A 57671-nucleotide genomic window follows, 5' to 3' on the forward strand; every position below is an offset into this window, starting at 1 on the left:
CCGGCACTACCCTCTCGAATTTGGCACACCCCTTGCAGCTTCCCGGGCAACGTTCCCGTGGGAGTGCACCGTGCGCAACCTGATTACCGACTACCTGGGCGTCCATGCCCAGGCCATGCCGTTGCGCGAACAGCGGATGAAGCTGATCGCCAGCAACCTCGGCAATGCCGACACTCCCGGCTACAAGGCCCAGGATCTGGACTTCGATGCCGCCCTGCGCCACGCCCAGGGGCAGGATGCCAATGGCCTGATGGCCACCACCCATGAGCAGCACTACGAGATCAGTAGTGGCCTGAACCCGTTCCAGATCGCGCGCGAAGGCGTGCAGCCCAGCCTGGACGGCAACACCGTCGATCCCGATGCCGAGCGTGCCGCCTATGGCCGCGCCGCACTCGAGTACCGCGCCTCGCTCAGCTTTGTAGAGAGCAAGGTGCGTTCCATGCTGACTGCGATCACGGGGCAATAAGCCATGAGCAACCTGCCGATCTTCGATATCGCCGGCTCCGCGCTGCAGGCGCAGTCGGTGCGCATGAGCACCATCGCCTCCAACCTCTCCAACGCCGACACCGTAGCCGGTTCCGCCGACGCCGTGTACAAGCCGCTGGAGCCGATCTTCCAGGCCGTCACCAGCAAGAACGACCCGAACATCACTTCGGTGAAGGTGAAGGAAATCACCCAGAGCGAGGCGGCGCCGATCAAGCGCTATGAGCCGGGCCATCCGTTGGCCGACGCCGACGGCTACATCTACCAGCCCGACGTCGATCCGGTGGCGCAGATGGTCAACCTGATCTCGACATCGCGCAATTACCAGGCCGGCGTGGAGATGTTGACCACCGCCAAGGAACTGGCCCTGGCCACCCTGACCATGGGCCGCTGAGGCCCGCAGCACCGGATACCGCCATGACCACCGCCGTCAACAACCAGACCAACCAGGACGTCTACTCCGCGCTCGGCCTGAATGCTCCCAACAGCAACGCCACGAAAAAGAAGAACACGCTGGACCAGGCCGATTTCCTGCGCCTGATGACCGAGCAGCTGCAGCACCAGGACCCGCTGAAGCCGATGGACAACACGCAGATGGTCGCGCAGATGGCGCAGATGTCCACCGTGCAGGGCATCACCGACCTGAACAAGACGGTCAAGGGCTTCCAGGAATCGATGGCCAGCGACCAGGTGCTGCGTGGCGCCGCGCTGGTCGGCCACCAGGTGCTGGTGCCTTCGGAAAAACTGGTCCTGGAAAAGGAAGGCTCGGTGGAAGGCACCGTTGCCGCACCAGCGGCCGGCATCATCACCGTCGACATCACCGATGCCACCGGCGCCAAGGTCACCTCGCTGAGCGTGGAAGCCAAGGCCGCCGGCGAGACCGCGTTCCAGTGGGACGGCAAGGATGCCAACGGCAAGCGCATGGAGCCGGGCAAGTATTCCATCGTCGCCAACCACGTCGACACCGCCGGCAAGAGCACCAAGCTGTCCACCTACGTGCAGGCACCGGTGGAAAGCGTGACCGTCGGTTCCGACGGCCTGTACCTGAACCTCAAGGGCCTGGGCACGGCCCCGATCGACTACGTGCTCCGCGTCAGCTGAGCCGCACACCCCGTACTTACCAGGAGCATCCCATGGGCTTCAATGTCTCGCTGTCCGGCATCAATGCCGCCAATTCCGACCTGAGCGTCACCGCCAACAACGTCGCCAACGTCAACACCACCGGCTTCAAGGAATCGCGCGCCGAGTTCGCCGACCTGTTCTCGGCCACCGGCTATGGCCTGTCGAAGAACGCCGTGGGTTCGGGCGTCCGCGTCTCCAACGTCGCCCAGCAGTTCAAGCAGGGCCACAACGAACAGACCGGGCGCAGCCTGGACATGGCCATTTCCGGTGAGGGCTTCTTCACCATGAACATGAACGGCACCCGCGTGTACTCGCGTGCCGGCAACTTCCAGACCGACGCATCGGGTTACGTGGTCAACCCGCAGGGCGCACGCCTGCAGGTGTTCGCGCCGAATGCCGATGGCACCAACTTCGATGCCGGCCGCATGGTCGACCTGCAGCTGCTGACCACCGACAGCCCGCCGAAGCAGACCAGCGAAGTGAAGGTCGGCTTCACCCTGCCGGCCAACGCCAAGCAGCCGACGGTCACCACCTTCGACCCGACCGATTCGAACAGCTACAACCACTCCAGCGGCGGCATCACCGTGTACGACTCGCTGGGCGTGAGCCACATCCAGGTCTCCTATTTCGTGAAGGGTGCCAACCCGAACGAGTGGACCGTGCGCAACTACGTGGACGGCCAGCCGGCCGGCGCACCGACCCCGGTCACCTTCGACAACAGTGGCAAGCTGGTTGCACCCGCCACCGGCAAGGTCAGCCTCGGCACCTTCACCCCGACCACCGGTGCGGGCGTGCTGAACATGACGCTGGATATCAACGGCTCGACCCAGTACGGCGAGAAGTTCGCGCTGCGCAACACCCAGCAGGACGGCTATGCCGCCGGCAAGCTCAACGAGATCACCGTATCGGAAACCGGCGTGGTCTACGCCCGTTATTCCAACGGCGCCGACAAGCCGCTGGGCCAGGTCGCGCTGACCACCTTCAACAATCCGCAGGGCCTGGAATCGAAGGGCAACAACCTGTGGGTGGATACCTTCAGCTCGGGCACGCCGCGCACCGGCATGCCGGACACCTCCAACCTCGGCAAGATCCAGGCCGGCTCGCTGGAAGCGTCCACCGTCGACCTCACCGAGCAGCTGGTCAACATGATCACCGCGCAGCGCAACTTCCAGGCCAACGCGCAGATGATCACCACCCAGGACCAGATCACCCAGACCGTCATCAACATCCGTTGATGACGCGCTGACCCTGTCACGGAACTCCCCGCATGGATAAAGCCCTTTACGTGGCGATGACCGGTGCCCGCGCCTCCCTGCAGGCGCAGGGTACGCTCAGCCACAATCTCGCCAACTCGGACACCCCTGGCTTCAAGGAAGCGCTGGCCAATACCGAAGCCTTCCCGATCAAGGGCCCGGGCTTTGCCTCGCGGGTGGATGCGCTGCATGTCGACGCCGGGTTCAACCGTACGCCCGGCTCGCAGCACATCACCGGCAAGCCGCTGGATCTGTCCCTGCAGACCGGCACCTGGCTGGCCGTGCAGTCCAGTGATGGCAGCGAGGCGTACACGCGCGGCGCGGCGCTGTCGGTGACACCCAACGGCCAGCTGGTGACCTCCAGCGGCCGCCCGGTGCTGGACGACAACAACAACCCGATCGCCATTCCGCCCTACCAGGCGATGGAGATCGGTGCCGACGGCACGATCTCGATCATTCCGCAGGGCGAAGGCCCGCAGACGATGGCGCAGATCGGCAGGATCAAGGTCGTGCAGGCACCGGATGAGCGCCTTGAACGCGGCCTGGATGGCCTGTTCCGCAACACCGACCCGCTGCAGCCGTTCGCCCCGGCACAGGGCACGGCCGTGCACAGCGGCCAGCTGGAAGGCAGCAACGTCGATGCAGCCGGTGCACTGGTGCAGATGATCCAGCTGCAACGCCAGTACGAAATGCAGGTGCAGGTGATCAAGCACGGCGACGACAACGCACGCAGCGCCAACAGCCTGCTGCGCCTGGGCAGCTGACGGGATTCCGGCGCCGGCTGATGCCGGCGCTGGCACACCGCTTGCACACCCGAATTCAAGGGCCGCACTACGTGGCCGGCTCCACCAGACAGGACAGCGAAGATGAACCAGGCATTGTGGATCGCGAAAACCGGACTGGATGCGCAGCAGATGCGCATGTCGGTGGTTTCCAACAACCTCGCCAACACCAACACCACCGGCTTCAAGCAGGACCGTGCCAGCTTCGAGGACCTGCTGTACCAGCAGGTGCGCCAGCCCGGCGGGTCCTCGTCGGCACAGACCCAGCTGCCGACCGGCCTGCAGCTGGGCACCGGCGTGCGCGTGGTCGCCACCGCCAAGAACTTCGAACAGGGTGGCCAGCAGCAGACCGGCCGCGCACTGGACGTGATGGTCAACGGCCGCGGTTTCTTCGAAGTGCAGATGCCCGATGGCAGCTCGGCCTATACCCGTGATGGCTCGTTCAAGATCAACCAGGACAGCGAGCTGGTCACCAACAGCGGCTATCCAGTGCAGCCGGGCATCCAGATTCCCGAAGGCGCGCAGTCGGTCACCATCGGTACCGACGGCACCATCAGCGTGAAGATGGCCGACGGCGCCGCTTCGGTGGAAGTGGGCGCGCTGACCCTGACCGACTTCGTCAATCCGGCCGGCCTGCAGGCCCGCGGCGAGAACCTGTTCCTGGAGACCACCGCTTCGGGCCCGGCACAGAACGGCAATCCCGGCCTCAATGGCCTGGGCACCGTGGTGCAGGGCGCGCTGGAAGGCAGCAACGTCAATGTGGTGGAAGAGCTGGTGTCGATGATCGAAACCCAGCGCGCCTACGAAATGAATGCCAAGGCGATCTCCACCACCGATTCGATGCTCGGCTACCTCAACAACAAGCTCTGACCGGCCAACCCGGGAAACCGCCATGTCGCCCCTTTCCAACTTCGCCCGTACTGCCCTCGCCTGCGCCGTGGCCGCCCTGCTCGGTGGCTGCGTGATCGCGGGCGACGTGCGCCCCTACCCGACGATGGCACCGATCCAGCCGATCATGCCGCCGCAGGCCCAGCCGACCGCCGGCGCGATCTACGCGGCCGGCCCGACCCTGCAGTTGTATTCGGACCGTCGCGCGCGCGATGTCGGCGACCTGCTGACCATCACCCTGCTGGAAAACACCACCGCGCAGACCAGCGCCAACACGGCCACCAACAAGGAATCCAACCTGAGCCTGGGCACGCCCTCCATCCTCGGCGCGCCCGTTACGTTGGGCGGCAAGGACATCCTGAGTGCGACGGCCAAGGGCGCGCGTGACTTCACCGGCAAGGGCAACAGCGCGCAGAGCAACCGCCTGCAGGGCAACGTCACGGTCACCGTGATCCAGCGCCTGCCCAACGGCAACCTGGTGGTGCAGGGGCAGAAGAACCTGCGCCTGAACCAGGGCGATGAACTGGTGCAGGTGCAGGGCATCGTGCGTCCCGGCGACATCAGCCAGGACAACACCATTCCTTCCAGCCGCGTGGCCGAGGCCCGCATCGTCTACGGCGGCCGCGGCCCTGTCGCGCAGTCCAACGCGATGGGCTGGCTGAGCCGCTTCTTCAACTCCGGCCTGACGCCGTTCTGAGTATGGCCATGAAATCCTTCCTCTCTTCTTCCTGGCAGCGACGCGCAGCGTCGTTCGTCGCTTTGATGCTGTTGATCGTGGCAGCCCCTGCCAGTGCCGAGCGCATCAAGGACCTGGCCCAGGTCGGTGGCGTGCGCGGCAATGCGCTGGTGGGCTACGGCCTGGTGGTCGGCCTGGATGGCAGCGGCGACCGCACCAGCCAGGCGCCCTTCACCGTGCAGAGCCTGAAGAACCTGCTCGGCGAGCTGGGTGTAAACGTGCCGGCCAACGTCAACCCGCAGCTGAAGAACGTGGCCGCCGTGGCGATCCATGCCGAACTGCCGCCGTTCGCCAAGCCGGGCCAGCCGATCGACATCACCGTGTCCTCGATCGGCAACGCGGTGTCGCTGCGCGGTGGTTCGCTGCTGATGGCGCCGTTGCGCGGCGCCGATGGCCAGATCTACGCCATCGCCCAGGGCAACCTGATCGTCGGCGGCTTCGGCGCGCAGGGCAAGGACGGCTCCCGGGTCTCGGTGAACGTGCCGAGCGTCGGCCGCATTCCCAATGGCGCCACCGTTGAGCGCGCCCTGCCCGATCCGCTGGCCAATGGCGGCGACATCACCCTGAACCTGCACAACAACGATTTCACTACGGTCTCGCGCATGGTCGCCGCGCTCAACAACGCCTTCGGCGAAGGCGCGGCACGCGCAGTCGATGGCGTGACCGTCGCGGTCACCGCACCCACTGACCCGGGCGCGCGCATCGGCCTGCTGGCCCGCATCGAGAACCTGGAACTGACTCCGGGCAGCGCCCCGGCCAAGGTCGTGGTCAATTCGCGTACCGGCACCGTGGTCATCGGCCAGCAGGTGAAGGTCGGTCCGGCGGCGATCTCGCACGGGTCGCTGACGGTGACGATCCAGGAAAACACCAACGTCAGCCAGCCCAATGCCCTGTCCGGCGGGCGCACCGTGGCCAGCCCGCAGTCGACCATCACCGCCACCAATGACGGCAGCCGCATGTTCAAGTTCAGCGGCGGCACCACCCTGGACGAGATCGTGCACGCGGTGAACGCGGTAGGCGCGGCACCGGGCGATCTCATTGCGATCCTGGAAGCCCTGAAGCAGGCCGGCGCCCTGAGTGCCGAGCTCGAGGTGATCTGATATGCGCATCAATCCCGCATTCGATCTGCACCCGGCGCAGCAGAACGATCCGGCCAAGATCGACAAGGTGGCGCGACAGCTGGAAGGCCAGTTCGCGCAGATGCTGGTCAAGAGCATGCGTGACGCCAGCTTCGGCGATTCGCTGTTCCCCGGCGAGAACAAGATGTTCCGCGACATGTACGACCAGAAGATCGCCGAGGCGATGACCCGCGGCAAGGGCCTGGGCCTGTCCGGCATGATCAGCCGGCAGCTGTCCGGCCAGGCCGCCGATGGCCCGGCGCTGGATACCCGCGTGGACCCGGCCAAGGCCAGTCGTGCCTATCAGCTCAATGCGCCGGCCAAGCCCGCACCGTCGCTGCCGCTGGAAGACGGCAGCCAGGCCGTGCGCCTGCTGCAGCAGATGGCGGCCGGCGCCCAGTCGGGCGCACACGCGGCGGTTGCGCCGATGGAACAGGCGCTGGACCTGATCGCCGGGCGCGAAAGCAGCGGCATGCACCGCTCGCTGGGCACCGAAGATCCGTACATCGGCAGCCTGCAGGGCGAGGACTGGGCCGCCAGCAGCGATCAGTGGTCGGCCACCGCCAGCAACCGCGGCACGGCCATCAGCCCGGCCGATGCGATGGCTACCCGCACCGCCGTCGCCCAGCTGGGCGAGCACACTCCGGAAGGTTTCGTCGCCAGCATCTGGCAGCACGCGCAGCGTGCAGCCAAGGAACTGGGCGTGGATGCCCGCGCCCTGGTCGCCCAGGCAGCGCTGGAGACCGGTTGGGGCAAGCGCCACATCAAGCACGCCGACGGCAGCACCTCGCACAACCTGTTCGGCATCAAGGCCAATGGCTGGAACGGCCAGCGCGCCGTGGCCGGCACCCACGAGTATGTCGATGGCGTGCGCCGCAACGAAACCGCCAGCTTCCGTGCCTACAGTTCGCCGGCCGAGAGCTTTGCCGACTACGTGCGCCTGCTGAAGACCAGCCCGCGCTACCAGCAGGCCCTGCAGGCCGGCACCGATGTGCAGGGCTTCGCCCGCGGCCTGCAGCGCGCCGGCTATGCCACCGACCCGCGCTATGCGGCCAAGATCGCCGCGATCGCCGGCGGAGCGACCATCGAGCGCGCCGTCAGCGCCGTGGCCAACGCCGGCGCCCGCCTTGGCCAGACCTTCGCCAGCACCGCAACCGCGGCGCTGGGTATCACTCGTCGTTGAGGAACCCCATGTCCAGCGTACTTTCCACCGGTACCGGTGCCCTGCTCGCCTTCCAGCGTGCGTTGGCGACCACCAGCCACAACGTGGCCAACCTCAATACCCCGGGCTACAGCCGGCAGAAGGTCAACTTCGCCACGGCTGATCCCCAGAACTACGGCTACGGCACGGTCGGCAACGGCACCCGCATCACCGACATCCGTCGCACCGCCGATCAGCTGGCGATCTCGCGCCTGCTCGACAGCAGCGGCGAACTGGCGCGCCTGAAGCAGCTCTCCGGCATGGCCGACCGGGTCAATTCGTTGTTCTCCGACGCGGCCACCAATGTGTCCGGTGTCTGGTCGAAGTTCTTCGATTCGGTCAGCGGCCTGTCCTCCAACGCCGCCGGCACTGCCGACCGCCAGAACATGCTGGATGGTGGCAAGGCGCTGGCCAACCGTTTCGTGCAGCTCAACACGCATCTGAACAACCTCAACAGCGAGGTCAACAACGGCCTGCTGGCCGGTGCCACCGAGGTCAACCGGCTGGCGCAGGAGATCGCGCAGATCAACGGTGCGATCGGCACCAACATCGCCACCGCCGCACCGGACCTGCTCGATCGCCGCGACCAGTTGATCACCCAGCTGATCGGCTACACCGGTGGCACTGCCGTGATCCAGGACGGCGGCATCATGAATGTCTACACCGCCGGCGGAAACGCGCTGGTGGTGGGCACCACGGCGACCAAGGTCACCACCGTTGCCGACCCGTACCAGCCGGAGCGGCTGCAGCTGGCGCTGGAGACGCAGGGCAACACCATCCGGCTCGACCCGAAGGCGGTCGGTGGCCAGATCGGCGGCCTGCTGGAATTCCGCGACACCGTGCTGACGCCCGCCCAGGCCGAACTGGGCAAGCTGGCGGTAGGGCTGGCCGAGAGCTTCAACCAGGTGCATCACCAGGGCGTGGACCTGTATGGCCAGCTGGGGGGTGACTTCTTCAACATCGGCAACCCACGCGTCACCGCCAACAATGCCAACACCGGTACCGCAAGCCTCAGCGCCACCTACGGCGACCTCGGCAAGCTGGACGCGCAGAACGTGGTGCTGCAGTTCGATGGCAGCAACTGGAAGGCCAGCCGTGCCGACACCGGCGCCAATGTTCCGCTGACCGGCACCGGCACCGCCGCCGATCCACTGGTGATCAACGGCGTCAAGCTGGTGGTCGGCGGTACCCCGGTGGCCAACGACCGCTTCCTGCTGCAGCCGACCGCAGGCGTGGCTGGCAGCATGGAAGTGGCGATCACCGATCCCTCGCGCATCGCCGCCGCCGCGGCGGTGAAGGGTGCGGCGGCGACCTCCAACACCGGCACCGGCAAGCTGAGCGGTGTCGCCGTCAGCGATTCGACCAACGCCAGCCTGCGCAATCCGGCCGCGATCGTGTTCACCTCGGCAACCACCTACACCATCGATGGGGGTCCGCCGCAGACCTACACGCCCGGCCAGACCATCAGCGCCAATGGCTGGAGCTTCGTGCTGGACGGTGCGCCGAAGGTCGGCGACACCTTCAACATCACCCCTACCCCGGCGGGCTCTTCGGACAACAGCAACGCCTCCAGGCTGGCCAAGGTGGAGAGCGCCAAGGCATTCAACAGCGGCACGGTCACCCTCAACGGTGCACTGGGCGGCCTGACCACCCAGGTCGGTGCAGCCGCCCGCTCGGCCGAGTATTCGCTGGAAGCGCAGCTGGTGATCAATGACAAGGCGCAGGAAGCGCGCGACGAAGTGTCCGGCGTCAACCTGGACGAGGAAGCGGCCGACATGCTGCGCCTGCAGCAGGCCTACCAGGCCGCGTCGCAGCTGATCTCCACCGCCGACAGCATGTTCCAGACCATCCTGGGAGCCGTCCGCCGATGAGCAGCCGTATCTCCACCAGCATGATGTTCAACCAGTCCGTGTCGCTGATGATGGCCAAGCAGGCCAAGCTCAGCCACCTGGAGCAGCAGATCGCCACCGGCAGCAAGATCGTCAGCGCCAAGGACGATCCGGTCGCCGCTGGCGCGGCAGTTGGGCTTGACCGCAGCCTGGCCGCACTGGACCGGATGAAACTCAACGCCGGCAACGTGCAGAACCGCCTGGGCGTGCAGGAAAACACCCTGGCCCAGGTCAACGACCTGATGACGCGTGTCAACGATCTGACCATCCAGGCCAGCAACCCGGCACTGGGCGCGGCCGACAAGAAAACGCTGATCACCGAACTGAACCAGATCCGCGAGGGCCTGTTGTCGCTGGCCAACGCCGACGACGGCACCGGCCGCTACGTGTTCGGCGGCACCAACGATGGCGATCCGCCGTTCGCCAAGATCAATGGCAAGGTGGTCTACCGTGGCGACCAGACCCAGCGCCAGATTGAAGTCGGCCCCGACACCTATGTGCGGGATGCCCTGCCCGGCAGTGAAATCTTCATGCGCATTCCTACCGGCGACGGCTTCGTCGATGGCGGTGCCGCGGCCGGCAATACCGGCAACGGCGTGCTGACCAACATCACCCGCGATGGCAGCGACAGCTGGAACGGCCAGTCCTTCAGCATCCGCTTCACCGCCGCCGACCAGTACCAGGTACTGGACGGCGCTGGCAACGTGACCGGCACCGGCACGTTCAAGGCCGGTGACAACGTGGAAGTCAACGGTGTACGCCTGCAGATCACCGGCGCACCTGCTGCCGGTGACAGCTTCAACGTGAAGCCGGCGACCAGCCGCGACATCTTCGACACCATGGACAAGCTGATTGCCGCGCTCGATGCCGACACCGGCACCACCGCGAAGATGAGCGCGCAGCAGAACGAACTGCAGAGCGCTCTGCGCGATGTGGCCCGTGCGTCGGAGCGGATGATCGATTCGCGTGCGGCCGGCGGTGCGCAGCTGAAGGCGCTGGACAATGCCGCCGACATGCGCGAAGCCAACAGCGTGACCCTGAAGACCACGCTGTCGCAGATGCGCGACCTGGACTACGCCGATGCGCTGAGCCAGTACCAGCTGCAGAGCACCGCGCTGCAGGCGGCACAGACGATCTTCTCGCAGATGCAGTCGATGTCGTTGTTCAACAAGATCCGCTGACACTTCCCAAGCGCCACCCCCTGAAGGCCGCGATGCCCTGCATCGCGGCCTTTTTCGTTTGCGCGTGCCCGTTCCGTCGCGCTGGCCGGGCGTGGCCCGGCGCTGCCGGAAAGGTGCTCCTGCGCATTTTCCGTGATTGCCCATCAAGCCCGGCCCTGCCCCGCCGATACCTTCATCAGCGCTGGTTGGGCATGCCCAACCACCCCTTCCGGGGTCGCCTTCACGCCCGACCAGGGCTGAAAAACCCCGGGAAAACAGCCTCCGGCACCGAATTTCAGCTTCCACGGAATTCACGGCTAAAGGTTGTTGACAAAGCGCCGTTATTCATTTGGCAACAGCGAAGCACACAGCCACACAAAAAAACAGGCGGCGCTTCGTTTCATTCACCAACGGGTTCCATATAAGAGGAGACGACCCCATGGCACAGGTAATCAACACCAATACGATGTCGCTCAACGCTCAGCGCAACCTGAGCACCAGCGGCAGCTCGCTCGCTACCACCATCCAGCGCCTCTCGTCCGGCCTGCGCATCAACAGCGCGAAGGACGACGCGGCCGGCCTGGCCATCAGCGAGCGCTTCACCACCCAGATCCGCGGTCTGGACGTGGCCATCCGCAACGCCAACGACGGTATCTCGCTGGCCCAGGTCGCCGAGGGTTCGCTGAGCGAAGTCGGCAACAACCTGCAGCGCATCCGTGAACTGGCCGTGCAGTCCTCCAACGCCACCAACTCGGCCAGCGACCGCAAGGCCCTGCAGGCTGAAGTGACCCAGCTGGTCTCGGAAGTCGACCGCGTGGCCAAGCAGGCCGATTTCAACGGCACCAAGCTGCTGGACGGCTCCTTCACCAGCCAGCTGTTCCAGGTCGGCGCCAACGCCGGCCAGGCCATCGCCATCAACAGCGTGGTCAACGCCAAGGCCGATTCGCTGGGCGCGGCGACCTTCGCCAACGGCTACACCGGCACCAGCCTGGCCGCGGCCGACAAGGCCACCGCCGACACCACCTACTCCGGCCTGCAGATCTCGGTGACCCCGCCGGGCGGCACCGCCACCACGGTCACCATCAACGACTTCACCGTGAAGGCGGGTGAATCGATCACCTCGGCCACCTCCGCCGCGATCAACAACAAGCTGGGCGAAACCGGCGTCATGGCCTCGGTCAATGCCGGTGTGATCAGCCTGGCCTCGGTCAAGGACGGCCAGACCTTCACCCTGGGCGTCAGCGCCGCGACCCCGCCGACCGGCGCCACCGCCGCGACCATCGCTGGCCTGGGCCTGACCCAGACCAGCACCGACGGCGGCCTGCTGACCGGCGCCACGGCCAATTTCGTCAAGGACCTGAACGTCACCACCGCCGAAGGCGCGCAGAAGGCGCTGTCGATCGTCGACAAGGCACTTGAATCGGTCAACAGCGTGCGCGCCGACCTCGGCGCGATCCAGAACCGCTTCACCTCGGTGGTGGCCAACCTGCAGACCTCCTCGGAGAACCTGTCGGCCTCGCGCAGCCGCATCCGCGATACCGACTTCGCCAAGGAAACCGCCGAACTGACCCGCACCCAGATCCTGCAGCAGGCCGGTACGGCCATGCTGGCCCAGGCCAACCAGGTACCGCAGAACGTGCTCAGCCTGTTGCAGCGCTGACATGAGCCGCCCCCGGGGCACGTCGGGGGCGTCTAACCCAACTCACGTGCAACCGCTCAAGGACCTCTCCTCATGGCACAAGTCATCAACACCAATACGATGTCGTTGAATGCTCAGCGTAACCTGAGCACCAGCGGCAGCTCGCTGGCCACCACCATCCAGCGCCTGTCCTCCGGTTCGCGCATCAACAGCGCCAAGGACGACGCCGCCGGCCTGGCGATCTCCGAGCGCTTCGGCACGCAGATCCGCGGTACCGACGTCGCCATCCGCAACGCCAACGACGGCATCTCGCTGGCCCAGGTCGCCGAAGGTTCGCTGACCGAAATCGGCAACAACCTGCAGCGCGTCCGCGAGCTGTCGGTGCAGGCCTCCAACGCCACCAACTCCGCCAGCGACCGCAAGGCGCTGCAGGCCGAAGTGACCCAGCTGGTCTCGGAAATCGATCGCGTCGCCAAGCAGTCGGACTTCAACGGCACCAAGCTGCTGGACGGCTCGTTCTCCAGCCAGCTGTTCCAGGTCGGCGCCAACGCCGGCCAGGCCATCGCCATCGACAAGACCATCGACGCCAAGGCCAATGCCCTGGGCGGTGCGCAGTTCGCCAGCGGCAAGGTCGCGATCACCGCTGCCGCCAGCGCCACGGCCGACATCGCGCTGACCGGCCTGAGCATCACCGACAGCAAGGGCGCCAAGGTTGACTTCGCCGACCTGACCGTCAAGAGCGCAGGCAGCGTCGCCGGCACCAACACCGCCGCTGCCACCGCACTGGCTGCTCATATCAACGCCAAGATCGGTGAAACCGGCGTGCTGGCCGAAGTCGATGCCGCCGGCACCGGCCTCACCCTGAGCTCGGTCAAGGACAGCGTCGACAAGGACGGTGCCTACAAGGGCTTCACCGTCGCTGCCACCGGCGCCGCCTACACCGACGACGTGACCGCGCCGGCCGCTCCGGCCAAGAAGTTCGCCGACAAGATCGACGTGTCCACCGTGAAGGGTGCACAGCAGGCAATGGAAGTGGTCGACAAGGCCCTGGGTGCAATCAACAGCACCCGCGCTGACCTCGGCGCGGTCCAGAACCGCTTCACCTCGGTCGTGGCCAACCTGCAGACCTCGTCGGAAAACCTGTCGGCGTCGCGCAGCCGCATCAAGGACACCGACTTTGCCAAGGAAACCGCAGAGCTGACCCGCACCCAGATCCTGCAGCAGGCCGGTACGGCCATGCTGGCCCAGGCCAACCAGGTGCCGCAGGGCGTGCTCAGCCTGCTGCGCTGATCCGCTCCCTGATCGACCGCCGGGCGGCATCTGAACCGCCGCCCGGCGCCTGAAACTCGTTTCACCTTCGCCAAAGGAAAGCACCATGGCACAAGTCATCAACACCAATACCATGTCCCTGAATGCTCAGCGCAACCTGAGCACCAGTGGCAGCTCGCTGGCCACCACCATCCAGCGCCTGTCTTCCGGTTCGCGTATCAACAGCGCCAAGGACGACGCCGCCGGCCTGGCGATCTCCGAGCGCTTCGGCACGCAGATCCGCGGTACCGACGTTGCCATCCGCAACGCCAACGACGGCATCTCGCTGGCCCAGGTCGCCGAAGGTTCGCTGACCGAAATCGGCAACAACCTGCAGCGCGTCCGCGAGCTGTCGGTGCAGGCCTCCAACGCCACCAACTCCGCCAGCGACCGCAAGGCGCTGCAGGCCGAAGTGACCCAGCTGGTCTCGGAAATCGATCGCGTCGCCAAGCAGTCGGACTTCAACGGCACCAAGCTGCTGGACGGCTCGTTCTCCAGCCAGCTGTTCCAGGTCGGTGCCAACGCCGGCCAGGCCATCGCCATCGACAAGACCATCGACGCCAAGGCCAATGCCCTGGGCGGTGCGATGTTCGATTCGGTCAGCTTCACCATCGCCGCTCCGGCAGACGCCACGACCGGTGTGAAGATGACGGGCATGAGCATCACCAATGGCGCGGGTTCGGCAATCAGCATCGCCGACATCGACGTGGCCGCGCAGGGCGGTGCCGATGGCACCAAGACCCAGGACGCCGCCACCAAGGCCATGGTCGCTGCGATCAATGCCAAGATCGGTGAGACCGGCGTCCTGGCCGAGGTCGATGCTGCCGGTGGCGGCAAGATCAACCTGAGCTCGGTCAAGGACAGCGTCGACAAGAATGGCGCCTTCCTCGGCATCGCCGTGGAAACCGGCACCTGGACCGGCATCGCCGCCGGCCCGACCGACATCACTGCCAGCACCACTGCAGTGGGCAAGAGCTTCGCCGACAAGATCGACGTGTCCACCGTGAAGGGCGCACAGCAGGCAATGGAAGTGGTCGACAAGGCCCTGGGTGCAATCAACAGCACCCGTGCCGACCTCGGCGCGGTCCAGAACCGCTTCACCTCGGTCGTGGCCAACCTGCAGACCTCGTCGGAAAACCTGTCGGCGTCGCGCAGCCGCATCAAGGACACCGACTTCGCCAAGGAAACCGCAGAGCTGACCCGCACCCAGATCCTGCAGCAGGCCGGTACGGCCATGCTGGCCCAGGCCAACCAGGTGCCGCAGGGCGTGCTCAGCCTGCTGCGCTGATCCACGGCAAGAAGGCGCCGCTACCGTCGGATCGAACCGACGGTAGCGGCAACCCGGAAGCCACGGTGCACGAAGGCGCGGGCCATGCCCGGCCCGGGATCGCTCCCGAACCGGCTTGGCATCGCCCGCTCCTGCGGACCTCTCTTTCAGCGCTGTACCTTTGACTGTACGTACCGGGCGGCTTCGTCTCCCCCCGATTGTCAGTAGCCTGATCCCTCCCCTGCCTTGGGGGAGGGTTTTTTGCAGACTCCCGGCAGCCTGCGGTGATTCCACCCGCACCCTGCCCCAACCCTCCTGCAAACCGCGTGCCAGATCCGCCGCCAGACAACTGGCACGGCGCATGCATCAACGAAGTCCTCAAGACCCAGCGGCGCAGGCCGCTATTTTCGTTGACGACGGGCCACCGCACGGCGGCCAGGCCCGGATACCAGGAGAATCACATGGCAAGCTTTGGATACGGTGGCATTGGCTCGGGGCTCAACATCTCGGACATCGTCAACCAGCTGGTCGCGGCCGACCGCAAGCCCGCCGACAATGCGCTGAACCTGCAGCAGTCCAAGGCCAAGATGCAGCTGTCGTCGATCGGCACCGTCACTTCGGCCTTCGACAAGCTGAAGACCGCACTGACCGCGCTGAAGGCCACCACGGCCTTCGATACCCGCACGGTGACCGCCACCGGCAAGGCGCAGCCGGCCAACACCGACGACGTGCTGACGGCCTCGGTGGCGCTGTACGACCTGGGCACGACCAAGGCAGCGGCCTCCAATGGCACGCATCAGGTGGAGGTGAAATCCCTTGCCACCGCACACAAGCTGATTGCCAACACCTCGGTAGGGAAGACCGACACCTTCGGCGCCGGAACCTTGACGCTGACCGTTGGTGTCGGCGACAAGGCAAAGACGATGAAGGTCGAGGTGGAAGCAGGCGATACGCTGACCACCGTGCGCAACAAGATCGACGCCGCAGGCCGCAAGGAAGGCGTGCAGGCGACCTTGATCGCCTCGGGCGACAACCAGTACCTGTCGATCGCCCAGGAAAAGACCGGTGCCGCCAATGCCATCAAGCTCGAGTACGGCGGCAGCGACCCGAAGCTGAGCGCACTGGTGGGCAGCCTGCAGGAAAACACCGCGGCAGCCGATGCCGAGCTGACCATCGATGGCGTCACGGTGGTCAGCGCCAGCAACACCGTGGCCGATGCCGTGCCGGGCCTGACCCTGAACCTCAAGGTCAAGGGCAAGAGCACCGTCGTGATCAGCACCGATACCACTGCAGCCACCAAGGTGATGCAGGAGTTCGTGACCGCCTACAACGCAGCAATCGCGGCGATCAACACCGAGACCAAGTACGACGCCAAGACCAAGGAAGCCGCCACGCTCACCGGCGACGCGCAGATGCGTGGCGCCTCCAGCCAGTTGCGTTCGGTGATGTCGGGCGTGTTGAAGGAGCTGTCCGCCGATGGCCTGGACCCGAAGACGCTGGGGCTGCAGACGCGCGGCTATCCCAACGCCGACGGCAGCCTGGTGCTGGACGCCACCAAGTTCGCCGCCGCGCTGGCCAGCCAGCCCGAGAAGATCCGCTCGGCAATCACCGGCGACACCGGCGGTGCCGGCACGCTCTACACCATGGTCGACGGCTACGTCAGCACCACGGTCGGCAAGGAAGGCGCCTTCGTCGCCCGCACCAAGGGCCTCAACACCACGCTGGACAACATCGACAAGCGCCGCAAGGATCTCGACACGCGCATGAAGAACGTGGAAGAGCGCTACAAGAAGCAGTTCATCGCGCTGGACAGCCTGATGGGCAAGCTGCAGCAGAGCAATACGTCGCTGCAGCAGCAGCTGGCACAGCTGAACCGCTAAAGGACGGCGTGCAACGCTCAAGTTTGGCGTGCAACGCACCGATAACGGACGCAACAGCAATCAACGCCGCACCGCCGGTAACGGTCCCCACGACCTGCCGGCGGCACCCAGCGCAAGGAGAATCACGAATGTACGGTTCCAGCCGTCAATATGCCGAGCAGTACCGCCAGGTGGGAGTGACCAGTGCGGTTGCCGACGCCGATCCGCACAAGCTGGTGGCGATGCTGCTGGCCGGCGCGCTGGAGCGCGTGCGGCGCGCCCTGGCCAGCCTCGAGCGTGGCGACCAGGCCGGCAAGGGCAAGGCGATCGGTGAGGTCTGCGCGATCGTCGGCCACCTCAATGGCTCGCTGGATCATGAGGCCGGCGGTGAGATCGCCGGAAATCTGTCGGCACTCTACGACTACGTGCTGCAGCGCCTGACCGAGGCCAACCTGCACAACGACCGTGCCGCCCTCGACGAATCCCTGCAGCTGCTGGGCGAGATCGACAGCGCCTGGAATGCGATCCCGATGGAACAGCGCCGCCCGGCCGCGGTGGCACCATGAGCCTGCACGAACTGCACGCCCAGCTGGACGCCTTCGAAAAGGCCCTGGGCGAAGATGCGCTCGACCAGGCCGACAGCCTGCTCGACGGCCACGACAGCACGCTGCATGCCCTGCTCAGCCAGCCGCTGACCGTGGACGACCACGCACCACTCAGTGCGCTGTTCGAGCGCCAGCAGAACCTGCTGGGCCTGCTGCGCCAGCGCCGCGATGCGGTGGCTGCACTGATGAATGACGGCCAGCGCTCTCTTCGCGCGGCGCATGCCTACCTGCAGGCAGAATCGCTGGCATGACCCAACTGCCGACAACGTCGCTGCACCATCCCGCCGAAAGCGAGCTGTTCGACGAAACGCTCAGCTGCGAGCTGGCGCTGCCCGCCGAATTCCAGGCAGGCAGTGGCGCCGGCCGCACCGGCAGCGCCGAGGGCCTGCTGCGCAGCCTGGCCCTGGTTGAAGACAGCCGCGTTGACGAGCATGACGACCGCAATGAAGCCAGCCTGCAATTGCAGCGGCTGGAGGCGAAGCTGGATCTGGCGATGGTGTTGCTTGGCCGCCTGGTCCGCCAGCAGGGCCAGGAACTGACCCTGCGCCCGGTGCGCTGGTCGCGCCGCGGGATACGCCTGCAACTGGGGCCGCGCAGTGGCGCCAGCCCCGGCCAGGCGGGCCTGGTCCGCCTGCAGCCCAGCGACTGGCTGCCCGACCATATCGACCTGCCGGTGGAAGTGATTGCCGAAGCGGCCGATGGCGGTGGCGGCCACTATCTGTGGCTGCGCTTCCAGCGCCTTGGTGATGGCCTGGAAATGGCCATGGAGCGGCATCTGTTCCGCCTGCACCGACGCCAGGTGGCCGAGGCACGCCGGGCGCGCTGAAACCTGCCACCATCACGCTTGGCGGGCAAGCCTTGGCGCGCCCGTTCAGCTAAGTTAAGGTGGACTCCCCTACACGGACCTGCTGCGTGCCTGTGCGAGTTCTCATCGTCGACGATCACACCCTGGTCCGCGCCGGCCTGGCGCGGCTTCTGCAGGGGTTTGCCGACGTGCAGCTGGTGGCGGAGGCCAGCAACGCCGAACAGGCGCTGCAGCTGGCCCTGCAGCACGCACCGGACGTGGTGCTGATGGACCTGTCACTGCCGGGCCGGACGGGCCTGGAAGCGCTCAGCGACATCCGTCTGCGCGCGCCCGGTACCCGGGTTGTGATGATGACCATGCATGACGATGCCGCGCACGTGCGCGATGCGCTCGACCGCGGCGCGGTCGGGTTCGTGGTCAAGGATGCGGCGCCGCAGGAGCTGGAACTGGCGCTTCGTGCGGCGCATGCCGGCCAGGTGTTCCTGAGCCCGCAGATCTCCGCCAAGATGCTGGCACCGATGCTCGGCCGCGAGAAACCCACCGGCATCGCCGCACTGTCGCCGCGCCAGCGCGAGATCCTGCGCCGCATCGGCAAGGGCGAAAGCAACAAGGAAATCGCCGCCGACCTCGGCATCAGCGTCAAGACGGTGGAAACCCACCGCGCACGCATGATGGAATCGCTCGGCTGCCGTCGCGCCAACGATCTACTGCTGCTGGCCGCGCGCCACCAGCACGAGCTGGAATGATCTGCGCCCGCGGTGGTCGGCGGGAAAATGCACGGTAGAGTCGACTGTCAGTCGACTTGCGCGCGGAGCGCGGGACTTTTCCTGATCCTGATCGGAGAGCAGTCGACTGACAGTCGACTCTACCGGCAATCGACTCTACCAACGCGACATCCCGCATCGGCGACGAATTCCCGTCGCCCTGACGCTCCCTGACAGGAATACGTACACGACGGACGGCGGGCACGGCGGATCCAGCACCGCAAATCAATACCTTAGCCTCACCCATCGTCAATATCCCGCGTCCATGTAGGGGTTTTCCTTACATCCCGTCGGGATATCCACGAGCCGCCTCAGGAACCCCCCGATTCCGCCCCCGCCGGATCAAAAGCAAGATGCGTTCCACAAGGCGCCGGGGAGCGGTGCCGGGGAACCACGATGAAGGCTGCACTCTCGACCCAGCTGGGCCAACAACTTCACCTCACCCCGCAGCTGCTGCAGTCGATCCGGCTGCTGCAGCTCGATGGCCTGCACCTGGAGCAGGAAATCCAGCGACTGCTGGACTCCAACCCGCTGCTGGAGATCGAAGACGCCGAAGCGCCGGCCGCCGATGCCACCGAGGTCGCCGCCACCACGCTGGAGACAGCTGCGTTCGACGAGCTGCCGGAGTCCTCGATGTGGGACGTGGCCGGTACCAGCTGGCAGGACGGCGACGACGATCGCATGGCGCGCATCGCCGCCGGCGAATCGACCGACCCGCAGCTGCGGGTGCTGCAGCGCCTGTCGCTCGACATGGATGATCGCCAGCTGGCTGTGGCCGCGTTCTGGCTGGACCACTGCGACGAGGCCGGCTACCTGCAGGCGCCACTGGACCAGCTGCAGCTGCTGGCCAGCGCACAGTTCGACATCGCTGCCGACGGCGTCGAAGCCATCCGCCAGCAGCTGCTGCACGGTGAACCGGCCGGCATGGCTGCGCAGGACCTGCGCGAGGGCCTGCAGGCGCAGCTGCGCAGCCTGCACGGCGTGGTGCCTGCCCGCCATCTGGCCACGCGCATCCTGGACGGCGCACTCGATGCGCTGGCCGCACATGATTACCCCGCCCTCGCCCGCCAGCACGACGCCGAAATCGACGACGTGCGCGAAGCGGTACGCCTGATCCTGTCGCTGCAGCCACGCCCGGGCGACAGCCTGCTGCCGGAACGCAATGCCGTTGTGGTTCCGGACGTGGTCGCCTGGCACGCCGATGACCAGTGGAAGGTGGCATTGAACCCGGCCACCAGCCGCCGCGTCTCCATCAACAGCCAGTACGAACAGGCGCTGGCAGAGACCAGCGAGGCCGCACCGGCGCTGCGCGAAATGCTGCAGGAGGCGCGCTGGTTCAGCCGCGGCCTGTCGATGCGCTACGACACCCTGCTGCGCACCGCGCGGGTGATCGTCGAGCGCCAGGCCGCGTTCCTGGTGCGTGGCGAGGAAGCCATGGCGCCGTTGACCCTGAAGGAAGTGGCCGAAGAAATCGGCATGCACGAATCCACCGTTTCGCGCATCACCACCGGCAAGTTCCTGCAGACCCCGCGCGGCACCTTCGAACTGAAGCACTTCTTCGCAGTGCGCCTGGAAGGCGCCAGCGTCTCCGGCCAGGCCGTGAAAGCCATGGTCCGGCGCCTGATCGACGCCGAACCGGCCGGTCGCCCGCTGGCCGACGAGGCCATTGCCGGCCTGCTGTCGCGCCAGGGGGTGAACATTGCCCGCCGAACCGTCGCAAAATACCGAGAACAACTGGACATCGCCCCGGCCCGTGAACGGCGCCGGCTCGGCGCCAGGCAACCGCTGTTGGCCCGGGTGGGCTGAAAAGGATGTTGGACATGAACAAGCTCACGGTCCTGCTGGTCGATGACCACGAGGGCTTCATCAATGCGGCGATGCGCCACTTCCGCAAGATCGACTGGCTGCAGATCGTCGGCAGCGCCGGCAACGGCCTGGAAGCGATCGAGCGCTCGGAGACGCTGCGCCCGCAGGTCGTATTGATGGATCTGGCAATGCCGGAGATGGGTGGCCTGCAGGCCACCCGCCTGATCAAGTCGCAGGACGATGCACCGTACATTGTGATCGCCAGCCACTTCGACGACGCCGAGCACCGCGAGCACGCGTTGCGCGCCGGTGCCGACAATTTCGTCAGCAAGCTGTCCTATATCCAGGAAGTCATGCCGATCCTGGAAGGCCTCAGGGAGGAACAGTCGTGAGCGAATCGCGCATCCTGGTGCTGGACAACGACGCCGTGCGTGCAGAGCGCACCGTTGCCCTGCTGGAATTCATGGACTTCAACCCGCGCTGGGTCTCCGACGCGGCCGACTTCGATCTGGGCCGCCAGCGCCAGAACGATTGGATGGCGGTGATCGTCGGCAGCCTGGACGACAACGCCGCAAGCACCGCACTGTACAACTGGCTGGGTGGCAGCAGCCTGCCGCCGCCGGTGCTGCTGGCCGACGGTGATGCCTCTGCGTTCGCGCAACAGCACGGACTGCACGAGGCCAATATCTGGCCGCTTGAAACGCCGCTGCGCCACGCGCAGATGGAAGCCCTGCTGCGCCGCGCCAGCCTCAAGCGCCTGGACGCCGAGCACCAGGCCGGTGCCGCGCAGGACCAGGGGCCGACCGGCAACGGCCCGGCGGTGACCGCACTGCGCACCATGATCGAGCAGGTGGCCGCGTTCGATACCACCGTGCTGGTGCTGGGTGAATCCGGTACCGGCAAGGAAGTGGTGTCGCGGGCGATCCATCAGCGCTCGCCGCGTCGTGACGGCCCGTTCGTTGCGATCAACTGCGGCGCCATTCCTGCCGACCTGCTGGAAAGCGAACTGTTTGGTCACGAAAAAGGTGCCTTCACCGGCGCACTGACCGCCCGCAAGGGTCGTTTCGAAATGGCCGAAGGCGGCACCCTGCTGCTGGATGAAATCGGCGACATGAGCCTGCCGATGCAGGTCAAGCTGCTGCGCGTGCTGCAGGAACGCAGTTTCGAGCGCGTGGGTGGCAACCAGACCATCCGCTGCAACGTGCGCGTGGTGGCGGCGACCCATCGCGACCTGGAAACCCGTATTGCCGAGGGCAAGTTCCGCGAGGATCTGTTCTACCGACTGAACGTGTTCCCGATTGAAGTACCCGCCTTGCGCGAACGTCGCGAGGACCTGCCGGCACTGGTGGAAACCATCGCCACGCAGCTGGCCCGCACCGGCCGTGGCGAAGTGCGCTTCACCCCCGAAGCCCTGCAGGCCCTGGCCAGCTACGAGTGGCCGGGCAACGTGCGCGAGCTGACCAACCTGGTCGAGCGCCTGGCGGTGCTGCATCCGGGTGGTTCGGTGCGCGTGCAGGACCTGCCTGCCCGCTACCGTGGCGATGCAGCACTGGCTGCCGTCGCCACGCCGGCACCGGCACAGCCCACCGCCAGCGAAGAGCGACTGGACCTGCGCAGCTTCTCGTTCCACACACCTGGCAGCGGCAACCAGCCGGCGTTGGAGCACGGCATCGCCGTCAATCGTGCTGCAGCGCCGGCGGCACTGCCCGACGAGGGCATGGACCTGCGCAACCACATGGCCAACATCGAACTGGGCCTGATCAACGAAGCACTGGAACGCACCCAGGGCGTGGTCGCCCACGCCGCCCAGCTGCTCGGCCTGCGCCGCACCACCCTGGTGGAGAAGCTGCGCAAGTACGGCATCGAACGCGAGCAGGCCGAACTGGCCGGCTGACGCGCGTCACCAGCATGAAGGGGGCACCAACGCCTGGGCTTGCCCGGGCGTTGGTGCATCTGGCCACTGGGGTCAGATCCCTTCCCTCGCCTTCGGGGTCAGATCCCTTTCCAGGGGAAAGGGATCTGACCCCGTTTCATTTGCACGTTTTCCTAAAGACAACAGCGCCGCAGTGCGGAGCATGGCAAGAACACTCCAAGGAGGTTCCACCATGCATCGCCTCAGCCTGCTCGCCGCCCTGCTCTGCCCGGCCCTGGCCACTGCCGCCAACTGCACCCTGCCCACCACGTTGGACCAGCGCCAGTTCACCAACCTCAGCGATCCTCTGTACGCGCCCGACAACCCCAACGCCGGGCGCATGGTGCAGGTCAGCTTTGCCGGCAACCAGTACGTGCTGGACATCCTCGGCACCGACCTCCGCATCGGCGGCAGCTACCGCTACCAGCGCCTGGCCCCGCATATCGCGGAAATCCAGATGACCGAAGCCCACCCAGCCGGCCCCACCCACTACACCCTGCTGCTGAACTGCCAGACCGACCGCCAGGGCCGCTTCATCTACACCCAGCACGACGGCCCCATCGCACCGCGCCAGCGCCAGAATTCCGGCCGCTGGACCCTGCAGCCGTAGGCCAGAAAACCGACGCCGGTTAAATGGCGCCTCCGATGGGGTCGGATCCCGTTGCGTCGCAACGGKATCCGACCCCATCCGATCAACACCGACCAACGGTCAGCACCCACCAACAGCAGCGTGAAACCGTCGAAGGCGGGGTGGGTCCGGTTGCGGGGGTGTCCGCGGCATGGATGCCGCGGCCAAGCCCCCAAGGACGGGTTTACGGCGTCCCCCGCAACCGGCCCCACCCCGCCACCCCACGGATAGCCAGCTTCTGCCGTTGCTTCGGCTTCGGCTTCGGATTCGGCCGTTGCTGCTGAGGTTGCCGGCCWGCGGCCGGCACTACCGCGGGGAGCGGGGTGCAACCCCGCACGCACACCCAACCTCCTCACTTCACTGAATCGAAAACCGGTTTCGGCACGGCACTTGCACTGGCTCCAGCAGACAACCCCATCCCCTGTTTCTGGAACCGTTGCAGATGTCCCACTCCGTCACTTCGATCCTTTCGCAGATCCGCTCCTATCAGACCCAGATGGGACAGCCGGCGCTCAACCCGCTGGGCGAAACGCCGCGCAGCAATGCCCTGCCGGGCACGGTGCTGGATGCACCGCAGGTGCAGCCGGCCAGCTTCACCGAAACCCTGCGTGGTGCGATTGCCGGCGTCAACGATGCGCAACAGAAATCCGGCGCCCTCGCCAAGGCCTTCGAAATGGGCGACCCCAGCGCCGACCTGGCCAAGGTGATGGTCGCCTCGCAGCAGTCCCAGATCGCCTTCCGCGCCACCGTGGAAGTCCGCAACCGTCTCGTCCAGGCTTACCAGGACGTGATGAACATGCCGCTGTAAGGAACATTGACGCATGGCACTGACGCTCTCCAAGGACAGCCTGAACGTCGAGAAGGCCGGGCAATGGTTCGACCGCCTGCAGAGCCTGCAGATCACCCGTCGGCTGGGCCTGATGGCGATGATCGCGGTGGCGGTGGCGGCAGGCCTGTCCGTGTTCTTCTGGTCGCAGAAGCCGGGCATGGTCCCGCTGTATACCGGCCTGGACCAGAAGGCGACCGCTGAAGCGACCGACCTGCTGCGCGCCGCGCAGATTCCGTTCGCGCTCGATCCGGCCACCGGTGGCATCACCGTGCCGGAAAAGAACCTGCACGACGCCCGCCTGAAGCTGGCCGGCTCCGGCCTGACCGACAGCGGCAAGCTCGGTTTCGAGCTGATGGAACGCGACCCCGGCTTCGGCGTCAGCCAGTTCGTCGAGAGCGCGCGCTACCAGCATGCGCTGGAAACCGAGCTGTCGCGAACCATCAACACGTTGCGCCCGGTGCGTGATTCGCGCGTGCACCTGGCCATTCCCAAGCCCAGTGCCTTCACCCGCCAGCGCGATGTCGCCAGCGCTTCGGTGACCCTGGAACTGCGCGGCGGCCAGCAGCTGGAACGCAGCCAGGTGGACGCCATCGTGCACATGGTCGCGGCCAGCATCCCGGATCTCGCCCCGGAACGGGTGACCGTGGTCGACCAGAGCGGGCGCATGCTCAGCATCACCGACCCCAACAGCGAAGCGGCGGTCAACGCGGCCCAGTTCGAACAGGTGCGCCGCCAGGAAACCTCGTTCAACCAGCGCATCCGCGAGCTGCTGGAACCGATGACCGGCCCCGGCCGCGTCAATCCGGAAGTGAGCGTGGACATGGACTTCTCGGTGACCGAGGAAGCCCGTGAGCTCTACAACGGTGAACCGCAGAAGCTGCGCAGCGAGCAGATGAGCGAGAACACCACCAGCACCCCGGGCCCGCAGGGTGTGCCGGGCGCGACCAGCAACAGCCCGCCGGGCCAGCAGGCCGCGCCGGCCACCGCGCAGGCCCCGACCGAAAGCAGCAAGAACGCCACCCGCAACTACGAGCTGGACCGCACCCTGCAGCACACCCGCCAGCCGGCGGGCCGCATCAAGCGTGTCTCGGTGGCGGTGCTGGTCGACAACGTGCCGCGCGCCGGTGCCAACGGCAAGGTTGCCCCGCAGCCGCTGTCGGCCGCCGAACTGACCCGCGTCGAGGCGCTGGTGAAGCAGGCTGTCGGTTTCAACGCCGAGCGTGGCGACACGGTGTCGGTGATGAACGCCCCGTTCGTGCGGGATACCACGCCGGTCGAAGGCCCGGCCTGGTGGGAACTGCCGTGGGTGCACGATGCCGGCCGCATGCTGCTGGGTGCGGTGATGGTGCTGGCACTGCTGTTCGGCGTGCTGCGCCCGGCACTGCGTGCGATCACCGGCCAGAACAAGAAGAACGACGAGCACGCACTGGAGCCGCATACCGCGGACGTGCAGCTGGTTGATGACGATGGCACCCCGCTGCCGGCGCTGGGCGCCGACCGGGCCAGCCTGGCCGGACCGGACGCACTGGCCCTGCCGGTGGATTCATATGAGGAACGACTGCGGATGGCGCGTGAAGCCGTGAAGACCGACTCCAAGCGCGTGGCCCAGGTGGTCAAGGGCTGGGTGGCCAATGACTGAGCCGCAATTGACCGGCGTGCAGCGCGCGGCCGTACTGCTGCTGTCCCTGGGTGAGCTGGACGCGGCCGAGGTGCTGCGCCACATGGAACCCAAGGAAGTGCAGAAGATCGGCATCGCCATGGCCACCATGACCGACATCACCCGCGAGCAGGTGGAACGGGTGATGGACCAGTTCGGCCAGGAACTGGGCTCGAAGACCTCGCTGGGCGTGGGCTCGGACGACTACATCCGCAACATGCTGGTGCAGGCGCTGGGCAGCGAGAAGGCCGGCAACCTGATCGACCGCATCCTGCTCGGCCGCAACACCACCGGCCTGGATGCGCTGAAGTGGATGGACCCGCGTGCGGTGGCCGACCTGGTGCGCAACGAGCACCCGCAGATCATCGCCATCGTGATGGCGCACCTGGAAACCGACCAGGCTGCCGACGCGCTGAAGCTGCTGCCCGACCGCACCCGCGTCGACGTGCTGCTGCGCATCGCCACCCTCGACGGCATTCCGCCGAACGCACTCAATGAACTCAACGAGATCATGGAGCGCCAGTTTGCCGGCAACCAGAACCTGAAGTCGTCCAACATCGGCGGCGTGCAGTGCGCAGCCAACATCCTGAACTTCATGGACAGCGGCCAGGACCAGGCGATCCTGGGCGAGATCGCGCGCATCGACGCGCCGCTGAGCAACCGCATCCAGGACCTGATGTTCGTGTTCGACGACCTGGTCGATCTGGACGATCGCGAAATGCAGCTGGTGCTGCGCGAAGTGAGCGGCGAGCGCCTGGGCCTGGCCCTGCGCGGTGCCGACATCAAGGTGCGCGACAAGATCACCCGCAACATGTCGCAGCGCGCGGCCGAGATCCTGCTGGAAGACATGGAAGCCCGTGGCCCGGTGCGCCTGTCCGACGTGGAAGGTGCGCAGCGCGAGATCCTGGCCATCGTCAAGCGCATGGCCGATGAAGGCACCGTCACCATCGGTGGCAGCGCGGAGGCCATGCTGTGAGCAACGTCGTGCGCTGGCTTGCCCCGGACCTGCTGGCCCAGCCCGAACCGGCGCTGGCGCAGGAGGATGTGTTCGAACTCACCGAGCCGGACCCGGAACACGAACCCGAACCGCCGCTTCAACTGCCGACCCTGGAGGAGATCCAGGCGATCCAGGACAGCGCCGAGAAGGAAGGTTTCCAGCACGGCCATGCCGACGGCTATGGCCAGGGCCAGGCCGAGGTGCGGCGCCTCGCCGCGCAGATCGAGGGCATCCTGGACAACTTCAGCCGGCCGCTGGTGCGGCTGGAAAATGAAGTGGTCGGTGCGCTTGGCGAACTGGCCGTGCGCATTGCCGGTGCACTGGTCGGCCGCGCCTATGAAGCTGACCCGGCACTGTTGGCACAACTGGTCGGCGAGGCCATCGATGCCGTCGGCGGCAGCACCCGCGAGGTGGAGGTCCGCCTGCACCCGGACGACATCGCTGCACTCGCCCCTCTGATGAACCTGTCGCCGCAGCAACGGCTGGTACCCGATACCAGCCTCAGCCGTGGCGACCTGCGCGTGCACGCCGAAGCCGTGCGCATCGACGGCACCCTGGAAGCCCGCCTGCGTGGCGCGCTGGATGCGGTGATCCGCCAGACCGGAGCAACGGCATGACACCCGAAACGCAACCGACACCGCCGCCGGCCGACTGGTCCTTTGCCCGCAACCTGCGCCTGGCCAGCCGCCTCGACGGCCTGCGCGTGGACACCGCGCATGGTCGTGGCCTGATCCGCGAAGGCGTGCTGCGCCGCGCGGTCGGGCTGACCCTGGAAGCGGTCGGCTGCGAGGCGCCGCTGGGCGCCAGCTGCAAAGTTGAAGTGGTCGATGGCGGCTGGGTCGATGCCGAGGTCGTCGGCTTTGCCGGCGAGCGCACCTACCTCATGCCCAGTGCCGAACTGCACGGGCTGCTGCCCAATGCGCGGGTGGTGCCGTCGGCGCGCCGCGGCGGCGTGGAAGTCGGCGAAGGCCTGCTCGGCCGTGTCATCGACAGCGATGGCGTGCCACTGGATGGCAAGGGTCCGATCCGCGCCGAGGGCCACGTCGGCATGGCCGGTGTCTCGATCAATCCGCTGGCACGTGAACCGATCACCCAGCCGCTGGACGTGGGCGTGCGCGCGATCAACGCGCTGCTGCCGATCGGCCGTGGCCAGCGTGTCGGCCTGTTCGCCGGTTCCGGCGTCGGCAAGTCCACGCTGCTTGGCATGATGACCCGCTACACCGCCGCCGACGTGATCGTGGTCGGCCTGATCGGTGAGCGAGGCCGCGAAGTACGTGATTTCGTCGAAACCACGCTGGGCGAGGAAGGCCTGCGCCGCGCGGTGGTGGTGGCCAGCCCGGCCGACCGGCCGCCACTGGCGCGCCTGCACGGCGCTTACCGTGCCACCGCCATCGCCGAATGGTTCCGCGACCAGGGACTGAACGTGCTGCTGCTGATGGACTCGCTGACCCGCTTTGCCCAGGCGCAGCGCGAGATCGGCCTGTCGGTCGGTGAACCACCGACCACCCGCGGCTACCCGCCGTCGGTGTTCGCCAAGCTGCCGGCGCTGGTCGAACGTGCCGGCAACGGCGCCAAGGGGCGTGGTTCGATCACGGCGTTCTACACCGTGCTGACCGAGGGCGACGATCCGCAGGACCCGATCGCCGATGCGGCACGCGCGATCCTCGATGGTCACATCCTGCTCTCGCGCCGGGTGGCCGACAGCGGCCTGTACCCGGCCATCGACGTTGAATCGTCAGTCAGCCGCGTGGTCACCGAAATCGCCGACGAGCCGTGGCGCCTGCGCATCCGCAAGCTGAAGCGGTTGGTCTCGGCCTACTCGGCCAACCGCGACCTGATCGCCATCGGTGCCTACCAGCGCGGCAACGACGCGGCCACCGACGAAGCCCTGGAACGCTGGCCGGACATCATGGAGTTCCTGGGCCAGGACGTTGCCAAGGCCGCAGATCTCCCGCACAGCCAGGCGGCACTGCAGCGCCTGGTGGAACAAGAGAGTTAAGCCATGAACCAGTCCAAGCGCATCGACCCCCTGCTCAAGCGGGCCCAGGAACACGAGGACGCGGTCGCCCGCGACCTGGCCGAACGCCAGCGCGTGCTCGACACCCATCTATCGCGACTGGACGAACTGCGCCGTTATGCCGAGGAGTATGCAAACGCGCAGATGGCAGCGACCAGCCCGGCGCAGCTGCTCAACCGACGCGCGTTCCTGGACCGCCTGGACAGTGCCGTCGAGCAGCAGCAGGCCACGGTCAACGGCAACCGCGAAAAGGTGGAAGCCGAGCGCGCCCGCCTGATCCTGGCCAGCCGTGACAAGGCCGTGCTGGAACAGCTCGCCGCCAGCTACCGTGCGCAGGAGAAAGTGGTCACCGACCGCCGCGACCAGCGCGAGATGGACGACATCGGTGCGCGCCGCGCGCGCCTGGTGCAGGCCGAAGACCAGGATGGCACCGAGCAGGGAGGCCGCTCGTGATGCCCGCCCCGCTCGCCAGCAGCGCCAACGCGCAGCCCCAGAATGCCGGCGGCAGTACAACGCGTGCGTCGCGCAGTGATGGCAGCAGGGAATTCAGCCAACTGCTGCAGGGCGGCCCGCCCGCCACACCAGCTCCTGCCACGCAAGCGTCGCCAGCCACGTCCACGCCGAGCCCGCCATCGACCGCCGACGGCAATGGCCAGGCACCGGAGGAGCGCAGCGCGGATGCAGACGCCACCCCTGGCGAAGCCCCCGCACTGCCGCCGCTGCCATCGATGGCCGGTGGCCCCGGTACCGACAAGGACAAGCCCAACGCAGCAGAGGACGCTCCGTGGCCCCCCCTGGGCCTGGCAGGCCTGGTGTTGGCCATGCCCACGCCCACCGACCCGGCGGCGGCTCTGCCCGCGGCCGCGGCTGCGGGTGCGCCGACGCTCGCCAGTGACGGTACGGCGCTGCCCGCCGCGGCCGGGGCAGCACTGTCCGCCGCCGCCCCGGCGACCGCGGCCACAGCGGCGGCTGACAACAAACCGTCGGCCGCCGGCACTGACGATGCCACGACCTTGCCACTGCCGGAGATGATCCTGCCCAGCGGCAAGCGCGGCGACCGCGGCGAGGGCAGCGACCCGGCCACGATCAGCGACCGTGGCGCTGCCCCGCTCCTGCACGCCCCTGCCCCGGCAGCGCTGCAGGACCTCAAGACCGCGCTCACCGCCGGCAATGCAGTCTTCAGCGGCGAACCCACGCCGAAGCCAGTGCTCGGCGACGACGGCTTCGACCAGGCCATCGGCGCACGCCTGGGCTGGCTGGCCGACCAGAAGATCGGCCACGCCCACATCCGGCTGAGTCCGGACGACATGGGCCCGGTGGATGTTCGCCTGCAGTTGAACGGCGACAAGGTGCATGCCAGCTTCAGCAGCCCGCATGTGGACGTGCGGCAGGCACTGGAAAGCAGCCTGCCGCGCCTGCGCGAGCTGCTGGGCGAACAGGGCTTCCAGCTGGCGCACGCCGATGTTGGTCACCAGGCCCCCGGCGGTGACGGCAATGCGTCGGGCCAGGCCGGCGGCGGCGGCATGGCGGGTGACGGAGAACCGTCGCCAGGCGACGCCAGCGTGTCGTCCGCGCAGTTGATCCGCCAGCGCGGTCTGTTGGACGCGTACGCCTGACAGGTGTGCCGACCAAGGTTGCCGCCCACCAGCGCGGGACGGCCGGCCCCAACAGAACAGAGGCAGCGCCGGGCCAWGCCCGGCGCAATGCCGGGAACCCGACGGAATTCCGTCGCACCCCTCGCCCCCGCCTTCGGCACGCGCCTTGCATATCCCGGTGAAGCAACCCTCAGGAGCTTCACCCCGTGGCCGCAGCCGCTGACAAAACCAAGAAGACCGCCGAGAAGGACAAGGCCGCCAAGCCGCGTAGTCCGATCCTGATCACCGCACTGGTGGCCGTACTGGCCGCCGCTGCCGCCGGTGGCGGCGTCTGGTTCTTCACCCAGTCCAAGCACGAAGACAAGGCCGTGCAGGCCCCGAAGAAGACCACGACCCCGGCACCGGCCCAGTACTTCGCGTTGGATCCGGCCTTCGTGGTCAATCTCAACGGCCCGGTCGACGGCCCGCGCTACCTGCAGCTGGAAGTGCAGCTGATGACGCGTGACCCGGCCGCGCTGGAAGCGATCAAGACCCACGCGCCGGCCATCCGTGCACGCCTGCTGATGCTGTTCTCGCAGGTCAGCCCCGACCAGATCGCCGATGTCGCCGGCAAGCAGAAGCTGCAGGCCGCCTCGCTGGCCGAAGTGCAGAAAGTGCTGAAGGCCGAGACCGGCAGCAATGGCGCCGATGACCTGCTGTTCACCAGCTTCGTGACCCAGTAAGGGCCCACCGATGAATGACCTGCTGTCCCAGGACGAGATCGATGCCCTGCTCCACGGCGTGGACAGTGGTGCGGTCGAGACCGATGCGGAACCACCGTCAGGCGAAGCACGCTCGTACGACTTCGCCAGCCAGGACCGCATCATCCGTGGTCGCATGCCGACCCTGGAAATGGTCCACGAGCGCTTCGCACGCCTGTGGCGGATCGGCCTGTTCAACCTGATCCGCCGCTCGGCCGAGCTGTCGGTGCGTGGCATCGAGCTGATCAAGTTCAACGACTACATGCACTCGCTGTATGTGCCGACCAACCTGAACCTGATCCGCTTCAAGCCGCTGCGCGGTACCGGCCTGATCGTGTTCGAACCGACCCTGGTATTCGCCATCGTCGACAACTTCTTCGGCGGCGACGGGCGCTACCCGACCCGCATCGAAGGCCGCGAGTTCACCGCCACCGAAATGCGGGTGATCCACCTGCTGCTGAAGCAGACCTTCGCCGACCTGCGCGAGGCCTGGGCACCGGTGATGGATGTCGATTTCGAGTACATCAACTCGGAGATCAACCCGCACTTCGCCAACATCGTGACGCCGCGCGAGTACGTGGTGGTGTGCCGCCTGCACGTCGAGCTCGATGGCGGTGGCGGCGACATCCACGTGACCCTGCCCTACTCGATGCTGGAACCGATCCGCGAACTGCTCGACGCCGGCATCCAGAGCGACCGCAACGATCGCGACGAGAGCTGGGGGCAGACCCTTCGCGAGCAGCTCAACATCGCCGAGGTGACCCTGTCCAGCGTACTGGCCAGCAAGCGCATGACGCTGCGTGACCTGACCCAGCTGAAGGTCGGCGACATCCTGCCGATCGAGCTCAGCCCGCAGGTGCCGTTGTGCGTGGAGAACATCCCGGTGTTCACCGGCGAGTTCGGCGTCGCCAATGGCATGAACGCCGTGAAGATCACCGCTACCCATCCGCCGGGCACCCGTCCGCGCGTACCCGTCATCCAGGAAGACCCGCAATGAACGATATCGACGCCCTCGAACCCACCCCGGCCCAGTTCAGCAGCCTGCAGGCCGATGAGGCGAACGGCCCGGACCTGAACCTGGACGTGATCCTCGACGTGCCGGTGACGCTGTCGCTGGAAGTCGGTCGCGCGCGCCTGCCGATCCGCAACCTGCTGCAGCTCAACCAGGGTTCGGTGGTGGAACTGGAACGTGGTGCCGGCGAGTCGCTGGATGTGTTCGTCAACGGCACCCTGATCGCCCACGGCGAAGTGGTGGTGATCAATGACCGCTTCGGCGTGCGCCTGACCGACGTGGTCAGCCCGAGCGAGCGGATCCGGAGACTGCGTTGAGCCTGCTGGCCTCCACCCTGCTGGCGGTCGGCAAGGCCGCCGCCCCGGTTGGCCCGCAGGTCGGCCAGCATGCGGCCGCCGCACCCAGCCTGTTCGGTGCGGTGCTGGCGCTGCTGGCAGTGCTGGCCCTGGTCATCGGCCTGGGCTGGCTGCTCAAGCGCATGCCCGGCAGCGGCTTCCGCCCAGCAGAAGGCATGAAGCTGGTGGCCAGCCTGAGTGTCGGCGCCAAGGAGCGCGTGGTGGTGGTCGAGGTCAACGGCCAGCAGCTGCTGCTGGGCGTCACCGCCGGTGGCATCAATACCCTGCATACCCTGCCCGAACCGTTGCCGCCACCGGCGCCGGTACGCGTGCCGGACTTCAAGAACCTGCCGAATTTCGCCCAGCTGCTGCAGCAGCGGCTGCGCAAGGACCCCTGACATGCGTGTCACCCGTACCCGTCTTGCCACCCTGATGCCGTGGCTGCTGTTGCTTGCCCTGTGCCTGTTGCCGGCACTGGCGTTCGCCGCTCCCGGCGCACCGACCACGCCGCTGCCGGACATCAACGTCGGCAAGATCGGTGGTGCACCGGTCAGCCTGCCGCTGCAGACCCTGCTGCTGATGACGGCGATCACCCTGATCCCGTCGATGCTGCTGGTGCTGACCTCGTTCACCCGCATCATCATCGTGCTGGGCCTGCTGCGCCAGGCGCTGGGCACCGGCCAGACGCCGTCCAACCAGGTGCTGCTGGGCCTGGCCCTGTTCCTCACCGCGATGATCATGCTGCCGACCTGGGACAAGGCCTGGAGCACCGGCATGGCGCCCTACCTCAACGGCGAAATCGACTTCCAGACCGCCTGGACGCTGACCACCACGCCGCTGCGCGCCTTCATGCTGGCGCAGATCCGCGAGACCGACCTGATGACCTTCGCCGGCATCGCCGGGCACGGCACCTACGCCAGCCCCGATGCGATCCCGTTCCCGGTGCTGGTCGCCTCGTTCGTCACCAGCGAGCTGAAGACCGCCTTCGAGATCGGCTTCCTGATCTTCATCCCGTTCGTGATCATCGATCTGGTGGTGGCCAGCGTGCTGATGTCGATGGGCATGATGATGCTGTCGCCGATGCTGGTGTCGGCACCGTTCAAGATCCTGCTGTTCGTGCTGGTCGATGGCTGGGTGCTGACGGTGGGAACGCTGGCGGCCAGCTTCAATCCGGCGTGATTCAACCCCGTAACGGCCGTCGAGCCTGGCTCGACGCTACATGAGCGTCGCCGGGCGTGGCCCGGCGCTACCGATGGAAAGACGATGTCCCCCGAACTTGCCCTGACCGAACTGCGTGGCGGCCTGATCACCGTGTTGTGGGTGGCCGGCCCGCTGCTGCTCACCGTACTGGTGGTGGGCGTGGTGGTGGGCGTGGTGCAGGCCGCGACCCAGCTCAACGAACCGACCATCGCCTTCGTCGCCAAGGCGGCGGCACTGACGGCCGTGCTGTTCGCGCTGGGCAGCCTGCTGATCGGCCACCTGGTTGAATTCACCACGCTGCTGTTCCAGCGCATCCCGCACCTGATCGGCTAGGACACGCGCTTCGATGGACGCCGCCACCCAGATGGCTGCCGACGGCCTGCAGGCCTTCGGCATGATCGGCACCGTACTGTGGACCATGCTGCGCATCGGTGCGGTGGCCATGGCCATGCCCATGGTTGGCACCCGCGCGGTGCCGGCACGGATCCGCGTGATCCTGGCCGGCACCCTTGCCATCGCGTTGGCACCGCTGCTGCCGCCGGTGCCGGACTGGACCGGCTTCGACGCCGCCACCGTGCTGACCATCGCCCGGGAACTGGCCATCGGCGTATCCATCGGTTTCCTGCTGCGCCTGGTGTTCGAAGCCGGTGCGCTGGCCGGCGAACTGATCGCCCAGGGCACCGGCCTGGCCTTCGCACAGATGAGCGACCCACTGCGCGGCGGCACCTCCGGCGTGATCGGGCAGTGGTTCTACCTGATGTTCGGCCTGCTGTTCTTCACCGCCAATGGCCACCTGGCGCTGATCTCGCTGGTGGTGGACAGCTACCGCGCACTGCCGATCGGCGCCCCGCTGCCCGACCCGCATGCGTTCTTCAGCATTGCCCCGACCTTCCTGCTGACCGTACTGCGCGGCGCACTGACCCTGGCCATCCCGCTGACGGTGGCGATGCTGGCGGTCAACCTGGCGTTCGGCGTACTGGCCCGCGCCGCGCCCGCGCTGAACCCGATCCAGCTGGGCCTGCCGGTCTCGCTGCTGCTGGGCCTGTTCCTGCTGGCCCTGCTGGCCGGCGAAATGGGCCCGCCGGTGCAGCGCCTGTTCGATGCCGCCTTCCAGGCTGCGGACGCGGTCACGCACTGACCTGATCATCACGTTTTACTGCTTGCCATGCCTTTGTTTCTGTAGAGCCGAGCCCATGCTCGGCTGCCACTCCTGCCGAAGGCAGCCGAGCATGGGCTCGGCTCTACAGGGGCGCAATTTCACGTTTTACTGCTTGCCCTTCCCCCGGGTCTGGGCGTTAGAGTGAATGCGCGGCGCCCAGGGGGGACGCTGCGCCTGGCCGGCGCGCTGCGTCGGCCTGCCTCATGCATGCCCCACCGTAGTTTCCGTCGACAGGCAGGTCCGGGAGACTGACGAATGCTGGTAGGCACGTACAATCCGTGGCTGGTGGCGATCTCGTTGCTGGTCGCCGTGATGGCTTCCTACACCGCGCTGGCGATGGCCGGACGCACCGTCACTGCGCCGGGCAAGGGCGCGGCGTGGTGGTGGCGCCTGGGGGGCGGCTTCGCCATGGGCCTTGGCATCTGGTCGATGCACTTCATCGGCATGCTCGCCTTCGACCTGCCCATTCCACTGGGCTACGACCTGCCCATCACCCTGCTCTCGCTGGCCCTGGCCATCGCCTCGTCGGTGTTCGCGCTGTGGCTGGTTTCGCTGCGCACCCTGCCGCATCCACGCCTGGCCGGCGGCGCGTTGCTGATGGGCAGCGGTATCGCCGGCATGCACTACGTCGGCATGGCGGCGATGCGCATGCAACCCGGCATCGACTATGACCCGGGCTGGCTGCTGTTCTCGCTGATGGTGGCGGTCGCCGCCTCGTGGACTGCGCTGTATGTGGCATTCCGCCTGCGCGCGCAACGCACCCGTGTCGGCGACCGGCTCGCGGCCGCTGGCCTGCTCGGGCTGGCCATCGTCGGCATGCACTACACCGGCATGGCCGCTGCACGTTTTCCCGAAGGCAGCATCTGTGGCGCGGCGGTCGGCGATGGCCTGCAGAGCGAATGGCTGGCCATGCTGGTGGTGGTGCTGACCGTGGCGATCCTGGCCGTGGTGCTGGTGGTGTCGTGGCTGGACCAGCGGGTCGAGGCCCAGCTGCTGCGCCTGCGCAACTCGATGTTGAGCACCTCGCTGACCGATGCCCAGCAGGAGCTGACCCAGGCCGCACTGCATGATCCGCTCACCCGCCTGCCCAACCGCCTGCTGCTGCAGCGGCGCATCGTGCAGGCGCTGGCCGAGGCCGAACAGGGCGGCAGCCGCTTCGCAGTGATGTTCATGGATCTTGACGGCTTCAAGCAGGTCAACGATGCCTATGGCCACCAGGCCGGCGACGCGCTGCTGGTGGCGGTGGCCGAGCGCACCCGCCAGCTGCTGCGGCCCCACGACATGCTGGCCCGCCTGGGCGGGGACGAGTTCGTACTGGTGGTACGCATCGAGCACGACGAGGATCTGCCAACCCTGGCCCGGCGCATCCTGCAGGCGGTCGGCAGTGGACCGCTGCTGCCGGACAACGAACTGCAGGTAACGGCCAGCATCGGCGTGGCGATCTGCCCCGACCACGCCGCCAGCGAGCGGCAACTGATGGCGTTTGCCGACGCGGCGATGTACCAGGCCAAGGAATCCGGACGCAACGCCTTCGTGCTGTTCGCCGACTGGATGAACGACAGCGCCGAGCAGCAGTTCCGCCTGCTGGCCGACCTGCGCCGGGCGATCGGCAGCGACCAGTTGTTCCTGAACTTCCAGCCCAAGATCCGCGTGGCGACGCAGAAGGTGGCCGGCGCCGAGGCGCTGATCCGCTGGCGGCATCCGGAACATGGCCTGATTCCGCCCGATCGATTCATCCGCCTGGCCGAGCGCAGCGGCGCGATCAACGACATCGGGCGCTGGGCGCTGGACCAGGCCTGCCAGCAGCTGCGGCGTTGGCACGATGCCGGTCATGAAGGCTGGTCGATGTCGGTGAACCTGTCGCCGGTGCAGTTCAGCTCGCCACACCTGCTGCAGGACGTGCGCACGGTGATCGAGCGACACAACATCGCGCCACGGCACCTGGTGCTGGAAATCACCGAAAGCACGGTGATGCGCGATACCGACACCAGCCTGCGCCTGCTGCAGGCACTGTCGGCACTGGGCGTGGGCATCTCCATCGATGACTTCGGCACCGGCTATTCCAGCCTGCTGTACCTGAAGCGGCTGCCGGCCACCGAGATCAAGATCGACCATGCCTTCGTACGCGATCTGGAGCACAGCGCCGAGGACGTGGTGATCGTCTCGGCGATCGTGGCGCTGGGCCACGCGCTGGACATGGACATCGTCGCCGAGGGCGTGGAGACCGCCGCCCAGCGCGCCTACCTGGAGCGCCTGGGCTGCGACTACCTACAGGGCTACCTGCTGGGACGACCGGTCGATGCGGCGCGCTTCATGCAGCTGCACGACCTGCCGCGGCCGCGGGTGGAACTGGCGCAGAGCCCGCCGCCCAGCGACAACGCTCCCCTGTAGAGCCGAGCCTGCGCTCGGCTCCCGCCGGGCATGGCCCGGCGCTACCATTGGTTGGCCTTCGGCAGATCCACCCCATGCGTGGATGCGCCGTTCCTCCGTCATCCAAGGAAGCGTCCGTGGCCCTACGCACCCCCCTTGCTGGCCTGTTGCTGGCCCTTGCTGTTGGCCATGCCGGCGCCGCTGATCTGCCGTGGTCATTGCCGGCCGATGCTTCCCCGGCCCAGGTCGACGCTGCCCTGCAGGCCCTCGGCAAGGGCGTGTTGAAGTCCCCCGGCCTGACCGATGCACAGCGCGGCCACGCGCTGCTGGCGATGGGCCAGACGACCGAAGCGCGGCAATCGATCCAGCAGGCACGCGCATCGCTGGCAAGCGACGGTGACACTGCGGCGATGCAGCTGTGGGTGCCGATGCTGCTGCTCGCCACCGCAGGCGAGCGGGACGCAGCCGCCTATGCGCGTGCCTTCCACAGCACCTTCGCCGCCCTCGACGACGTCGCCGCGGTGCAGGCCGATGCCGCGCTCTCGGTTGAGCCAGCCCCGGTACGCGCCCAGCTGGAGCAGGCCATCGCGGCGCAGGCGGGTGCCGCGACCGTCGCCGAGGCCGTCGCCCTGGACCTGCTGCGCCTGCGGGCGGTACTGCGTGCACAGACCCTGGCCGCCGCACTGGCCCCTCCGCTGGTCGCGGCGGAAGAACAGCGCCGCTTCGCCATCGACGACGCGTTGCGCATCCCCGCCGGCGATGGCGTCGTGCTGTCGGCGCAGCTGGCCCGTCCTCGCGCCGCATCGGTGCCCCTGCCGGCAGCCATGCTGTTCACCATCTATACCGATCCACCGAAGAACCGGCAGAAGATGCTGCTGGCTGCCGCGCATGGCTATGCGGGCATCGTGGTGGATGCACGTGGCAAGGGCCAGGGTACCGGCACCATCGCGCCCTATGAACATGACGGTGAGGACGCCAACGCGGCAATCGACTGGATCAGCCACCAGCCATGGAGCGATGGCCGGGTAGCCATGTATGGCGGCAGCTACGAAGGCTTCACTGCCTGGGCGGCGGCGCGCCATCACCATCCCGCATTGAAGACCATCGTGCCCTACGTTGCCGCCATCCCCGGCCAGGGCCTGCCGATGGAGAACAACGTGTTCCTGAGTGCCAACTACGGCTGGGCGTTCTACGTGGCCAATGGCCCGATGCTGGACAACGACACCTACGACCAGAACGAGCGCTGGTCGCAGCTGCCGCGCCGGTGGTATGCCTCAGGCCGCCCTTACCGGCAGATCGATCAGGTCGATGGCACGCCAAACCCCTGGCTGCAGCGCTGGCTGGCCCATCCGTCCTACGATGCCTACTGGCAGGCGATGGTTCCCTATGGCAACCAGTTCAACGACATCCGCATCCCGGTGCTGACCATCACCGGCTACTACGACGATGGCCAGATCTCGGCACTGCAGTACTTCAAGGACCACCTCCGGCACCGTCCCGATGCGGACCATGCCCTGCTGATCGGCCCCTACGACCACCGTGGCGCGCAGTCGCCACTCAAACCGATGCAGCTGCGCGATTACGCGGTGGACCCTGCGGCACAGTTCGATACCCCCGCCGTAACCTTCCAGTGGTTGGACCATGTGCTGCGCGGCGCCCCGCGCCCTGCGCTGGTGCCCGACCGCGTCAACTATCAGCTGATGGGCGCCAACCGGTGGGGGCATGCGGCAACGCTGGAGGCGGCCGCAGGCGATCACCGCCGCTACCACCTGTCGACCGCACGGGCAGCGGCCGATGGCCATCACCGCCTGCAGGAACAATCACCGGTGCCCGGCCAGCTGCGGCAGAGTGTGGACATGGCCGACCGCAATGAAATGCGGCATGGCTACTACCCGTTCCCGATCATCGCCGCGCGGGACGAGCCGGATACCGCGCTGTCCTTCGTCTCCGACCCGTTCACCCGTCCCATGGACATGGTTGGCAGCTTCTCCGGCGACCTGAAGGTCCGGATCAACACGCGGGATTTCGATTTTACCGTCACCCTGTACGAACTGCTCGCCGATGGGCGTCGCATGCAGCTGTCCTACTACATGGGCCGGGCCAGCCATGTACGCGACCCGACCACGCGCCAGCTGCTGCAACCCGGGCAGTGGACCCGCCTGCCCTTCGACCGCACGCGCATGGTGGCGCGCCGATTGGCCGCCGGCAGCCGCCTGCTGGTGAAGGTGGATGTACTGAAGGACGCAATGCACCAGGTGAACCACGGTACCGGGCGCGATGTCAGCGACGAGAGCGTGGCCGATGCGGGTGAACCGCTGCGCGTGGACTGGCACAGCGACAGCATATTGTCGATTCCGCTGCAGCCGGTGACGCCGGACGGATGATTGCGCCGGGCACCGCCCGCCATCACGGAACGGTTACTGCGGCACCCTCCTGTAGAGCCGAGCCCATGCTCGGCTGCGCTTCGCGCCTGGACCCAACCGCAGCAGGGCATGGGCTCGGCTACAAAACCTGCCGTCGGTACATCCACGCCATGCGTGGAACGGTTCTTGCACGCACCCCGGCATCCCCTGCCGTAGTGCCCCGTGATGTCCGAGAACGAATCCGCCGGCGAAAAGACCGAACAACCTACCGAAAAACGTCTGCGCGATGCCCGTGAACAGGGCAACCTGCCACGCTCGCGCGAGCTCGGCACCGCCGCCGTGTTCGGCGCCGGCGTGCTGGCGGTGATGGCGATGAGCGGCTCGATCGGCCGCGGTGCCGCAGCCTGGATGAAGCACGCGCTGAGCCCGGAACAGAGCCTGCGGCAGAACCCGAAGGAACTGTTCGGCCACTTCGGCGACCTGCTGCTGCAGTTCATGCTGGTGATCGCGCCGCTGGTGCTGGTCTGCCTGCTGGCCAGCTTCGTCGCACCGCTGGTGATGGGTGGCCTGCGCTGGTCGCAGAAAGCGATGCTGCCGGACTTCAACCGCATGAATCCGCTCACCGGGTTCAAGCGCCTGTACGGCCCTGAGGCCATCGCCGAGTTCACCAAATCGCTGCTGCGCGTGGCCTTCGTGGGCGTCGCCGCCGGCCTGGTGGTCTGGACCGGCTTCGACACCCTGCGCGGGCTGATCCATCACCCGCTGGAGACCGCCATCACCGATGGCCTCGGCTTCACCCTGCGCCTGCTGCTGGCCACCGCCGGCGCCATGCTGGTGCTGGCCGCCATCGACGCGCCGTACCAGCGCTGGAACTGGATGCGCAAGCTGAAGATGACCCGTGAAGAGCTGCGCCGGGAAATGAAGGAAAGCGAGGGCAGCCCCGAGGTGAAGGGCCGCATCCGCCAGCTGCAGCAGCAGATGGCCAACCGCCGGATGATGGAAGCGGTGCCCACCGCCGACGTGGTAGTGGTCAACCCCACCCACTACGCGGTGGCCCTGAAGTACGAAGGCGGGGCCATGAACGCCCCGACCGTGGTCGCTCTGGGCGTGGACGAGACCGCCCTGCGCATCCGTGAAGTCGCCGACGGCAACAAGGTCGCGATTGTGTCCGCCCCACCTTTGGCACGCGCCTTGTATCGGGAAGGCCAACTCGGAAAGGAAATCCCCGTGAGACTGTATTCGGCCGTCGCCCAGGTCCTGTCCTACGTCTACCAGCTGCGCGCCTGGCGCACTGGCCCGATGCCGGACGCCCCGCACATCCAGGTGGATGAATTCGGCAAGGGGGGCCGCCCGTGAGCGCCCAGCCCTCCACCGGATTCAATACCCGCCGCGCCCTGGAAATGATCCGCCAGGGGCTTGGTGCGCCGCTGATCGTGCTGGCCCTGCTGGCCATGGTCGTGGTGCCGCTGGCCGCGCCGGTGCTCGACGCGCTGTTCACCTTCAACATCGCCATCTCGCTGATGGTGCTGCTGGCGGTGGTCTACGTGAAACGCCCGCTGGACTTCACGATCTTCCCGATCGTGCTGCTGATCACCACCATGCTGCGGCTGGCACTGAACGTCGCCTCCACCCGCGTCATCCTGCTCAACGGCCAGAACGGCCACGACGCCGCGGGCAAGGTCATCGCCGCCTTCGGCGAATTCGTGATCGGCGGCAACTACGCGGTCGGCATCGTGGTGTTCGCGATCCTGACCATCATCAACTTCGTGGTGATCACCAAGGGCGCCGGCCGCGTCTCTGAAGTGACCGCGCGCTTCATCCTGGACGCCATGCCCGGCAAGCAGATGGCGATCGACGCCGACCTCAACGCCGGTTTGCTGACGCGTGAAGAAGCCAAGCTGCGCCGCGAGGAAGTACGCGAGGAAGCCGACTTCTACGGCGCGATGGACGGTGCCAGCAAGTTCATCCGCGGCGACGCCATCGCCGGCATCCTGATCCTGTTCATCAACATGCTCGGCGGCCTGGCCGTGGGCGTGCTGCAGCATGGCATGCCGTTCGGCGAGGCCGCTGCCACCTACACCCTGCTGTCGATCGGTGACGGCCTGGTGGCGCAGCTGCCGGCCCTGCTGGTCTCCAGCGCCGTGGCCATGCTGGTCACCCGCGCCTCGCGTTCGCAGGACATGGCCCAGGCCATGACCGGCCAGGTGTTCGGCCAGTACCGTGCGCTGGCGATCACCGCCGGCATCATCGGCGTGGTCGGCCTGGTGCCGGGCATGCCCAACGTCGCTTTCCTGACGCTGTCCGCGATCCTCGGCTTCATCGCCTGGAAGGTCTATCGCAAGGGCAAGGCTCCGGCCGCCGACGCCGCGGCCGGCGGCACCGATGCCGCCGCACTCAATGCGCTGGGCCGCCCGGCCGCGCCGGCACCGACCGCCGAACTGAGCTGGGACGAGCTGCGCCCGGTCGATCCGCTGGGCCTGGAGGTCGGCTACCGGCTGATCCCGCTGGTGGACAGCAACCAGGGGGGCGAACTGATGGCGCGCATCAAGGGCGTGCGCCGCAAGCTGACCCAGGACGTTGGCTTCCTGATTCCCTCGGTGCACATCCGCGACAACCTGGAACTGCCGGCCAACGGCTACCGCGTGCTGGTGCATGGCGTGCCTGTGGCCACCGCCGAAATCCACCCGGACCGCGAACTGGCGCTGGACCCGGGCAGTGCCCTCGGCGCGCTGGAAGGCATCGCCGGCAAGGACCCCGCCTTCGGCCTGGATGCCACCTGGATCCAGCCGCACCAGCGTGCCCAGGCCGAAACGCTGGGCTACACGGTGGTCGATCCGGCCACCGTGGTTGCCACCCACCTCTCGCACCTGATCCGCGAACACGCGCCGGAACTGCTCGGCCACGAGGAAGTGCAGCACCTGCTGGCCAACCTGGCCAAGAGCGCGCCCAAGCTCGTCGAAGATCTGACGCCGAAGGCGCTGCCGCTGTCGGCGGTGGTGCGCGTGCTGCAGAACCTGCTGGTGGAGCGCATTCCGATCCGCCAGCTGCGCAAGATCGCAGAGGCACTGGTCGAACACGCGCCCAGCAGCCAGGACCCGGCGGTGCTGACCGCTGCCGTGCGCACCGCACTGGGCCGCTTCATCGTGCAGGAGATCGCCGGAATGTCGGCGGAGCTGCCGGTGTTCACCCTCAACCCGCAATTGGAACGTGTCTTGCAGGAGTCCACGCAGGGCAACGGCGCCGCGCTGGAACCCGGACTCGCGGAGCGACTGCACCAGAGCCTGGCCGAATGTGTCAGCAAGCAGGAAGCGCGAAACGAGCCGGCGGTCGTGCTGGTACCGGGCCCGGTGCGCGCCGCGCTGGCGCGCCTGGTCCGCCACAGCGTTCCGTCGCTGTCGGTCCTGGCCTACAGCGAGGTGCCGGAGGACAAGCGCCTGAAGCTGGTCGGAACGATCAGCTGACGCCGCCCGCCGATGCGCCAGAAAACAGACACCACTTTCGAACCAACGCAACAGACAGATACCAAGGGGAACCCGCACCGTGCAGACCACCGACCACCCGAGTTCTCCGACCGCCACCCCGCCGTCTTCGTCCCGTGACCACAGCATGAAAATCAAACGATTCGTCGCCGCCGACATGCGCTCGGCCATGAACCTGGTGCGCAAGGAACATGGTCCTGACGCCGTGATCCTGTCCAACCGCCGGATCGAGGAAGGCATCGAGATCGTCGCCGCCGCCAACTACGACGAGAGCGCCGTGCAGCGCGCACTGGAAGCCTCGCGTCGTGACGTCGCTCCTCCGCCGGCACCCAAGCCGCGTACCGCCGCCGATGCGGTGATCGCTGCGGTGACCCGCCGCCGCAGCGCTACCCCGGCGCCGGAGCCGGTGGCCGCCACCACCTCGGCCGTGGCCGCCCTCGCCCGTGCGGCCGTCGGCGCCACCGGCCGCACCCTGGACAGCGCCGACGAGATCGTACCGACCCGCGGCAGCACCGGCTTCGCCGCCACACTGGCGCGCGCCGCCGTCAACGAACCGGCGCTGCCGGAACAGATCTTCGCCCCGTTCGCCGAGGCCATCGTCGCACCGGCGCCGGCCGCCATCGCGCCGGCCAACCGCGCCCGCTTCCAGATCGACCCGCCACACGACATGCATCACGAAAGCGTGGCCCCGGCCGTGCAGCCGCCGCCGCTGCCGAACGCCGCCGCGATCGACGCGCAGCCCGCCATGGCCGCCAGCGAACCGGCAACGCCCGAAGCCGTCGTCGAAGCCAGTCCGGCCCCCGTGCTGGCCCCGGCACCGACGCTGACCGTGGTCGCCCAGGACGACGCCGAGATCCGCCAGCTGCGCCAGGAAGTGGCCGGCATGCGCCAGGTGATCGAGCGCGAGATGAATCGCTTCACCGACGAGCGCCTGCGTGGCTGCCCGGTGCGCGCCACCGCGCTGGACCTGATGGACGAGTACGGCTTTGATGCCGGCCTGGCCCGCGACGTGGCCATGCAGATTCCGCTGGAGACTGAAGCCCACCGTGGCCGCGGCCTGATGCTGGGGCTGATCTCGCGCAAGCTGCCGATCGCCCCGGTCGACCCGCTGGAGGAAGGCGGCGTGATCGCCCTGGTCGGCCCGACCGGCGCCGGCAAGACCACCACCATCGCCAAGCTGGCCTCGCGCTTCGCCGAGAAACACGCGCCGCGTGACGTCGCCCTGGTCACCACCGACACCACCCGCATCGGCGCCCGCGAGCAGCTGTACGGCTACGGCCGCCAGCTCGGCATCGCCGTGCACGAAGCCAACAGCGGCACCGACCTGGACCAGCTGCTGGAGCGGCTGAAGGACTACAAGCTGGTGCTGATCGACACCGCCGGGCTGGGCCCGCGCGACCGCGCACTGGCCGCCCAGCTGCAGTGGCTGCGCGCCGCCCGCCAGGTGCGCACCCTGCTGGTGCTGCCGGCCAACACCAGCTTCGGCGACATGGACGAAGTGGTCCGCCGCTTCGGTGCGGCCAACCTGCAGGGCCTGGTGCTGAGCAAGCTGGACGAGACCGGCCGCTTCGGCAACGCCCTGTCGGTGGCCGTGGACCACGCCCTGCCGATCACCTGGGTGACCGATGGCCAGGACGTTCCGGACGACCTGCACCGGGCCAGTGCAGCCAATCTTGTACTTCGCCTTGAAGATTTGCGCCGAGCGGCCGATATGCCCTGCAACCCGGAGTTGAACCATGCCGTCGCGTGAGTACGCCAAGCTGACCAAGACCTTCCCGCTGTCGGCCACCCGCAGCGAGCCGCTCGGCCCTGTGCGCACCATCGCCGTGACCGGCGGCAAGGGCGGCGTGGGCAAGACGAATGTGTCGGCCAACCTGGCCGTGGCGCTGGCCGGCATGGGCAAGCGCACGCTGCTGCTGGACGCCGACCTTGGCCTGGCCAACATCGACGTGATCCTGGGGTTGAACCCCACCTTTACGCTGGCCGACCTGGTCGCCGGCCGCTGCTCGCTGGAAGACGTCATCGTCGAAGGCCCGAACGGCGTGCTGGTGGTGCCGGCCGCATCCGGCCGCCGGCACATGGCCGAGCTGGCCCCGGCCGAGCACGTCGGCCTGGTCAACGTGTTCTCCGAGCTGGAACGTGAACTGGACATCATGGTGGTCGACACCGCCGCGGGCATCACCGACGGCGTGCTGACCTTCTGCCAGGCCGCGCAGGACACCGTGGTGGTGGTCTGTGACGAACCGGCTTCGATCACCGACGCCTACGCGCTGATCAAGGTGCTCTCGCGCGAACGCGGCGTGGACCGCATCCAGGTGGTGGCCAACATGGTGCGCGACCCCAACGAGGGCCGCGTGCTGTACGAGAAGCTGACCCGCGTCTGCGAGAAGTTCCTCGCCGATGTCTCGCTGAACTACCTGGGCTGCGTGCCGCAGGACGACTGGCTGCGCCTGTCGGTGCAGCGCCAGCAGCCGGTGGTGAAGGCCTATCCGTCCAGCCCCGCAGCGCTGGCGATCACCGAGATCGCCCGTCGCACCGCACGCTGGCAGGCGCCGACCGAACCGCGTGGCGGCGTCGAGTTCTTCCTCGAGCGCATCCTCAAGCAGCGCGGGGTGGCCGCATGAAAGGCGCAGCCCAGTACCGGGAGGTCCAGCGCTCGGCGGCCAACGAAGTCATCGCCCAGCACTCGGACCTGGTGCGGCGCATCGCCCACCACCTGGCCGCGCGGTTGCCTGCCAGCGTTGAAGTGGACGACCTGATCCAGGCCGGCATGATGGGCCTGATCGAGGCCTCGCGCAGCTACGACGCCGACCAGGGCGCCTCGTTCGAGACCTATGCCTCGATCCGCATCCGCGGCTCGATGATCGACGAGATCCGCCGTGGCGACTGGGTACCGCGCTCGGTGCACCGCCGTGCCCGCGATGCCGCCGCCACCATCCGCCGCCTGGAACAGAGCAGTGGCCGCGCCGCCAGCGCCACCGAAGTGGCCGCCGCGATGGAGATGCCGCTGCCTGAATACCTGCGGTTGATGGAAGACGCCGCACGCGGCCAGGTGCTGAGCCTGGAGTCGCGCATCGAGGACCAGGGCGAGCTGGACACCGTCGCCCAGGGCGGCCCGACCCCGCAGCAGGTGCTGGAGCGCGGTGAGTTCGGCCGCGAACTGGGCAAGGCCATCGGCCACCTGCCCGAGCGCGAACAGCTGGTGCTCTCGCTCTATTACGAGCAGGAACTGAACCTGAAGGAGATCGGCGCGGTGCTCGGCGTAAGCGAGTCGCGGGTCTGCCAGATCCACGGACAGGCGGTACTGCGCCTGCGTGGCCGATTGAAAATCTTCGAGGCCGCCGACGCCGGCCTGGAAGAATGAACATGCCCGAGGCGGCTGCCCCCGGCCGCCCGGAATGAACAACAAAGGAACTCTGCTTTGAACAAGAACATGCGCATCCTGATCGTCGACGACTTCTCGACCATGCGTCGAATCGTCAAGAACCTGCTGGGCGATCTGGGCTTCACCAACACCGCCGAAGCCGAGGACGGGCATGCCGCGCTGTCGCTGCTGCAGAGCCAGCCGTTCGATTTCGTCGTCACCGACTGGAACATGCCGGTGATGACCGGCATCGAGCTGCTGAAAGCGATCCGCGCCGATGCCAAGCTGAAGACCCTGCCGGTGCTGATGGTCACCGCCGAAGCCAAGCGCGAGCAGATCATCGAAGCCGCCCAGAACGGCGTGAACGGCTACATCATCAAGCCGTTCACGGCGCAGACCCTGGAAGAGAAGCTGGGCAAGATCTTCGAACGCCTGGCGGCCAGCGCCTGATGGATACCACGGTCGACAGGAACGCCCTCGCCCTGCGCCTGCAGGAAGCCCTGGACGCACTGGAGTCCGGTGACGAAGCCGCCTGGCGGCAACGCATCGACGGACTGGTCGCGCTGCGTACGCAGCCGATGATGAGCGGCCTCTCGCGGCTGGCCCGCGAGCTGGGACAGGCGCTGGGTGAACTGCCGACCGTGCCCAGCGAGGCCGGTGAGCTGGACGACGCCTGCGCACGCCTTGACCACGTGGTGGCGATGACCGAACAGGCCACGCACCGCACCCTGGACCTGGCCGAGGAATGCCGCAGCCTGACCGAGCAACTGCGCGCCGAAGGCCTGCAGCCGGGCCAGGACGCGCAGCTCGAGCGCATCCGCCACAACCTGACCGAGATCGCCCTGACCCAGAGCTACCAGGACCTGACCGGGCAGATCATCCGTCGCGTGGTCGGCATCGTCCGCCGCGTGCACGAAGGCTTCGGCGCGCTCGGCCTGCCGCCGGAACAGCATCGCACCGACCCGGAACTGGCCGGGCCGGCACTGAAGGGACTGGACCGCCACGCGGTCTCGCAGAACGACGCCGACGACCTGTTGTCGGATCTGGGGCTGTAAGCATGAGCGCGGTATCCGACGACATCACTGCCGATTTCATCATCGAGGCCCAGGAAATCCTGGATCGCCTGGGCGAACAGCTGGTGTCGCTGGAGCAGGCACCGCAGGACACCGAGCAACTCAACGCGGTGTTCCGCGGCTACCACACGCTCAAGGGCGGCGCCGGCTTCCTTGGCGTCACCGCCATGGTCGAGCTGTGCCACGCCGCTGAAGAAGCCCTGGGCATCGCGCGTGCCGGGCAGGCGGTACTGCAGGCCCACCACTTCGACGCCGCCCAGCAGTCGCTGGACTACCTGCAGTCGATGCTGGACGCCGTGTCCTCCGGTACCGAGCCGGGCTATGCGCCGCCGGACCTGATCGCGCAGTTCGACATGCACGGCGGCACTGCCGCGCCGGTGGCTGTAGCCGCACCTGCGGCGGGCGGCAGCGACCTGATCACCGACGACGAGTTCGAGGCCCTGCTCGACCAGCTGCACGGCGGCAACGCGCCGACCGCGGTCGCGGCGGCGAAGAAGGCCGACGATGGCCTGATCAGCGAAGACGAGTTCGAAGCCCTGCTGGACCAGCTGCACGGTGGCGCTGCGCCAGGCGCGAAGCCTGCTGCCGCCATCGCGGCGGCACCCGCCGCAGCACCTCGCCCGGCACCTGTCCCGGCGCCCGCAGCCAAGCCGGCGGCCAAGCCGATGGCCGAGGCCGAGCACACTGTGCGCGTGGACACCAAGCGCCTGGACGCGATCGTCAACCTGATCGGCGAACTGGTGCTTTCCCGCAACCGCCTGAAGACCCTGCGTGCACGCCTGCGCGACGAGGAGCTGGACCGCGCCGTATCGACGCTGGACATCGCCACTGCGCGCCTGCAGTCGGCGGTGATGCGTACCCGCATGCAGCCGGTGGGCAAGGTGTTCTCGCGCTTCCCCAAGGTCGCCCGCGACGTTGCCCGTTCGCTGAAGAAGGAAGTGGACCTTGAGCTGGTCGGCGCCGAGACCGAGCTCGACCGCAACCTGGTCGAAGCGCTGGCCGACCCGCTGGTGCATCTGGTCCGCAACGCCATCGACCACGGCGTGGAAATGCCCGACCTGCGTGAAGCACAGGGCAAGCCGCGGATGGGCCATGTGCGCCTGTCCGCCCAGCAGGAAGGTGACTACGTCAGCATCGAGGTGCAGGACGATGGCGCCGGCATCGACCCCGAGAAACTGCGTGCCAAGGCGCGCGAGAAGGGCCTGATCGACCCGGAAGCCGCTGCCCGCCTGAGCAGCGAGGAGTGCCTGCACCTGGTGTTCCTGCCCGGCTTCTCGACCAAGCAGCAGGTTACCGATATTTCCGGCCGTGGCGTGGGCATGGACGTGGTGCAGTCGCGCATCCGCGAGCTGAGTGGCCAGATCCAGATCCAGTCGGAACTGGGTCGTGGCAGCCGCTTCCTGATCCGCGTGCCACTCACCCTCGCGATCCTGCCGACCCTGCTGGTGCAGGCCGGCGAGGACGTCTACGCGCTGCCGCTGGCGCGCGTGATGGAAGTGCTGCACGCGCCGCGCACATCGCTGGGCTGGTTCGATGGCCGCGCCGTGCTCGACCGCCGCTCGCACACCCTGCCGCTGGTCGACCTGCGCCAGTGGCTGGATGTGACGCCCGCCGCGTCGACCCTGCTGACCATCGTGGTGCTGCAGGCCGGCGAAGCGCGCTTCGGCCTGGTCGTGGACCAGGTGCGCGGGCGCGAGGAAGTGGTCATCAAGCCACTGCCCAAGACCCTGCGCGGCCTGCGCGGTTACGCCGGTGCAACCTTGATCGGCGATGGTCGCATGGCACTGATCCTGGACGTGGACGGCATACGCTGAACCCCGCCGGGCATGGCCCGGCGACCCGAAAACTGTGACTACCGTCTGTACGCGTTCTCCCGGTGTCTCAAGTCCCATTCATACAAGCCGATACCGGAACCATGGATAGACTCAGCCTCATTGGACTCTTTCTCGCCCTGGCCTCGCTGGTCGGTGGCAGCATCCTCAAGGGCGCCGGCCTGGCGTCCCTGTGGTCGCCTGCGGCGTTCGTGATCGTCATCGTCGGCACCGTGGCCGCGATCCTGCTGCACACCTCGCCGGCGGTGTTCAAGCATGCGTTCAAGATCGTGCGCTGGGTCGTGCGCCCGCCGCACAGCGATCGCCGCGAACTGATCCAGCAGATCGTCGAGTGGAGCAACATCGCCCGCCGCCAGGGCCTGCTGGGCCTGGAGTCACAGGTGGAAGCGCAGCAGGACCCGTTCCTGCGCAAGGGCCTGCAGCTGCTGGTGGACGGCGTTGAACCCGAATCGATGCGTCACATGCTGGAGATCGAACTGGGCAGCCAGGAACACCAGGACCAGGCTGGCGCCAAGGTCTTCGAAGCGATGGGCATCTACGCACCCACGCTGGGCATCATCGGTGCGGTCCTCGGCCTCATTGCGGTGATGAAGAACCTGGCCGACCCGAGCAAGCTCGGCCACGGCATCGCTGCAGCGTTCACCGCCACCATCTACGGCATCGCCTCGGCCAACCTGTTGTTCCTGCCGATCGCTGCCAAGCTCAAGAGTGTGATCTCGCACAACACCCGCGACCGCGAGATGGTCATCGAAGGCCTGATCTCGATCGCCCAGGGCGAGAACCCGCGCAACATCGAAACCAACCTCTCCGGCTTCCTGCACTGACATGGCCCGCCGCAAGCACCACGAAGAGCACGCCAACCATGAAGCATGGGCGATCCCCTATGCCGACCTGATGACGCTGCTGCTCGCCTTCTTCGTGGTCATGTACGCGATCTCCTCGGTCAACGAAGGCAAGTACCGGATCATGGCCGACGCGCTTACCGATGCCTTTGGTGGCGCGCCGCGCACGATCAACCCGGTGCAGGTCGGCAACAAGCAGGTGCAGGGCGGCGGCTGGGACAGCCCGTCGGTGATCAAGTCCGGCACCAAGATCGGACCGTCCGCACCGGCACCCTCGCACGACCCGACCCTGCTGCCGTCGATGGCCTCGCAGATGCGCATGCCTGTTTCGGTACACAACCAGGAACAGATCGCGCGCGCCGAGCGCCAGCTCAACAGCATCGCCGACCGCCTCACCGCCGCGCTGGCGCCGCTGATCGACCGCGGCATGATCAGCGTACGCCGCACCGAGCTGTGGATCGAAGTCGAAATCAACAGCGACATCCTGTTCCCCACCGGCTCGGCCGCGCTGGACGTGCATGCGCGGCAGACCCTGGCCAGCCTGGCCGAAGTGCTGCGCGACGTGCCCAACAGCGTGCGCGTGGAAGGTCATACCGACAACGTGCCGATCGCCACCGCCACCTTCCCGTCCAACTGGGAACTGTCGGCCGGACGCGCCGCCAGCGTGGTGCACCTGTTCGCCGACCAGGGCGTGCAGCCGTCGCGGCTGGCGATGGTCGGCTATGGCCAGTTCCGCCCGCGCGAAGAGAATGACAGCGCGCAGGGCCGCAACCGCAACCGCCGGGTGATGGTCATCATCCTGGCCGACACTTCGCACTCGGTGGATCCGCTGGGCCAACGTCTGAACGCGGCCACCGGCGCCGCCGACAACAGCGCCACCGAACAGGCCGCAGCAACGCCGGCTACCGCTCCCACCTCTCCCATCGCACCGGTGAAGTTGCCGCCGGTGCCGGCTGGCAGCCGCGTCGGCGCCGCCGTTCCCCCGGCAATGAAGGAGTAAACCGATGCGCATCTGGGCAGTCGCCAACCAGAAGGGCGGAGTCGGCAAGACCACCACCACCCTCGCCCTCGGCCGTGGCCTGGCCGCACTTGGCCATCGTGTGCTGCTGATCGACCTCGATCCGCATGCCTCGCTCAGCCGCGCCTTCGGCGTGCCGGTGGATCCGCCGCCGGCCGGCGTGCTGGAACTGTTCGGCGCCCCGCCGGCAGATCTTTCCAGCCTGTGCCATGCCAGCAGCATCCACGGCCTGGACTATGTCTGCGCGCAGTCGGCGCTGGCCACGCTGGAGCGCCGCAGCGCCAACCAGCCCGGCCTCGGCCTGGCCCTGCAGAACGCGCTGGCGCGTCACCAGGGCCAACACGACTACATCCTGCTGGACTGTGCCCCCACCCTCGGCCTGTTGATGATCAACGCGCTGGCCGCTGCCGACCGCCTGATCATTCCCACCCAGGCCGAGCCGCTGGCCCTGCATGGCCTGGACGGCATGGTCCGCACCGGCGAGATGGTCGAGCGCTCGCGCCGCCGCCCCCTGCCGATCTCGATCCTGCCCACCCTGTTCGACCGCCGCACCCGCGCCGGCAACGAATCGCTGCGCACCATGCAGGATCGTCACGGCGCCCGGGTGTGGGAAGACGCCATTCCGATCGACACCCGCATCAGCAACGCCGCAGGCCTGACCCTGCCCAGCGTCGGCGAGGACTACCCGGGCCGTGGCCTGGCCGCCTACCGCCGGGCCCTGAACTGGATCCTCGGCGAGGATGCCCGCGCCCTGGAGCAGGCCGCATGAACAGCACAGGCGTACTGGACGACTACCTGGACGAACTGCTGGGCGAAGCGATCGCCGTGGCGCCACCGGCTGCACCGCCGCCGGCCAGCGACGAAGCGTGCCCGGCGATTGCAGCGGACGCCGAACGCGAGCCGACATGGGACGACCTGCCCGCCGAGGTCATCTACGAGACGGACGCCGTCGTCGCGCAGCCCGCTGCAGACGACGCAGCCCTGCAGGCCGCCTTCGAAGCCGCATCCACGCCCACGACCGCGGCCGTGACCGACACGGAACGCGAGCCCAGCTGGGACGACCTGCCGGCCGAAGTGATCTACGAGACCGGGACTGTCGCCGTGGCCGAGGACACGGCCGCACTCGAAGCCGCCTTCGAAGCCGCCACCAGCGGCAGCGCCGAGCCGCGCCCGGCAGGCGAAGCGGCTGCCGAACGCGAGCCGACCTGGGACGACCTGCCCGATGAGGTAATCCACGAAACGGAGCCCGTAGCAGCTCCTGCGGCAACGAGTGGCCCAGAGCCCACCTGGGACGACCTGCCCGACGAAGTGATCTACGAGACCGACGCGGCCGACAGCCATCACCTCGCCCACACTGACAGCCCAGGCCTGCAGGCAGCATTCGAAGCCGCCGCCGGTGGCGAGGATGTCCCAACGCCGCCACCGGCCGTGGTCGCGCCCCCTGCACCGCGCCCTGCCCCCGCCCCGGCCGTCCCAGCTGCACGCGCTGCCGCCGCGCCACCCCCGCGCGTTGCCGTGGATGCCCCGGCCAGCAGCCGTCCCGGCACCTGGCAGGAGCTGCAGGCACAGGCGCACCAGCCCGCCAGCAGCCCGCACCCGCAGAACCGCCGCGCCGGCGAGCGCACCTCGCGCTGGCTGCGCCTGCGCTGCGGAACCCAGGCGTATGCGCTGGAACTGCTGAAAGTGCAGGAAGTGGTGTTGCCGGTGCCGCTGCTGCCGTTGCGCGGCACCGCACCGGCGATGCTCGGAATCATGAACCTGCGTGGCCAGGTGGTGCCGGTGATGGACCTCGGCCTGCACCTCGGTGCTGCGGCGGCGGAAGACGACGCCCAGACCCGCATCGTGGTGCTGGAAGAGGACGGAGAGACCATCGGCCTGCGCGTGTCGGCCGTGGAGGACGTCGCCAACCTCACCGATTCGCAGATCGAACCCCCGGATACCGCCCGCATCTGCCAGATCTCCAATGATCTGTTCCGTGGCGTGGCCCGGGTCAGCCAGCGACCGATGATCCTGCTGGACGCCACACGGCTGTTGAGTTGAGCGAAAAAGGGGACGGAGGGGATTAAGTCGCAAATGCCCGCGCCCGTCCGAGGCTACCTGTGGAAACGGCGACCGCGCAGCGGGGACGTAAGGTGTTGATCCAACGGATCAATTCCTTGCGTCCACGACAGGTAACGCGTCGGCGCGAAACGCCGACTCGGCTGATGGCCGGGCAGATCGCAGGGGCGATTGCGACTTAATCCCCTCCGTCCCCTTTTTGATGGCGACCGCGCAGTGGGGACGGCAGGCGCCGATGCGCAGCATCGGCATCTCCCGTCCCCGAAGAACACCGCATCGACGCGCCGCGTCGATTCCCCTAAAGAACCCTGCCGGGGTGCCGTTATGGATCACGGAACCGTTTGTCCGGAGCAACGATGAGCACTGTCGAACTGGGTGAGGATCTCGGCATCGAGAGCAGCACCGAGCTCAAGAACCGCCTCGCCCCGCTGGTGGCGCAGGCAGGCGAGCTGACCCTGGATGCAAGCCAGGTCGCCCGCATCCACACGGCCGCCGTGCAGGTGCTGTGTGCATTCGTGCAGGCCCGCCGCGAGGCAGGCCTGGGCACCGGCTTCCACGGTTGCACCGCAACCTTCCGTGACGCCGCGCGCCTGCTGGGCGTCACCCAGGCCCTGGGCCTGGACGTAACCCATGACAACCTGAAATCTGTGGAGAACGCTGCATGAGCGCACGTATCTTGGTGGTGGACGATTCGGCGTCGATGCGCCAGATGGTTTCCTTCGCCCTCACCTCGGCCGGTTTTGCCGTCGAAGAAGCCGAAGACGGCGCGGTCGCGCTCGGTCGCGCCAAGGGCCAACGCTTCAACGCGGTGGTCACCGACGTCAACATGCCGAACATGGACGGCATCGCGCTGATCCGCGAACTGCGCCAGCTGCCGGACTACAAGTTCACCCCGCTGCTGATGCTGACCACCGAATCGGCCGCCGACAAGAAGTCCGAAGGCAAGGCCGCCGGCGCCACCGGCTGGCTGGTCAAGCCGTTCAATCCGGAACAGCTGGTCGCCACCGTGCAGAAAGTGCTGGGCTGATCGCCCCGCACCGCTCCCCTTCTTCGCTTCCGGACCACCACTGCCATGAGCATGGACCTGCAACGCTTCCACGCCACCTTCTTCGAGGAGAGCCGCGAAGGCCTCGACGCGATGGAGGCTGGCCTGCTGGCCCTGGAATCGGGGCAGCAGGACGCGGAGATCATCAATTCGGTGTTCCGCGCCGCCCACTCCATCAMGGGCGGCGCCGGCACCTTCGGCTTCGACGCCATCGCCGGCCTGACCCACGTGCTGGAAACGCTGCTCGATGAGCTGCGTGCCGGCAAGCGGGCCCTGGAAGGCCACGCTGTCGATGCCATGCTGTCCTCGGTGGATGTGCTGCGCGCACTGCTGCGCGAGGCCGAGCACGGCCAGGCTGCCGACCCTGCCGCTGTCGCAGCGGTGAAGGCACGCCTGGAAGCCGTTCTCTCCGGCCAGGCCGCACCGAGCGTGCCGGCCGCTGCCGCCGCCGCCAAGGTGGACGATACGCCGGAAGCCTGGCAGATCGGTTTCACCCCGGCACCTTCGTTGTTCATGAGCGGCAACGACCCCTTGCGCATCATCCGCGAACTGGAACACCTCGGTTCGCTGCAGGTGGCCGCGCGCATGGAGCGCCTGCCCGGCTTTGCCCAGCTCGACCCGCTCGAGGCCCACCTGGCATGGGACCTCGGTCTGGTCGGCAAGGTGCCGCGCAGCAAGATCGAAGACACCTTCGCCTGGGTACTGGACGACTGCGAGCTGGACATCCGTCCGGCAGCGCCGCCGAGCCTGGCTACCCAGGCCCCCGTTGCAGCAGCCCCTTCCACACCTGCTGCCGTCGTACCGGCGGCACCTGCTGCGCCCGCCGCCAGCGGCGCTGCCAGCCAGGAAGCCGAGACATCGATCCGCGTCAGCGTCGACAAGGTCGATGCGCTGATCAACCTGGTCGGCGAACTGGTCATCACCCAGGCCATGCTCAAGCAGGTCTCGCACGCGCTGGACCCGGTCCACGCCGAGAGCCTGTTCGCCGGCCTGGACCAGCTGGAACGCAACACCCGCGACCTGCAGGAAGCGGTGATCGGCGTGCGCATGCTGCCGGTCGATGCGGTGTTCCGCCGCTTCCCGCGCCTGGTCCGCGACCTTTCCAGCCGCCTGGGCAAGCAGGTGCGCCTGCGCACCGTCGGCGAAGGCACCGAGCTGGACAAGGGCCTGATCGAGAAGATCGCCGATCCGCTGGTGCACCTGGTGCGCAATTCGATCGACCACGGCCTGGAAATGCCCGACGTGCGTCGCGGCGCGGGCAAGGACGAGACCGGCACGATCACCCTGGCCGCATCGCACCAGGGCGGGCACATCGTCATCGAAGTGAGCGACGACGGCCGCGGCCTGGATCGCGCCAAGATCCTGGCCAAGGCCACCGAACGTGGTCTGGCCGTGCCGGACAACCCGACCGATTCGCAGGTCTGGGACCTGATCTTCCAACCCGGCTTCTCCACCGCCGATGCAGTCACCGATCTGTCCGGGCGCGGCGTCGGCATGGACGTGGTCCGCCGCAACATCCAGGCGCTGGGTGGCGAGGTGCAGATCGAAAGCAGCCTCGGCGCCGGCACCCGCACGCTGATCCGCCTGCCACTCACCCTGGCCATCCTCGATGGCATGACCGTAGCGGTGGCGGGCGAGACGCTGATCCTGCCACTGGCCTACGTCCTGGAGGCCCTGCAGCCGCAGCCCGAGGACATCCGCAGCATGGCCGGCGAAGGCCGCGTGCTGCGCGTGCGTGGCGAGTACCTGCCCATCCTCTCGCTGAGCGAGTACTACGGCTACGGCAACCGTGCACCGGGCAGCGAATCGCTGGTGGTCGTGGTCGAAGGCGATGGCCAGAAGATCGCACTGGAAGTGGACGAGCTGGTCGGCCAGCAGCAGGTGGTGGTGAAGAACATCGAGAACAACTACCGCCGCATCGGCGGGGTGTCCGGTGCCACCATCCTCGGCGATGGCCGCGTGGCCCTGATCGTCGACATCGGCGGCCTGGTACGCTCGCTGCGGATGCCGCAGGCCGCCTGATCCACGCTGCAGGCGTGTACTGGACCGCCGCCCTTCGGGGCGGCGGTTTTTGTTTGCGCGCGCCCTGCCAAGGGATCTGACCCCAACCCACTGCGCCCTGTATTCCGTGAACTCCGTCGACGCGAAGGTTTCGCGCGCAACTACGTCATGCAAGCGCGAGCCCCGCCACGGCGGCACTTTCGCGCCGTCATCCCTACGCAACCGAATGTGATCTGCGTCCATAAAGTCCATCCGAACTGCGCCGCTATTTCGCTTTGACGGCCGTCACCGAACCCCCACCGGGCACCACCGTTCGCTCTGCAACCACCCCCAGCCGACGCAACAGCGCCGGCGCCCTGCCCACCTGGAGCACCCTGCATGAAGTGGTTCCACGATCTGCCCATCGCCCGCAAGCTGGCCGTGGGGTTCACCCTCACCACCCTGATGACCGTCGTACTGGGTGCCTTCGCCCTGGTCCGCCTGTCCGAGGCCAACGCGCAGCTGAGCGCCATGGCCTCCAACGATATTCCGTCCGTGCAGTACCTCGGCGAAGTGCGCTCGCAGCTGGGTGAGTTCCGTACCTATGAGCTGGCCCAGCTGAGCATGCTGGACCAGCCCGAGAAGGTGGCCGACTACAACAAGCGCATGGACGACACCGCCGCCGTCGTGCGCGAACAGCTGGCCGCGTACGCCAAGCTGCCGGCCGGCGCCAAGGAGCGCGAGCTCTACCGCGCCGTGCAGGCCGACGTCGATGGCTACTTCGCAGCCAATGCCAAGCTGCGCGAAGCGGCCACTGCCGGCGATGGCGTCGTCGCACGGCAGATCTCCGACGACCAGTCGCGCCCACTGCGCCGCAAAGCCTTTGAAGACCTCAAGGCACTGGGCGCGTACAGCAGCTCGCTGATGCAGGGCAAGATCGACAACGCCAATGCCACCCACCGCAACAGCATGCTGGCTATCATTGCCGCCGTCGTATTGCTGGTTGTGGTCGCCGCAACCCTGGCGGTGGTCATCTCACGCGCCGTGGTCGGCCCGCTCGGCAAGGCCGTGAACGCCATCCAGGCCGTCGCACGCGGCGACCTCAGCGTCACCACCCAGAGCACCGGCAAGGACGAGGCTGGCCGCATGCTGGCGGCCACCACCGAAATGACCGCGATGCTGCGCCGCTTCTCCGAGCAAACCCAGCTGATGGCGCAGATGCACGCCGGCCCGGACATCAGCCACCGCATTCCGGAAGACTTCCCGGGCGTCTACGGGCAGCTGGCCAGCGGCATCAACACGGTCATCTTCGAGCATCTCGACTCGATCCGCGATGCCATCGACGTGCTCAACCAGTACGCCACCGGCAACCTTACCCCGGACGCACGCCGCCTGCCGGGCAGCCGCGCGATCCTGCACGAGTCGATGGATGCGGCCAAGGCCAGCCTGCTGGCCATCAACACGCAGATCCAGCAGCTGGC

General features: G+C 67.5%; 55 protein-coding genes (1 of these 55 running past the window's edge). All 55 read left to right on the forward strand.

The window, feature by feature from the left end:
• The first annotated feature begins 70 nt into the window (after window positions 1–70).
• Window positions 71–466: a flagellar basal body rod protein FlgB gene (flgB, locus tag D7T59_RS15425; RefSeq protein ID WP_005409576.1), complete on the forward strand. Its 396-nt coding sequence runs from the start codon at window positions 71–73 to the stop codon at window positions 464–466.
• Between the two features lie 3 nt (window positions 467–469).
• Window positions 470–877, forward strand: a complete 408-nt coding sequence (gene flgC, locus D7T59_RS15430; RefSeq protein ID WP_005416461.1) for a flagellar basal body rod protein FlgC — start codon at window positions 470–472, stop codon at window positions 875–877.
• A 23-nt stretch (window positions 878–900) separates the two neighbouring features.
• The gene (locus D7T59_RS15435; RefSeq protein ID WP_180853403.1) at window positions 901–1584 is read left to right on the forward strand and encodes a flagellar hook assembly protein FlgD; all 684 of its coding nucleotides are present in this window, start codon (window positions 901–903) and stop codon (window positions 1582–1584) included.
• A gap of 32 nt (window positions 1585–1616) precedes the next feature.
• The gene (gene flgE, locus D7T59_RS15440; RefSeq protein ID WP_180853404.1) at window positions 1617–2840 is read left to right on the forward strand and encodes a flagellar hook protein FlgE; all 1224 of its coding nucleotides are present in this window, start codon (window positions 1617–1619) and stop codon (window positions 2838–2840) included.
• 32 nt (window positions 2841–2872) lie between these two features.
• Window positions 2873–3622 (forward strand): flagellar basal body rod protein FlgF, encoded by a 750-nt coding sequence (locus D7T59_RS15445; protein WP_164136598.1) that lies wholly within the window; start codon window positions 2873–2875, stop codon window positions 3620–3622.
• Window positions 3623–3724: 102 nt separating this feature from the next.
• Entirely contained in the window at window positions 3725–4510 is a 786-nt protein-coding gene (gene flgG, locus D7T59_RS15450) for a flagellar basal-body rod protein FlgG (RefSeq protein WP_005409571.1), read from the forward strand.
• Between the two features lie 22 nt (window positions 4511–4532).
• A complete protein-coding gene (gene flgH, locus D7T59_RS15455) occupies window positions 4533–5225 on the forward strand; it encodes a flagellar basal body L-ring protein FlgH (protein WP_164136597.1) in 693 nt (230 codons plus the stop codon).
• A 2-nt stretch (window positions 5226–5227) separates the two neighbouring features.
• On the forward strand, window positions 5228–6364 hold the full coding sequence (locus D7T59_RS15460; RefSeq protein WP_180853405.1) for a flagellar basal body P-ring protein FlgI: 1137 nt from the start codon (window positions 5228–5230) through the stop codon (window positions 6362–6364).
• 1 nt (window position 6365) lies between these two features.
• Window positions 6366–7565 carry a flagellar assembly peptidoglycan hydrolase FlgJ gene (flgJ, locus tag D7T59_RS15465; RefSeq protein WP_180853406.1) on the forward strand — a complete coding sequence of 400 codons (1200 nt, stop codon included), beginning with the start codon at window positions 6366–6368 and terminating at the stop codon, window positions 7563–7565.
• Between the two features lie 8 nt (window positions 7566–7573).
• Window positions 7574–9454 (forward strand): flagellar hook-associated protein FlgK, encoded by a 1881-nt coding sequence (gene flgK, locus D7T59_RS15470; protein WP_180853407.1) that lies wholly within the window; start codon window positions 7574–7576, stop codon window positions 9452–9454.
• Window positions 9451–10653, forward strand: a complete 1203-nt coding sequence (gene flgL / locus D7T59_RS15475) for a flagellar hook-associated protein FlgL (RefSeq protein WP_164136593.1) — start codon at window positions 9451–9453, stop codon at window positions 10651–10653. Before flgK ends, flgL begins: the two co-directional genes overlap by 4 nt.
• 418 nt (window positions 10654–11071) lie before the next feature.
• Window positions 11072–12292 carry a flagellin gene (locus tag D7T59_RS15480; RefSeq protein WP_164136592.1) on the forward strand — a complete coding sequence of 407 codons (1221 nt, stop codon included), beginning with the start codon at window positions 11072–11074 and terminating at the stop codon, window positions 12290–12292.
• Between the two features lie 72 nt (window positions 12293–12364).
• A complete protein-coding gene (locus D7T59_RS15485; protein WP_049456816.1) occupies window positions 12365–13561 on the forward strand; it encodes a flagellin in 1197 nt (398 codons plus the stop codon).
• A gap of 85 nt (window positions 13562–13646) precedes the next feature.
• Window positions 13647–14867 carry a flagellin gene (locus D7T59_RS15490; RefSeq protein WP_180853408.1) on the forward strand — a complete coding sequence of 407 codons (1221 nt, stop codon included), beginning with the start codon at window positions 13647–13649 and terminating at the stop codon, window positions 14865–14867.
• A gap of 440 nt (window positions 14868–15307) precedes the next feature.
• The gene (gene fliD / locus D7T59_RS15495) at window positions 15308–16726 is read left to right on the forward strand and encodes a flagellar filament capping protein FliD (protein WP_099552279.1); all 1419 of its coding nucleotides are present in this window, start codon (window positions 15308–15310) and stop codon (window positions 16724–16726) included.
• A gap of 128 nt (window positions 16727–16854) precedes the next feature.
• On the forward strand, window positions 16855–17271 hold the full coding sequence (fliS, locus tag D7T59_RS15500) for a flagellar export chaperone FliS (protein ID WP_049448908.1): 417 nt from the start codon (window positions 16855–16857) through the stop codon (window positions 17269–17271).
• The gene (locus D7T59_RS15505) at window positions 17268–17561 is read left to right on the forward strand and encodes a hypothetical protein (protein WP_099552280.1); all 294 of its coding nucleotides are present in this window, start codon (window positions 17268–17270) and stop codon (window positions 17559–17561) included. The genes fliS and D7T59_RS15505 overlap by 4 nt, the downstream gene beginning before the upstream one ends.
• Window positions 17558–18136, forward strand: a complete 579-nt coding sequence (locus D7T59_RS15510) for a PilZ domain-containing protein (protein WP_106549941.1) — start codon at window positions 17558–17560, stop codon at window positions 18134–18136. Before D7T59_RS15505 ends, D7T59_RS15510 begins: the two co-directional genes overlap by 4 nt.
• Window positions 18137–18228: 92 nt before the next feature.
• Entirely contained in the window at window positions 18229–18861 is a 633-nt protein-coding gene (locus D7T59_RS15515) for a response regulator (RefSeq protein WP_005413261.1), read from the forward strand.
• Window positions 18862–19275: 414 nt separating this feature from the next.
• Window positions 19276–20685: an RNA polymerase factor sigma-54 gene (gene rpoN / locus D7T59_RS15520; RefSeq protein ID WP_180853409.1), complete on the forward strand. Its 1410-nt coding sequence runs from the start codon at window positions 19276–19278 to the stop codon at window positions 20683–20685.
• 14 nt (window positions 20686–20699) lie between these two features.
• Window positions 20700–21077: a response regulator gene (locus D7T59_RS15525; protein WP_005409556.1), complete on the forward strand. Its 378-nt coding sequence runs from the start codon at window positions 20700–20702 to the stop codon at window positions 21075–21077.
• Window positions 21074–22579: a sigma 54-interacting transcriptional regulator gene (locus D7T59_RS15530; RefSeq protein ID WP_180853410.1), complete on the forward strand. Its 1506-nt coding sequence runs from the start codon at window positions 21074–21076 to the stop codon at window positions 22577–22579. Before D7T59_RS15525 ends, D7T59_RS15530 begins: the two co-directional genes overlap by 4 nt.
• Before the next feature lie 211 nt (window positions 22580–22790).
• Window positions 22791–23207 (forward strand): hypothetical protein, encoded by a 417-nt coding sequence (locus D7T59_RS15535; RefSeq protein ID WP_180853411.1) that lies wholly within the window; start codon window positions 22791–22793, stop codon window positions 23205–23207.
• A 460-nt stretch (window positions 23208–23667) separates the two neighbouring features.
• Window positions 23668–24033: a flagellar hook-basal body complex protein FliE gene (gene fliE / locus D7T59_RS15540; protein ID WP_014037113.1), complete on the forward strand. Its 366-nt coding sequence runs from the start codon at window positions 23668–23670 to the stop codon at window positions 24031–24033.
• 13 nt (window positions 24034–24046) lie between these two features.
• Entirely contained in the window at window positions 24047–25693 is a 1647-nt protein-coding gene (fliF, locus tag D7T59_RS15545) for a flagellar basal-body MS-ring/collar protein FliF (protein ID WP_180853105.1), read from the forward strand.
• Between the two features lie 7 nt (window positions 25694–25700).
• Window positions 25701–26687 (forward strand): flagellar motor switch protein FliG, encoded by a 987-nt coding sequence (gene fliG / locus D7T59_RS15550; protein WP_024958226.1) that lies wholly within the window; start codon window positions 25701–25703, stop codon window positions 26685–26687.
• On the forward strand, window positions 26684–27325 hold the full coding sequence (locus D7T59_RS15555) for a FliH/SctL family protein (protein WP_180853106.1): 642 nt from the start codon (window positions 26684–26686) through the stop codon (window positions 27323–27325). Before fliG ends, D7T59_RS15555 begins: the two co-directional genes overlap by 4 nt.
• A complete protein-coding gene (locus D7T59_RS15560) occupies window positions 27322–28707 on the forward strand; it encodes a FliI/YscN family ATPase (protein ID WP_180853107.1) in 1386 nt (461 codons plus the stop codon). The genes D7T59_RS15555 and D7T59_RS15560 overlap by 4 nt, the downstream gene beginning before the upstream one ends.
• Before the next feature lie 3 nt (window positions 28708–28710).
• Complete coding sequence (fliJ, locus tag D7T59_RS15565; RefSeq protein ID WP_005413256.1) at window positions 28711–29178, forward strand: flagellar export protein FliJ; 468 nt, start codon at window positions 28711–28713, stop codon at window positions 29176–29178.
• On the forward strand, window positions 29178–30341 hold the full coding sequence (locus tag D7T59_RS15570; protein WP_180853108.1) for a flagellar hook-length control protein FliK: 1164 nt from the start codon (window positions 29178–29180) through the stop codon (window positions 30339–30341). Before fliJ ends, D7T59_RS15570 begins: the two co-directional genes overlap by 1 nt.
• A 185-nt stretch (window positions 30342–30526) precedes the next feature.
• On the forward strand, window positions 30527–31042 hold the full coding sequence (locus D7T59_RS15575) for a flagellar basal body-associated FliL family protein (protein WP_164138302.1): 516 nt from the start codon (window positions 30527–30529) through the stop codon (window positions 31040–31042).
• 10 nt (window positions 31043–31052) lie between these two features.
• A complete protein-coding gene (gene fliM, locus D7T59_RS15580) occupies window positions 31053–32057 on the forward strand; it encodes a flagellar motor switch protein FliM (protein WP_164138304.1) in 1005 nt (334 codons plus the stop codon).
• Window positions 32054–32389, forward strand: a complete 336-nt coding sequence (gene fliN, locus D7T59_RS15585; RefSeq protein ID WP_005409543.1) for a flagellar motor switch protein FliN — start codon at window positions 32054–32056, stop codon at window positions 32387–32389. The genes fliM and fliN overlap by 4 nt, the downstream gene beginning before the upstream one ends.
• Window positions 32390–32406: 17 nt before the next feature.
• On the forward strand, window positions 32407–32805 hold the full coding sequence (gene fliO / locus D7T59_RS15590) for a flagellar biosynthetic protein FliO (protein WP_180848852.1): 399 nt from the start codon (window positions 32407–32409) through the stop codon (window positions 32803–32805).
• Window position 32806: 1 nt separating this feature from the next.
• Window positions 32807–33586, forward strand: a complete 780-nt coding sequence (fliP, locus tag D7T59_RS15595; RefSeq protein ID WP_164138308.1) for a flagellar type III secretion system pore protein FliP — start codon at window positions 32807–32809, stop codon at window positions 33584–33586.
• An 84-nt stretch (window positions 33587–33670) separates the two neighbouring features.
• Window positions 33671–33940 (forward strand): flagellar biosynthetic protein FliQ, encoded by a 270-nt coding sequence (locus tag D7T59_RS15600; protein WP_005413254.1) that lies wholly within the window; start codon window positions 33671–33673, stop codon window positions 33938–33940.
• Between the two features lie 13 nt (window positions 33941–33953).
• Window positions 33954–34745 carry a flagellar biosynthetic protein FliR gene (fliR, locus tag D7T59_RS15605; protein WP_099552064.1) on the forward strand — a complete coding sequence of 264 codons (792 nt, stop codon included), beginning with the start codon at window positions 33954–33956 and terminating at the stop codon, window positions 34743–34745.
• 276 nt (window positions 34746–35021) lie between these two features.
• Entirely contained in the window at window positions 35022–37157 is a 2136-nt protein-coding gene (locus tag D7T59_RS15610) for a putative bifunctional diguanylate cyclase/phosphodiesterase (RefSeq protein ID WP_180853109.1), read from the forward strand.
• 116 nt (window positions 37158–37273) lie between these two features.
• On the forward strand, window positions 37274–39520 hold the full coding sequence (locus D7T59_RS15615; protein ID WP_180853110.1) for a CocE/NonD family hydrolase: 2247 nt from the start codon (window positions 37274–37276) through the stop codon (window positions 39518–39520).
• A gap of 204 nt (window positions 39521–39724) precedes the next feature.
• Complete coding sequence (gene flhB / locus D7T59_RS15620; protein ID WP_180853111.1) at window positions 39725–40855, forward strand: flagellar biosynthesis protein FlhB; 1131 nt, start codon at window positions 39725–39727, stop codon at window positions 40853–40855.
• A gap of 44 nt (window positions 40856–40899) precedes the next feature.
• Window positions 40900–42960, forward strand: a complete 2061-nt coding sequence (gene flhA / locus D7T59_RS15625) for a flagellar biosynthesis protein FlhA (RefSeq protein WP_180853118.1) — start codon at window positions 40900–40902, stop codon at window positions 42958–42960.
• Window positions 42961–43105: 145 nt separating this feature from the next.
• Window positions 43106–44728, forward strand: a complete 1623-nt coding sequence (gene flhF / locus D7T59_RS15630) for a flagellar biosynthesis GTPase FlhF (RefSeq protein WP_180853112.1) — start codon at window positions 43106–43108, stop codon at window positions 44726–44728.
• Window positions 44715–45602, forward strand: coding sequence for a MinD/ParA family ATP-binding protein (locus tag D7T59_RS15635; RefSeq protein WP_008267550.1), 888 nt, complete (start codon window positions 44715–44717; stop codon window positions 45600–45602). Before flhF ends, D7T59_RS15635 begins: the two co-directional genes overlap by 14 nt.
• Window positions 45599–46342 (forward strand): RNA polymerase sigma factor FliA, encoded by a 744-nt coding sequence (locus D7T59_RS15640; RefSeq protein WP_005413248.1) that lies wholly within the window; start codon window positions 45599–45601, stop codon window positions 46340–46342. The genes D7T59_RS15635 and D7T59_RS15640 overlap by 4 nt, the downstream gene beginning before the upstream one ends.
• A gap of 57 nt (window positions 46343–46399) precedes the next feature.
• Entirely contained in the window at window positions 46400–46792 is a 393-nt protein-coding gene (gene cheY, locus D7T59_RS15645) for a chemotaxis response regulator CheY (RefSeq protein WP_005413247.1), read from the forward strand.
• Window positions 46792–47397, forward strand: a complete 606-nt coding sequence (locus D7T59_RS15650; RefSeq protein WP_049465790.1) for a protein phosphatase CheZ — start codon at window positions 46792–46794, stop codon at window positions 47395–47397. Before cheY ends, D7T59_RS15650 begins: the two co-directional genes overlap by 1 nt.
• 2 nt (window positions 47398–47399) lie before the next feature.
• Complete coding sequence (locus D7T59_RS15655) at window positions 47400–49229, forward strand: chemotaxis protein CheA (RefSeq protein ID WP_180853113.1); 1830 nt, start codon at window positions 47400–47402, stop codon at window positions 49227–49229.
• Window positions 49230–49330: 101 nt separating this feature from the next.
• Window positions 49331–50071 (forward strand): flagellar motor protein, encoded by a 741-nt coding sequence (locus D7T59_RS15660; protein ID WP_005409527.1) that lies wholly within the window; start codon window positions 49331–49333, stop codon window positions 50069–50071.
• Between the two features lies 1 nt (window position 50072).
• Window positions 50073–51089 (forward strand): flagellar motor protein MotD, encoded by a 1017-nt coding sequence (gene motD / locus D7T59_RS15665; protein ID WP_164138320.1) that lies wholly within the window; start codon window positions 50073–50075, stop codon window positions 51087–51089.
• A gap of 4 nt (window positions 51090–51093) precedes the next feature.
• Complete coding sequence (locus D7T59_RS15670; RefSeq protein WP_071229213.1) at window positions 51094–51876, forward strand: ParA family protein; 783 nt, start codon at window positions 51094–51096, stop codon at window positions 51874–51876.
• The gene (locus tag D7T59_RS15675) at window positions 51873–53147 is read left to right on the forward strand and encodes a chemotaxis protein CheW (RefSeq protein ID WP_180853114.1); all 1275 of its coding nucleotides are present in this window, start codon (window positions 51873–51875) and stop codon (window positions 53145–53147) included. Before D7T59_RS15670 ends, D7T59_RS15675 begins: the two co-directional genes overlap by 4 nt.
• A gap of 374 nt (window positions 53148–53521) precedes the next feature.
• A complete protein-coding gene (locus D7T59_RS15680; protein ID WP_005409522.1) occupies window positions 53522–53830 on the forward strand; it encodes an STAS domain-containing protein in 309 nt (102 codons plus the stop codon).
• Entirely contained in the window at window positions 53827–54192 is a 366-nt protein-coding gene (locus D7T59_RS15685) for a response regulator (protein WP_005409521.1), read from the forward strand. Before D7T59_RS15680 ends, D7T59_RS15685 begins: the two co-directional genes overlap by 4 nt.
• Before the next feature lie 45 nt (window positions 54193–54237).
• Window positions 54238–56232, forward strand: a complete 1995-nt coding sequence (locus D7T59_RS15690; RefSeq protein WP_180882686.1) for a chemotaxis protein CheA — start codon at window positions 54238–54240, stop codon at window positions 56230–56232.
• A 357-nt stretch (window positions 56233–56589) separates the two neighbouring features.
• Window positions 56590–57671, forward strand: partial view of a methyl-accepting chemotaxis protein gene (locus tag D7T59_RS15695; protein ID WP_180853116.1) — the 5' end (the start) only. Its footprint extends 1168 nt past the window's final position; only the first 1082 of its 2250 coding nucleotides appear in the window; the start codon lies at window positions 56590–56592; its stop codon lies beyond the right edge, outside the window.

This window comes from Stenotrophomonas maltophilia, from assembly GCF_013464915.1.
Classification (GTDB): domain Bacteria; phylum Pseudomonadota; class Gammaproteobacteria; order Xanthomonadales; family Xanthomonadaceae; genus Stenotrophomonas; species Stenotrophomonas maltophilia_AT.

What these genes read in the sequence shown, in the direction of transcription:
- flgC (WP_005416461.1), top strand. Translation starts at nt 470, where the DNA reads ATGAGCAACCTGCCGATCTTCGATATCGCCGGCTCCGCGCTGCAGGCG.
- D7T59_RS15435 (WP_180853403.1), top strand. Translation starts at nt 901, where the DNA reads ATGACCACCGCCGTCAACAACCAGACCAACCAGGACGTCTACTCCGCG.
- flgE (WP_180853404.1), top strand. Translation starts at nt 1,617, where the DNA reads ATGGGCTTCAATGTCTCGCTGTCCGGCATCAATGCCGCCAATTCCGAC.
- D7T59_RS15445 (WP_164136598.1), top strand. Translation starts at nt 2,873, where the DNA reads ATGGATAAAGCCCTTTACGTGGCGATGACCGGTGCCCGCGCCTCCCTG.
- flgG (WP_005409571.1), top strand. Translation starts at nt 3,725, where the DNA reads ATGAACCAGGCATTGTGGATCGCGAAAACCGGACTGGATGCGCAGCAG.
- flgH (WP_164136597.1), top strand. Translation starts at nt 4,533, where the DNA reads ATGTCGCCCCTTTCCAACTTCGCCCGTACTGCCCTCGCCTGCGCCGTG.
- D7T59_RS15460 (WP_180853405.1), top strand. Translation starts at nt 5,228, where the DNA reads ATGGCCATGAAATCCTTCCTCTCTTCTTCCTGGCAGCGACGCGCAGCG.
- flgJ (WP_180853406.1), top strand. Translation starts at nt 6,366, where the DNA reads ATGCGCATCAATCCCGCATTCGATCTGCACCCGGCGCAGCAGAACGAT.
- flgK (WP_180853407.1), top strand. Translation starts at nt 7,574, where the DNA reads ATGTCCAGCGTACTTTCCACCGGTACCGGTGCCCTGCTCGCCTTCCAG.
- flgL (WP_164136593.1), top strand. Translation starts at nt 9,451, where the DNA reads ATGAGCAGCCGTATCTCCACCAGCATGATGTTCAACCAGTCCGTGTCG.
- D7T59_RS15480 (WP_164136592.1), top strand. Translation starts at nt 11,072, where the DNA reads ATGGCACAGGTAATCAACACCAATACGATGTCGCTCAACGCTCAGCGC.
- D7T59_RS15485 (WP_049456816.1), top strand. Translation starts at nt 12,365, where the DNA reads ATGGCACAAGTCATCAACACCAATACGATGTCGTTGAATGCTCAGCGT.
- D7T59_RS15490 (WP_180853408.1), top strand. Translation starts at nt 13,647, where the DNA reads ATGGCACAAGTCATCAACACCAATACCATGTCCCTGAATGCTCAGCGC.
- fliD (WP_099552279.1), top strand. Translation starts at nt 15,308, where the DNA reads ATGGCAAGCTTTGGATACGGTGGCATTGGCTCGGGGCTCAACATCTCG.
- fliS (WP_049448908.1), top strand. Translation starts at nt 16,855, where the DNA reads ATGTACGGTTCCAGCCGTCAATATGCCGAGCAGTACCGCCAGGTGGGA.
- D7T59_RS15505 (WP_099552280.1), top strand. Translation starts at nt 17,268, where the DNA reads ATGAGCCTGCACGAACTGCACGCCCAGCTGGACGCCTTCGAAAAGGCC.
- D7T59_RS15510 (WP_106549941.1), top strand. Translation starts at nt 17,558, where the DNA reads ATGACCCAACTGCCGACAACGTCGCTGCACCATCCCGCCGAAAGCGAG.
- rpoN (WP_180853409.1), top strand. Translation starts at nt 19,276, where the DNA reads ATGAAGGCTGCACTCTCGACCCAGCTGGGCCAACAACTTCACCTCACC.
- D7T59_RS15525 (WP_005409556.1), top strand. Translation starts at nt 20,700, where the DNA reads ATGAACAAGCTCACGGTCCTGCTGGTCGATGACCACGAGGGCTTCATC.
- D7T59_RS15535 (WP_180853411.1), top strand. Translation starts at nt 22,791, where the DNA reads ATGCATCGCCTCAGCCTGCTCGCCGCCCTGCTCTGCCCGGCCCTGGCC.
- fliE (WP_014037113.1), top strand. Translation starts at nt 23,668, where the DNA reads ATGTCCCACTCCGTCACTTCGATCCTTTCGCAGATCCGCTCCTATCAG.
- fliF (WP_180853105.1), top strand. Translation starts at nt 24,047, where the DNA reads ATGGCACTGACGCTCTCCAAGGACAGCCTGAACGTCGAGAAGGCCGGG.
- D7T59_RS15560 (WP_180853107.1), top strand. Translation starts at nt 27,322, where the DNA reads ATGACACCCGAAACGCAACCGACACCGCCGCCGGCCGACTGGTCCTTT.
- fliJ (WP_005413256.1), top strand. Translation starts at nt 28,711, where the DNA reads ATGAACCAGTCCAAGCGCATCGACCCCCTGCTCAAGCGGGCCCAGGAA.
- D7T59_RS15570 (WP_180853108.1), top strand. Translation starts at nt 29,178, where the DNA reads ATGCCCGCCCCGCTCGCCAGCAGCGCCAACGCGCAGCCCCAGAATGCC.
- fliM (WP_164138304.1), top strand. Translation starts at nt 31,053, where the DNA reads ATGAATGACCTGCTGTCCCAGGACGAGATCGATGCCCTGCTCCACGGC.
- fliN (WP_005409543.1), top strand. Translation starts at nt 32,054, where the DNA reads ATGAACGATATCGACGCCCTCGAACCCACCCCGGCCCAGTTCAGCAGC.
- fliP (WP_164138308.1), top strand. Translation starts at nt 32,807, where the DNA reads ATGCGTGTCACCCGTACCCGTCTTGCCACCCTGATGCCGTGGCTGCTG.
- D7T59_RS15600 (WP_005413254.1), top strand. Translation starts at nt 33,671, where the DNA reads ATGTCCCCCGAACTTGCCCTGACCGAACTGCGTGGCGGCCTGATCACC.
- fliR (WP_099552064.1), top strand. Translation starts at nt 33,954, where the DNA reads ATGGACGCCGCCACCCAGATGGCTGCCGACGGCCTGCAGGCCTTCGGC.
- D7T59_RS15610 (WP_180853109.1), top strand. Translation starts at nt 35,022, where the DNA reads ATGCTGGTAGGCACGTACAATCCGTGGCTGGTGGCGATCTCGTTGCTG.
- flhB (WP_180853111.1), top strand. Translation starts at nt 39,725, where the DNA reads ATGTCCGAGAACGAATCCGCCGGCGAAAAGACCGAACAACCTACCGAA.
- flhA (WP_180853118.1), top strand. Translation starts at nt 40,900, where the DNA reads ATGATCCGCCAGGGGCTTGGTGCGCCGCTGATCGTGCTGGCCCTGCTG.
- flhF (WP_180853112.1), top strand. Translation starts at nt 43,106, where the DNA reads ATGAAAATCAAACGATTCGTCGCCGCCGACATGCGCTCGGCCATGAAC.
- D7T59_RS15635 (WP_008267550.1), top strand. Translation starts at nt 44,715, where the DNA reads ATGCCGTCGCGTGAGTACGCCAAGCTGACCAAGACCTTCCCGCTGTCG.
- D7T59_RS15640 (WP_005413248.1), top strand. Translation starts at nt 45,599, where the DNA reads ATGAAAGGCGCAGCCCAGTACCGGGAGGTCCAGCGCTCGGCGGCCAAC.
- D7T59_RS15650 (WP_049465790.1), top strand. Translation starts at nt 46,792, where the DNA reads ATGGATACCACGGTCGACAGGAACGCCCTCGCCCTGCGCCTGCAGGAA.
- D7T59_RS15655 (WP_180853113.1), top strand. Translation starts at nt 47,400, where the DNA reads ATGAGCGCGGTATCCGACGACATCACTGCCGATTTCATCATCGAGGCC.
- D7T59_RS15660 (WP_005409527.1), top strand. Translation starts at nt 49,331, where the DNA reads ATGGATAGACTCAGCCTCATTGGACTCTTTCTCGCCCTGGCCTCGCTG.
- motD (WP_164138320.1), top strand. Translation starts at nt 50,073, where the DNA reads ATGGCCCGCCGCAAGCACCACGAAGAGCACGCCAACCATGAAGCATGG.
- D7T59_RS15670 (WP_071229213.1), top strand. Translation starts at nt 51,094, where the DNA reads ATGCGCATCTGGGCAGTCGCCAACCAGAAGGGCGGAGTCGGCAAGACC.
- D7T59_RS15675 (WP_180853114.1), top strand. Translation starts at nt 51,873, where the DNA reads ATGAACAGCACAGGCGTACTGGACGACTACCTGGACGAACTGCTGGGC.
- D7T59_RS15680 (WP_005409522.1), top strand. Translation starts at nt 53,522, where the DNA reads ATGAGCACTGTCGAACTGGGTGAGGATCTCGGCATCGAGAGCAGCACC.
- D7T59_RS15685 (WP_005409521.1), top strand. Translation starts at nt 53,827, where the DNA reads ATGAGCGCACGTATCTTGGTGGTGGACGATTCGGCGTCGATGCGCCAG.